Annotated in this window: 43 protein-coding genes and 1 pseudogene; 13 read left to right on the top strand and 31 right to left on the bottom strand. The window is 71.1% G+C overall.

What is annotated here, in order from left to right:
• Positions 1-122: 122 nt before the first annotated feature.
• The 3 genes from ACEPPI_RS22660 to ACEPPI_RS22650 are packed head-to-tail and all read left to right on the top strand — an operon-like array spanning position 123 to position 1,776.
• Positions 123-683, top strand: coding sequence for a hypothetical protein (locus tag ACEPPI_RS22660; protein WP_373917074.1), 561 nt, complete (start codon positions 123-125; stop codon positions 681-683).
• Positions 684-742: 59 nt separating this feature from the next.
• Complete coding sequence (locus ACEPPI_RS22655; protein WP_373917073.1) at positions 743-1,537, top strand: helix-turn-helix domain-containing protein; 795 nt, start codon at positions 743-745, stop codon at positions 1,535-1,537.
• Entirely contained in the window at positions 1,534-1,776 is a 243-nt protein-coding gene (locus ACEPPI_RS22650; RefSeq protein ID WP_373917072.1) for a DUF397 domain-containing protein, read from the top strand. The genes ACEPPI_RS22655 and ACEPPI_RS22650 overlap by 4 nt, the downstream gene beginning before the upstream one ends.
• Before the next feature lie 11 nt (positions 1,777-1,787).
• Here ACEPPI_RS22650 and ACEPPI_RS22645 read toward each other — a convergent pair whose 3' ends face one another.
• Positions 1,788-2,711 carry a LysR family transcriptional regulator gene (locus tag ACEPPI_RS22645; protein ID WP_373917071.1) on the bottom strand — a complete coding sequence of 308 codons (924 nt, stop codon included), beginning with the start codon at positions 2,709-2,711 and terminating at the stop codon, positions 1,788-1,790.
• Between the two features lie 70 nt (positions 2,712-2,781).
• Here ACEPPI_RS22645 and ACEPPI_RS22640 point away from each other — a divergent pair, with 70 nt between their 5' ends.
• Positions 2,782-3,906: a TDT family transporter gene (locus ACEPPI_RS22640; RefSeq protein ID WP_373917070.1), complete on the top strand. Its 1,125-nt coding sequence runs from the start codon at positions 2,782-2,784 to the stop codon at positions 3,904-3,906.
• Here the strand turns inward: ACEPPI_RS22640 and ACEPPI_RS22635 are convergent.
• From ACEPPI_RS22635 to ACEPPI_RS22620, 4 genes are all read right to left on the bottom strand, one after another.
• Entirely contained in the window at positions 3,875-4,606 is a 732-nt protein-coding gene (locus ACEPPI_RS22635) for a helical backbone metal receptor (RefSeq protein ID WP_373917069.1), read from the bottom strand. The genes ACEPPI_RS22640 and ACEPPI_RS22635 overlap by 32 nt on opposite strands.
• Before the next feature lie 4 nt (positions 4,607-4,610).
• Positions 4,611-5,216, bottom strand: a complete 606-nt coding sequence (locus tag ACEPPI_RS22630; RefSeq protein ID WP_373917077.1) for a helix-turn-helix domain-containing protein — start codon at positions 5,214-5,216, stop codon at positions 4,611-4,613.
• Positions 5,217-5,344: 128 nt separating this feature from the next.
• The gene (locus tag ACEPPI_RS22625) at positions 5,345-7,309 is read right to left on the bottom strand and encodes a peroxidase (protein WP_373917068.1); all 1,965 of its coding nucleotides are present in this window, start codon (positions 7,307-7,309) and stop codon (positions 5,345-5,347) included.
• Positions 7,310-7,919: 610 nt separating this feature from the next.
• On the bottom strand, positions 7,920-8,045 hold the full coding sequence (locus ACEPPI_RS22620) for a hypothetical protein (protein ID WP_373917067.1): 126 nt from the start codon (positions 8,043-8,045) through the stop codon (positions 7,920-7,922).
• Positions 8,046-8,270: 225 nt separating this feature from the next.
• Here ACEPPI_RS22620 and ACEPPI_RS22615 point away from each other — a divergent pair, with 225 nt between their 5' ends.
• The 4 genes from ACEPPI_RS22615 (at position 8,271) to ACEPPI_RS22600 (ending at position 12,926) form a co-directional block, all read left to right on the top strand.
• The gene (locus ACEPPI_RS22615) at positions 8,271-9,176 is read left to right on the top strand and encodes a 5'-3' exonuclease H3TH domain-containing protein (RefSeq protein ID WP_373917076.1); all 906 of its coding nucleotides are present in this window, start codon (positions 8,271-8,273) and stop codon (positions 9,174-9,176) included.
• Between the two features lie 48 nt (positions 9,177-9,224).
• Entirely contained in the window at positions 9,225-10,070 is an 846-nt protein-coding gene (locus ACEPPI_RS22610; RefSeq protein ID WP_373917066.1) for a siderophore-interacting protein, read from the top strand.
• Between the two features lie 267 nt (positions 10,071-10,337).
• Positions 10,338-11,930 carry a serine hydrolase gene (locus tag ACEPPI_RS22605; protein ID WP_373917065.1) on the top strand — a complete coding sequence of 531 codons (1,593 nt, stop codon included), beginning with the start codon at positions 10,338-10,340 and terminating at the stop codon, positions 11,928-11,930.
• 18 nt (positions 11,931-11,948) lie between these two features.
• Entirely contained in the window at positions 11,949-12,926 is a 978-nt protein-coding gene (locus ACEPPI_RS22600) for a pseudouridine synthase (RefSeq protein WP_373917064.1), read from the top strand.
• Here the strand turns inward: ACEPPI_RS22600 and ACEPPI_RS22595 are convergent.
• The 9 genes from ACEPPI_RS22595 to ACEPPI_RS22555 form a co-directional block, all read right to left on the bottom strand.
• Positions 12,862-13,566 (bottom strand): helix-turn-helix domain-containing protein, encoded by a 705-nt coding sequence (locus ACEPPI_RS22595; protein WP_373917063.1) that lies wholly within the window; start codon positions 13,564-13,566, stop codon positions 12,862-12,864. The two genes, ACEPPI_RS22600 and ACEPPI_RS22595, sit on opposite strands and share 65 nt — an antisense overlap.
• A 90-nt stretch (positions 13,567-13,656) precedes the next feature.
• Positions 13,657-16,509 carry a DEAD/DEAH box helicase gene (locus ACEPPI_RS22590; RefSeq protein WP_373917062.1) on the bottom strand — a complete coding sequence of 951 codons (2,853 nt, stop codon included), beginning with the start codon at positions 16,507-16,509 and terminating at the stop codon, positions 13,657-13,659.
• 46 nt (positions 16,510-16,555) lie between these two features.
• Positions 16,556-17,443, bottom strand: coding sequence for a diacylglycerol kinase (locus ACEPPI_RS22585; protein ID WP_373917061.1), 888 nt, complete (start codon positions 17,441-17,443; stop codon positions 16,556-16,558).
• Positions 17,444-17,525: 82 nt separating this feature from the next.
• Positions 17,526-18,488 (bottom strand): twin-arginine translocase subunit TatC, encoded by a 963-nt coding sequence (tatC, locus tag ACEPPI_RS22580; RefSeq protein ID WP_373917060.1) that lies wholly within the window; start codon positions 18,486-18,488, stop codon positions 17,526-17,528.
• A 54-nt stretch (positions 18,489-18,542) separates the two neighbouring features.
• Positions 18,543-18,839, bottom strand: coding sequence for a Sec-independent protein translocase subunit TatA (gene tatA / locus ACEPPI_RS22575; protein WP_280915020.1), 297 nt, complete (start codon positions 18,837-18,839; stop codon positions 18,543-18,545).
• A 202-nt stretch (positions 18,840-19,041) separates the two neighbouring features.
• On the bottom strand, positions 19,042-19,242 hold the full coding sequence (locus ACEPPI_RS22570; RefSeq protein ID WP_373917059.1) for a hypothetical protein: 201 nt from the start codon (positions 19,240-19,242) through the stop codon (positions 19,042-19,044).
• Positions 19,243-19,265: 23 nt separating this feature from the next.
• Positions 19,266-19,493 carry a hypothetical protein gene (locus tag ACEPPI_RS22565; RefSeq protein WP_373917058.1) on the bottom strand — a complete coding sequence of 76 codons (228 nt, stop codon included), beginning with the start codon at positions 19,491-19,493 and terminating at the stop codon, positions 19,266-19,268.
• A gap of 15 nt (positions 19,494-19,508) precedes the next feature.
• Complete coding sequence (locus ACEPPI_RS22560) at positions 19,509-20,477, bottom strand: helix-turn-helix transcriptional regulator (protein ID WP_373917057.1); 969 nt, start codon at positions 20,475-20,477, stop codon at positions 19,509-19,511.
• Between the two features lie 43 nt (positions 20,478-20,520).
• Positions 20,521-21,477 carry a helix-turn-helix transcriptional regulator gene (locus ACEPPI_RS22555; protein WP_373917056.1) on the bottom strand — a complete coding sequence of 319 codons (957 nt, stop codon included), beginning with the start codon at positions 21,475-21,477 and terminating at the stop codon, positions 20,521-20,523.
• 155 nt (positions 21,478-21,632) lie between these two features.
• On the opposite strand from ACEPPI_RS22555, the pseudogene ACEPPI_RS22550 reads away from it, so the two are divergent.
• Positions 21,633-22,310: pseudogene (locus ACEPPI_RS22550) on the top strand (transposase); the annotation flags it as partial.
• 198 nt (positions 22,311-22,508) lie between these two features.
• On the opposite strand, the gene ACEPPI_RS22545 reads toward ACEPPI_RS22550, so the two are convergent.
• From ACEPPI_RS22545 to ACEPPI_RS22530, 4 genes are all read right to left on the bottom strand, one after another.
• A complete protein-coding gene (locus ACEPPI_RS22545) occupies positions 22,509-22,901 on the bottom strand; it encodes an FKBP-type peptidyl-prolyl cis-trans isomerase (RefSeq protein WP_373917055.1) in 393 nt (130 codons plus the stop codon).
• Positions 22,902-22,929: 28 nt separating this feature from the next.
• Entirely contained in the window at positions 22,930-23,937 is a 1,008-nt protein-coding gene (locus ACEPPI_RS22540; protein ID WP_373917054.1) for an FKBP-type peptidyl-prolyl cis-trans isomerase, read from the bottom strand.
• Positions 23,938-24,241: 304 nt separating this feature from the next.
• Positions 24,242-25,603 carry a Pup--protein ligase gene (gene pafA, locus ACEPPI_RS22535; RefSeq protein WP_351825395.1) on the bottom strand — a complete coding sequence of 454 codons (1,362 nt, stop codon included), beginning with the start codon at positions 25,601-25,603 and terminating at the stop codon, positions 24,242-24,244.
• Positions 25,604-25,661: 58 nt separating this feature from the next.
• Complete coding sequence (locus tag ACEPPI_RS22530) at positions 25,662-26,924, bottom strand: MFS transporter (protein ID WP_373917053.1); 1,263 nt, start codon at positions 26,922-26,924, stop codon at positions 25,662-25,664.
• A 64-nt stretch (positions 26,925-26,988) separates the two neighbouring features.
• Here ACEPPI_RS22530 and ACEPPI_RS22525 point away from each other — a divergent pair, with 64 nt between their 5' ends.
• Positions 26,989-28,059 (top strand): LacI family DNA-binding transcriptional regulator, encoded by a 1,071-nt coding sequence (locus ACEPPI_RS22525; RefSeq protein WP_373917052.1) that lies wholly within the window; start codon positions 26,989-26,991, stop codon positions 28,057-28,059.
• A gap of 60 nt (positions 28,060-28,119) precedes the next feature.
• On the opposite strand, the gene prcA is transcribed toward ACEPPI_RS22525, so the two are convergent.
• From prcA to arc, 6 genes are all read right to left on the bottom strand, one after another.
• Positions 28,120-28,884 (bottom strand): proteasome subunit alpha, encoded by a 765-nt coding sequence (gene prcA, locus ACEPPI_RS22520; RefSeq protein ID WP_373917051.1) that lies wholly within the window; start codon positions 28,882-28,884, stop codon positions 28,120-28,122.
• Positions 28,885-28,930: 46 nt separating this feature from the next.
• Entirely contained in the window at positions 28,931-29,770 is an 840-nt protein-coding gene (prcB, locus tag ACEPPI_RS22515; protein WP_373917050.1) for a proteasome subunit beta, read from the bottom strand.
• The gene (locus tag ACEPPI_RS22510) at positions 29,722-30,234 is read right to left on the bottom strand and encodes an endonuclease VII domain-containing protein (RefSeq protein ID WP_373917049.1); all 513 of its coding nucleotides are present in this window, start codon (positions 30,232-30,234) and stop codon (positions 29,722-29,724) included. Before ACEPPI_RS22510 ends, prcB begins: the two co-directional genes overlap by 49 nt.
• 133 nt (positions 30,235-30,367) lie before the next feature.
• Positions 30,368-30,580, bottom strand: coding sequence for a ubiquitin-like protein Pup (locus ACEPPI_RS22505; RefSeq protein ID WP_030016348.1), 213 nt, complete (start codon positions 30,578-30,580; stop codon positions 30,368-30,370).
• Positions 30,581-30,764: 184 nt separating this feature from the next.
• On the bottom strand, positions 30,765-32,276 hold the full coding sequence (dop, locus tag ACEPPI_RS22500; protein WP_373917048.1) for a depupylase/deamidase Dop: 1,512 nt from the start codon (positions 32,274-32,276) through the stop codon (positions 30,765-30,767).
• 262 nt (positions 32,277-32,538) lie between these two features.
• On the bottom strand, positions 32,539-34,305 hold the full coding sequence (gene arc, locus ACEPPI_RS22495; protein WP_030233602.1) for a proteasome ATPase: 1,767 nt from the start codon (positions 34,303-34,305) through the stop codon (positions 32,539-32,541).
• A 264-nt stretch (positions 34,306-34,569) separates the two neighbouring features.
• On the opposite strand from arc, the gene ACEPPI_RS22490 reads away from it, so the two are divergent.
• Positions 34,570-34,890, top strand: coding sequence for a ferredoxin (locus ACEPPI_RS22490; RefSeq protein WP_373917047.1), 321 nt, complete (start codon positions 34,570-34,572; stop codon positions 34,888-34,890).
• A 4-nt stretch (positions 34,891-34,894) separates the two neighbouring features.
• Here ACEPPI_RS22490 and ACEPPI_RS22485 read toward each other — a convergent pair whose 3' ends face one another.
• The 3 genes from ACEPPI_RS22485 to ACEPPI_RS22475 form a co-directional block, all read right to left on the bottom strand.
• Positions 34,895-35,497 (bottom strand): hypothetical protein, encoded by a 603-nt coding sequence (locus ACEPPI_RS22485; RefSeq protein ID WP_373917046.1) that lies wholly within the window; start codon positions 35,495-35,497, stop codon positions 34,895-34,897.
• Positions 35,498-35,679: 182 nt separating this feature from the next.
• Positions 35,680-36,576 (bottom strand): tRNA (adenine-N1)-methyltransferase, encoded by an 897-nt coding sequence (locus ACEPPI_RS22480; RefSeq protein WP_007263187.1) that lies wholly within the window; start codon positions 36,574-36,576, stop codon positions 35,680-35,682.
• 18 nt (positions 36,577-36,594) lie between these two features.
• Positions 36,595-37,728, bottom strand: a complete 1,134-nt coding sequence (locus tag ACEPPI_RS22475; RefSeq protein WP_373917075.1) for a site-2 protease family protein — start codon at positions 37,726-37,728, stop codon at positions 36,595-36,597.
• A 224-nt stretch (positions 37,729-37,952) separates the two neighbouring features.
• Between ACEPPI_RS22475 and ACEPPI_RS22470 the strand changes: the two genes are divergently transcribed.
• Together ACEPPI_RS22470 and ACEPPI_RS22465 are read left to right on the top strand one after the other, a co-directional pair.
• The gene (locus tag ACEPPI_RS22470; RefSeq protein WP_373917045.1) at positions 37,953-38,828 is read left to right on the top strand and encodes a RecB family exonuclease; all 876 of its coding nucleotides are present in this window, start codon (positions 37,953-37,955) and stop codon (positions 38,826-38,828) included.
• 65 nt (positions 38,829-38,893) lie between these two features.
• The gene (locus ACEPPI_RS22465; RefSeq protein ID WP_030233586.1) at positions 38,894-39,565 is read left to right on the top strand and encodes a response regulator transcription factor; all 672 of its coding nucleotides are present in this window, start codon (positions 38,894-38,896) and stop codon (positions 39,563-39,565) included.
• Between the two features lie 69 nt (positions 39,566-39,634).
• Here ACEPPI_RS22465 and ACEPPI_RS22460 read toward each other — a convergent pair whose 3' ends face one another.
• The 4 genes from ACEPPI_RS22460 to ACEPPI_RS22445 all read right to left on the bottom strand — a co-directional run.
• The gene (locus ACEPPI_RS22460) at positions 39,635-41,218 is read right to left on the bottom strand and encodes an ABC transporter substrate-binding protein (protein WP_373917044.1); all 1,584 of its coding nucleotides are present in this window, start codon (positions 41,216-41,218) and stop codon (positions 39,635-39,637) included.
• A 71-nt stretch (positions 41,219-41,289) separates the two neighbouring features.
• The gene (locus tag ACEPPI_RS22455; protein WP_373917043.1) at positions 41,290-42,894 is read right to left on the bottom strand and encodes an ABC transporter substrate-binding protein; all 1,605 of its coding nucleotides are present in this window, start codon (positions 42,892-42,894) and stop codon (positions 41,290-41,292) included.
• Positions 42,895-43,374: 480 nt separating this feature from the next.
• Positions 43,375-44,076 carry an HAD family hydrolase gene (locus tag ACEPPI_RS22450; protein ID WP_373917042.1) on the bottom strand — a complete coding sequence of 234 codons (702 nt, stop codon included), beginning with the start codon at positions 44,074-44,076 and terminating at the stop codon, positions 43,375-43,377.
• Between the two features lie 110 nt (positions 44,077-44,186).
• Positions 44,187-45,297, bottom strand: a 1,111-nt coding sequence (locus tag ACEPPI_RS22445; RefSeq protein ID WP_373917041.1) for a vitamin B12 dependent-methionine synthase activation domain-containing protein, incomplete at its 5' end; no start/stop codon positions are given.

The following is a 45,297-nucleotide window of genomic DNA, read 5'->3' as shown; positions in this document are numbered from 1 at the left end:
ACGACGTCCTGGCGGAACTCTTCCGGATAGGGCTTTGGCACAGCGACATCCTTCCCACCTGCCCCACAGGGCAAGCCAGTTCAGATGTCACCCGATCGTGCGGCAGACCCTTCTTCGCGGCGATGGCGGTGGTCGGGGCCCTGGCGAGCGAGGGCACGCTGCGCTGGCTGGAGACGTACGCGGGCGAGGTCGCGAGCCTCACCCTGACCGTGATCGCCTTCGGCTCGATGGCCGTGGGGATGCCGTTCACCCTGCAGTACGCGCGGGAGCAGGTCGACCCGTCGCTCTGGCACGCGCCCGCCTTCCTGCGGACCAACTACATGATCACCGGGGCGTGGGGGCTGGCCTTCCTGGTGGCGGCCGTCGCAGGCGCCTACGGGGACCTGGTGCTGCACAACCCGAACAACATCTGGACGGGGTGGATCATCCAGATCCTGGTCATCGTCGCGGCGCTGCGGTTCACCGTCTGGTACCCGCAGGTGGTCCGCGCCCGCGCGGCCGGCGGACCCGCCCCCGGCAGGGCCTCGCTGATGCTGCCCCTGGCCGGCCTGCTGGTGCCGATCGGCATCGCGGTACTGGTCTTCGACGTCAACGTGTGGTGGCTGGGCGTGGCCCTGATCCTCGCGGGCGGGCTCCTGACGAAGGCCCTCCGGTCATCCGATGGGGTGAACGACGGTCCGTGACGGGAGCGGCGGGGTAAGGGCCGGGCGGACAGCGGTTCGGCGAGGGGCGGGGCGCGGCGATGACCGAGGCGTGGCGGTACGGGGGCAACCAGATCAAGCTGTGGCGGACAGAGGCGGGCAAGTCCCGCGAGGAACTGGGAGAGGAGGCCGGTTACGCGGCCGAGTACGTAAAGTCCATGGAGCAGGGTCGGCGCCGCCCCACGCTGCACCTCTTGCGGGTCGCGGACGCCATGTTCGGCGCTGGAGGCAAGCTGGTCGCCGCTGCGGACTACATGAAGCCCGAGCCGTATCCGAAGCGGTCCGAGGAGTACATGGAGGCAGAGGCAGAGGCCTTCGGCATCAACTGGTACGAGCCCCTGTTCATCCCCGGGTTGCTACAGACCGAGCCCTACATGCGCGTACTCATGCATGAGAGCTACCCGCCACCAGATGACGAGACGGTTGAGGAGCGAGTCCGCGGACGACTCGCACGGCAAGCCACGATGACTCAGCGCGCCAGCACCATCTACAACTTCATCATCTATGAGGCTGCCCTCCACACCAAGACTGGTGGGTCGGAGGTCATGCACGAACAGCTACACCACATCCTGCAGTTGTCAACGCTGCGCAATGTCGGCATCCAGGTGCTTCCGCTGGGCCGCATTTCAGGAGTCGCCCTCAGCGGTCCCATGATCCTGCTGCAAACCCCAGAGCACCATGCCTGGGCATGGTGCGACGGCCAAGAGACCAGTGCTGCGTACTCGGACCCCGACAAGATCGGCGCCCTCACGCAGGCGCATGGCATGATCCGGTTGAACGCCCTGGGCGCAGCGGAATCAGCCGAGTTCATCAAACAGGTCGCGGAGGAACTATGAGCAGCACCGGTCTGACGTGGTTCAAGTCCAGCTACAGCGATGGCCAAGGTGGCGCCTGCGTCGAAGTTGCCCTGGACTGGCGCAAGTCGACGTACAGCGACTTCGAGGATGCCGCCTGCGTCGAGGTCGCCGCCTGCCCCCACACCGTCCACGTCCGGGACTCCAAACTCGGCGAGGACGGCCCGGCCTTCGCCGTCCCCGCCTCCGCCTGGCAGGCGTTCCTCACGCGGCTCGGCTGAACGGCGGGACGCTACGGGCGCCGCCGGGTCAGCGACAGCAGGTCGCGGGCCGGGCCCGCCGGGCGGGCCCCCGTGGGCCACACCGCGCGCAGCGCGCGGGCGAGCGGGGCCCCCGCCACGGGAACCTCGACGAGGCGGCGGGCCGCCAACTCGTCCACCAGGGCCAGCTCCGACAGCACGCACGGCCCGGCGCCGCTGACCGCCGCCGCCTTCACGGCGGTGGTGGAGGCCAGCTCCAGCAGCGGGGCCGCCAGTCCCCCGGACCGGGCCAGGGCCGCGTCCAGGACCTGCCGGGTCCCCGAGCCCCGCTCGCGCAGGATCAGGGCGGTCCCGGCCAGTTCCTCCGCCGCGACCCCCTTGGACCGCCGGGCCCACGGGTGCGTCGGGGCGACCGCCACCAGGAGGCGGTCCTGCGCGATGACGGCGGAGTCCAGGCCCTCCGGTACCGACAGGCCCTCCACGAAGCCGAGGTCCGCCTCGTGGGCCAGGACCCGCTGGGCCACGTCGGCGGAGTTCCCGGCGTGCAGGGAGACCGCCGTGTCCGGACGGTCCCCGCGCAGGGCGATCAGCCAGCCCGGCAGCAGGTACTCCGCGATGGTCATGCTGGCCGCCACCCGCAGCCGGGAGTCGCGCCGGCCCCGTAGCGCCTGGGCCCCCGCGTCGAAGGCCTCGGCCGCCTCCACGACCCGCCGGGCCCAGTCCGTGACGAGCGCGCCCTCGGCCGTCAGCGTCGAGCCGCGCGGGGAGCGGTCCACCAGGGCCACCCCGAGCCGCGCCTCCATCGCCCTGATCCGGCTGCTCGCCGCGGGCTGCGTGATCCCCAGCCGGCGCGCGGCACCGCTCAGGCTGCCGACCCGCGCGACCGTGAGCAGCAGCTCCATCGCACCCAGGTCCGGCACGCGGTGCGCCAGCGGGACCGTCTCCTCATCACCCATAACATCAGTTTATGGCCTTATAGACAGGTGATCCCTGCCGTACGGTCCGGAGCGACGGGAGGCTGGACCCATGGCCACCACCCTCGTGCGACCCCGCACCGTCATCGACATCGCGCCCCGGACCCACAAGGTCCCCGCGCTGCGCCACCTCGGCCCCAACTGGTACGCCTCCGTCATGGGCACGGCCATGATCGCCAACGCGGGAGCCACCCTCCCGTACCAGCTCCCGGGCCAGCGCGTGGCCTGCCAGCTCGTCTGGGCGCTGTCGGCCGTGGCCCTCGCCGTCCTGCTGACCGCCCGTGCCGGGCACTGGCTCCACCACCGCGACCAGGCCCGAGCCCACCTCCTCGACCCCGCCGTGGCCCCCTTCTACGGGTGCCTGGCGATGGCCCTGCTGGCCGTCGGGGCCGGCACCCTGATCGTCGGGAAGGACATCATCGGGACCGGCGCCGCCGTCGCCGCGGACACCGTGCTCTTCACCGCCGGCACCGCGATAGGCCTGGTCATGGCCGTGCTGGTGCCCTACCTGATGGTGGTCCGGCACAAGGTCGAGGCCTCGCAGGCCAGCCCCGTCTGGCTGCTGCCCGTGGTCTCCCCCATGGTCTCCGCCGCCGTCGGGCCCCTGCTCGTGCCCCACCTGCCCGCCGGTCAGCCCCGGGAGGCGCTGCTGCTGGCCTGCTACGCCATGTTCGGCATCAGCCTGCTGGCCACGCTGATGCTGCTCCCCCTGGTCTTCGGCCGGCTGATCGTGAGCGGCCCCCTGCCCCTGGCCCTCACCCCGGCCCTGTTCCTGGTGCTCGGCCCCCTCGGCCAGTCCACCACCGCCGTGAACCAGCTCGCGGACGTGGCCCCCGGCGCGATCACCGCCCCCTACGCCGACGCACTGGCCGCCTTCGCCGTGGTCTACGGGGTGCCCGTGATGGGCTTCGCCCTGCTGTGGCTGGCCCTGGCAGCCTCGATGCTGGTCCGGGCCGCCCGGAACGGCATGGGCTTCGCGATGACCTGGTGGGCGCTGACCTTCCCCGTCGGCACCTGCGTCACCGGTTCCGCCGGACTGGCCCGGCACACCGGCCTGGACGCCTTCGCCTGGCTGGCCACCGCCCTGTTCCTCGGCCTGGTCGCCGCCTGGCTGGCGACCGCCGCCCACACCCTGCGCGGCCTGTTCACCGGCCGGCTGCTCCCCACGACCCGCTGAGCGCCCTGCCCAGCACCTCCGGGGCCTCAGCCAGCGAGGGCCCGTACCAGGTCAGGTGGCGTCCGCTGACGAGGGCGGCCGGGAGGCCCGGAAAGGCCTCCGGGCCGTCCCCGTCGCTGAAGGCGTAGGGCTCGTCCGGGAGCACCACCAGATCGCAACCGCTCGCCGCCAGCTCGGCGACCGGCACTTTCGGATACCGCTCGGGGTGGTCCCCGTAGGCGTTGCGGACCCCCAGCCGGGCGAGGAGGTCCCCCGCGAAGGTGTTCCGGCCCAGCACCATCCAGGGCCGGCGCCAGACGGGCACGAAGGCCCTCAGCTCCCCGGGCGGCTCCACAGCCGCCCAGGCCGCCTCCGCCCGGTCCAGCCACTCGGGCCGCTCCAGCCCCAGCGCCCCCACCAGTACCCGGTCCAGCTCGGCGAAGGCCTGCGGGAGGTCCCGGACCTCGGTCACCAGCACCTCCGCCCCGGCCGCACGCAGGGCGTCGAGGTCCGGGAGCCGGTTCTCCTCCTCGTTGGCGATCACCAGGTCCGGGCGCAGGCCGGCGATCCTCCGCACGTCGGGGTTCTTCGTCCCCCCGATCCGCACCGCGGCCCCGAAGTCCGCCGGGTGCGTGCACCAGTCCGTCACCCCCACGAGCAGCCCCGGGGCGGTCACCGCCACCGCCTCGGTCAGGGAGGGCACGAGCGAGACGACGCGCACCGGCTCAGTGCTCCGGCGAGGGGGGCTCGGAGGTGGCGTGGATGTGGTCGCCCACCGCCACGACCAGGAGCTTGGTGTCCTCGCTCGTGGCCCGCCAGCGGTGGCGCACCCCACCGGAGAGGAACAGCGCGTCCCCGCTCTCCAGCCGGTAGGCCCGCCCCTCCGCCTCCACCTGGCAGGCGCCCGAAACCACGTACATCAGCTCGTCGTTGCGGTGCTGGTACTCGCGTCCGGCGTCCTGGTCCCCGGTGAACTCCAGCGCGTGCAGCTGGTGGTGACCGCGCACGAGGGGCCGTACGCCCATCACCGGGCTCAGCCCGGACTCGTCACCGGACCGTACGAGGTCCACCGTGCGCGCCGTGTCGGAGGCGGCCAGCAGCTCGACCGCGGTGGTTTCCAGCGCGTCGGCCACCCGCTCCAGCGATCGCATGCTGGGGCGGGCCCGTTCGTTCTCTATCTGGCTCAGGAAGGGGACGGACAGGCCGCTGCGCGCCGACACCGCGGCGAGGGTCAAGTGGAGCGCGCGGCGCCGTTTGCGCACGGCCACGCCCACCCGCAGCGGCTCTTTGGAGTCCTTCTCCTTGTCGTTGCCGTCTTCCTTGTCGTTCATCTCGGGGCTGCCCTCCCCTGTCCTGGTGCACATCGGTGTGCTGTAAGCACCTTAGCCAGCAACCGCCCCCGGATTCGCCCGCACGGGCCCACCGGGCCCCACCCCGGTGGTGTCCCGTGGTCCCCCGGTCACCCTACGTGGCCCCCGGGCGCGCGCCACAGCACACGGTCGACGTCGAGGATCACTACGTCACCTGACGGCTTGACCAGCAGCCGGGCGCCGGGGTGGCCGGCGGTGCCGCTGGTCCAGACGGAGGCGCCCGCCTCGGTGCGCACGGTCAGCTCGCCGTCGCGGGAGAAGAGGGCGTCGTGGCCGGTGCCCGCCGTGCCGGCGCTCCACCGGTGGGCCCCGGAGCGGTCGAGGACGACGAGGTCCCCGTCGGCGTCGAGGGTCAGGCGGACCGCACCGGCGTCGAGGACGTCGCCGGCCCGCAGGACGGTGCCGGGGTGGACCTCGACGGAGTCGTCGAGGGTGCCCCGGGAGAGGGCCAGCAGGGTGGGCAGGGAGGGGGTGAAGGCGTACAGGGCGCCCTGGGTGCGCACGTAGCGGCCGAAGCGCAGGGTGCAGGCCCGGCTGCCGCTGTCCGACTCGGTCTCGAAGGTGACCGGTGAGTCCGGACCGATCACCGGGTCGGCGCCGACGCGCGGGTTGCGGCCGGCCGGGAAGTCCGACTCGTTGACCCATTTCTTGGCGACGAACTCGAACTGCTGGACCAGGTCGGCCTGGTAGCCGATGAACAGCAGTCCGCGCGGGGTGTCGGGGCCGCCCGCGCCCTCGGGGTGCTGGGGGTCGTAGGCGGGGCCGAAGGGGATGCCGCGCCGGATGATGCGGCGGTTGTCGAGGACGCCGGGGTCGAGGGCGGGCCGGCCGGGGCCGGGGACGAGGCCGTCGCGCGGGTTGCCCTTGCGGATGTGGGCGAACAGCGGGGTGTGCCAGCCCTGCGCGTCCTCGTGGTAAGTCAGGCGGGCGTCCGGGTCGGTGCCCACCGGGCCCGGCACCTCGGCGAGCGGGCAGCCCGCGATGGGGGTGCCGCCGGGCCAGCGGCCGACCAACCGGGCCGCGACCCACGTCGCGGTCGCGTCCGGCGGCGCGGCCCCGGCCTTCTTCAGTTCCACCAGCCGCCGGCGGGCCTGCTCCCACCAGCCGGGGACGTCCTGGGCGAGACGGCGCACCACCTGGAACGACCCTCCCGTGGCCCAGGCGGGCAGCCCGGCGGGCCGCTGCCCGGCCTTCTCCTGTCCCACGAGGAACTCCCCGGCCGGGACCAGCCGCGTCCCGGGCTTGCCCTGCACGGTGGTCCCCGTCTCCGGGTCGGGCGCATGGAAGCCGCGGACGCCGGGCTGGCTGATGCCGTCGGTGAACCCGAAGTGCTCGTGACCGCGCAGGGCTCCGGGAAGCGTGCCGGCGTCCTGCCGGAAGACGATCGTGGCGCCGGCGGTGGCGAGGGCCTCCCGGTGGCGCGTGACGCTCCTCGCGAGCCGGTCGGGGTCGTCCGCGGAGAGGCTGAGGACCGCGTGCACGGCGCGCCGCGGTTCCTCGGCGCCGAACAGCCAGGACGCGGGGGCGCTGGCGCCGGTGTCCCCGAGCGCCTCCGCGCGAAGGGCGGCGCCCTGCCTGAACGCCTCGGCGGTGCTGCCGGCCGGCACCGCGGGGAAGGGGTCCCGTCCCGCGAACAGCCGCAGCCCGGGGTAGGTCAGGGAGAGTCCGGTCCACAGGGCCGACAGGGAGGCCGGGTCGGTGCCCCCCGCCTTGACCCGGGCCGCGCTGAAGAGGGCGTTGAAGCGGGCCATCTCCTCGGTGGTGGAGAGCTCGGGGACCAGCCGGGCGAGCCAGCGGCGGGCCAGGACCACGTCCCGGAAGTGCAGGAGCAGCAGGCAGGCCTGGTCCTTGCGGGAGCCGGCCAGGACGTCGCCCTGGGTGGTGCGGTCCGCGCGCAGGGGCAGCTCGGCGGCCTCGGCCGGCCGGTCCGCGAGGGGCGCCGCGGCGGCCGTCGCGGCCGCGGCGGTGCGGGGACACACCGCGAGGGCGGCGGCCCCCGCGCCGGCCATGATCACGGTCCGGCGGGCGGGGGCGGAGGAGGGGACGGCATCCATGGGAACTCCTGGGTGGGGAACGAACGGAAGAACGCCCCCGGCCGCGTCGGGCGGCGACGGGGCGGGGCGCGGGGAGCACGGGGTACGGGCTTTGGGCCCGCGCGAGCGCGGACCGTGCCGTGCGGCGGGGTACGGGTCCAGGGCCAGGGTCCGGTTCAGGCCTGGTCCGGCCGGGGTGGGGCGGGGCCTGTCCGGGTGCAGGCGGGCCGGTCCGGGTGGAGCTGGGTCGAGTCGGTCGGGTCAGGCCCGGGGCAAGGCCCAGGGCCGGGTCAGGCCGGGTCGGGGCAGGCCGCGGTCGGGTCCGGTCCGGTCCGGTCAGGCCGGGTCGGGTCGGGCCGGGCCGGGTCGGGTCGGGCCGGGTCGGGCCCGCTTCGGGGCCGGTTCAGGGCCCGGTCAGCCCCGGGTCAGCCCCGGCTCCCGGCCGGGTCCCGGGAGGGTGGTGGGTGGGCCGCGGGCCGCAGGCCAACCGCACGGAAGCGGAAGGCGGCCACGGGAAGCCGCCGCGGTCTCCCGGCCCCTCGACGGGTCGATCGTGGAACGACGCCCGGGACTCGGCCGCGGGTGCGGGGCGGGGCCGCCCCGACCGGGCGCCACCCCGTGGACGGACCCGTCACCCGATCAGGACCGCGCCTATGAGCCCCCCGCCCACCGGGCCGGCGGCCGGAACGGCGCGGACAGCGGCGGCGACGGAAGCGGCGGCGGCGATTGCGGCGACGACGGCGATGACGGCGGCCATGGGCGTCCGAGACTCCTCGCATGGGGGGACCGGGCGGGCAGAACGTCCTGCCAGTGATCAACACCCTCCGCGAAAGCCCGCCCCCGCGCGCGCCGGAGGCACTGTTGGAGTGACGGCGGGAGTGGCGGATGGAGTGTCGGCGCCGCCACCGCCCGCGGCCCCGTCGGCCCCACCGGCCCCCACCGCCCGTGCGGCATCATCGTCTCCGTGACGACACGACGCCTGATGCTCCTGGACACCGCCTCCCTCTACTACCGCGCCTACTTCGGCGTGCCGGACTCCGTGAAGGCCCCCGACGGCACCCCGGTCAACGCGGTCCGCGGGCTGCTCGACTTCATCGGGCGCCTGGTCCAGGACCACCGCCCGGACGACCTGGTGGCCTGCATGGACGCCGACTGGCGGCCCCACTGGCGAGTGGAGCTGATCCCCTCCTACAAGGCGCACCGGGTCGCGCAGGAGACGGAGACCGGCCCCGACGTGGAGGAGACCCCGGACACCCTCGCCCCGCAGGTGCCGATCATCGAGGCGGCCCTGGACGCCTTCGGCATCGCCCGGGTCGGCGTCGCCGGGTACGAGGCGGACGACGTGATCGGCACGCTCACCGCACGGGCGACCGGCCCGGTGGACATCGTCACCGGCGACCGGGACCTCTACCAGCTGGTGGACGACGCCCGGCGCCGCCGCGTCCTGTACCCCCTCAAGGGCGTCGGCACCCTCCAGGTCACGGACGAGGCCTGGCTGCGCGAGAAGTACGGGGTGGACGGCCCCGGCTACGCGGACCTCGCACTGCTGCGCGGCGACCCGAGCGACGGCCTGCCGGGCGTTCCCGGCATCGGCGAGAAGACGGCGGCGAAGCTGCTGGACGCGTACGGGGACCTCGCGGGCATCCTGGCCGCGGTCGGCGACCCGAAGTCGAAGCTGACCCCCACCCAGCGCAAGCGGCTGGAGGAATCCCGGCCGTATCTGGCGGTGGCGCCCAAGGTCGTCAAGGTGGCCTCCGACGTGCCGATCCCGGCCTTCGACCCGGCCCTTCCGCACCTTCCGGCACAGCCGGAACTGGTGGACGCACTCGCCCATCGGTGGGGTTTGGGAGGAGCAGTGTCCCGCCTGAGCAGCGCGCTGCGCCCATGAGGTGCTAACTTAGGTAATCCTAAGCTTCGTAAGTTCAGGGGAGACGCCGTGGCAGAAGGACGCGCCCGCACTGTCGGCACCGCAGTCGTCGTACGCACCGAGCGGCTGACGCCGCACATGGTCCGGCTCGTGCTGGGCGGTGACGGGCTGGCTGATTTCGGCGCGGGCGTGTACACCGACCACTACGTGAAGCTGCTGTTCGCCCCCGAGGGCGTGCGCTACGCGGAGCCCTGGGACCTGGACCGGATCCGCGCGACGCACCACCGCGAGGCCTGGCCGCGCCAGCGCGCGTACACGGTCCGCGGGTGGGACCCGACGCGCCGGGAGCTGACCCTGGACTTCGTCGTCCACGGCGACGAGGGGCTGGCCGGCCCCTGGGCGGCCCGCGTCCAGCCGGGCGAAACGGTGCACTTCCTCGGCCCGGGCGGCGCCTACGCTCCCGACCCGATGGCCGGCTGGCACCTCCTGGTGGGCGACGAGAGCGCGCTTCCGGCGATCGCCGCCGCCATGGAGCGGATGCCGGTGGGCGCGCGGGTGCACGCCTTCATCGAGATCGACGGCCCGGCCGACGAGCAGGAGATCACCACGCCGGACGGGATCGTCCCGGTCTGGCTGCACCGCGGGGACCGTCCGGTGGGCGCGGCCCTCGTGGAGGCCGTCACCTCGCTGGAGTTCCCCTCCCCGGACGTCCACGCCTTCGTCCACGGCGAGGCGGGCTTCGTGAAGGAGCTCCGCCGCCACCTCCGCCTGGACCGCGGGATCACGCGCGACCGCCTGTCGATCTCGGGCTACTGGCGCCAGGGCGAGACGGACGAGGGCTGGCGCGCGATCAAGCGCGACTGGAACGCCACGGTGGAGGCCGAACAGGACCTCACCACAGCCGCGGCGGCCTGACCCACCCCGCCGACCTTCGCGGCGCCCGGACCCCGCCGATCTCCGCGGCGATCCGACCCAGCCGGCGTCCGCCGCATCCGGCCCCGCCGGCTCCGCGGCGATCCAGCCCCCGCCGGCGTTTGAGGCGCGGGGGTCGGGGGGCGGCGCCCCCGGCAACGGCGCCGCGCCGGATGCAGCCCCCGGCCCCGCCCACCGGGCCGCCCGCCCCCTCCCCGCGGCCGGCGGAGCCGACGGGCAGGGGCGGCCGCCCGGCGTGACAATGACCCCATGCGTACGCTCCGCGCCGCGGGACTGGCCGGAGCCGTGTTCCTCCTCGCCTCGGCGGCGGCCACCGCCGCCCCCGCGGGAGCCTCGGCGGCCCTGTCACCGGCCCCGTCACCGTCACCGGCCCCGAAACCGCCCCCGCCGCCGAAACCCCTGCTGAGCGACTCCGCCGTCGCCGTCGCCGTGGCCCGTCTCGACGCCACCGTCACCGACGGCATGCGCCGCACGGGCGTGCCCGGCCTCTCCGTCGCGGTGGTCCACGACGACCGGGTCGTCTACCTCAAGGGCTTCGGCCTCCGCCGCACCGGGGACCCGGCGAAGGTCGGCCCCGACACGGTCTTCCAGCTGGCCTCCCTCTCGAAGCCGATCTCCTCCACCGTCGTGGCCGCCACCCTCACCGACCCCGCCGCCTGGGACGAACCGCTGGGCGCCGCCCCGCCCGGCTTCGCGCTCAAGGACCCCTGGGTCACCGCGCACGTCACCGCCGCCGACCTCTTCTCGCACCGCAGCGGCCTTCCCGACCATGCCGGGGACCTCCTCGAAGACCTCGGCTACGACCGCCCGTACATCCTCGGCCACCTCCGCCTCGAACCCCTCTCCCCCTTCCGCGCGAGCTACGCCTACACCAACTTCGGCCTCACCGCCGCCGCCGAGGCCGTCGCCCGCGCGCACGGCGTCAGCTGGCAGAAGCTGAGCGAGGACACCCTCTTCAAGCCCGCCGGGATGACCCGTACCAGCACCGAGTTCTCCGCCTACGCACACGCCGCCGACCGCGCCTACGGTCACGTCGAGAACCCCGACGGCACCTGGAGCCCCCGCTACGTGCGCGACGCCGACGCCCAGGCCCCGGCTGGCGGGGTCAGCTCCACCGCCCGCGACATGTCCCGCTGGCTGCGCCTCCAGCTCGCCGACGGCACCCTCGACGGAAAGCGGATCGTCCCCGCCGACACCCTGAACCGCACCCGCGTCCCCGAGATCGTCGCCCAGGCACGGACGCCCGGCGGCACCCCGCAGTTCTACGGCCTCGGCTGGAACGTCGGCTACGACGACGCCGGCCGGCTGCGCCTGAGCCACTCCGGCGCCTTCGAGCTCGGCGCCAACTCCAACGTGACCATGCTCCCCCTGGAACGGCTCGGCATCGTCGTCCTGACCAACGGCGCCCCCGCCGGTCTCGCCGACGCCGTGGCCCTGGACTTCTTCGACACCGCCGAGCACGGCCGGCCCACCACCGACTGGCTGCCCCTGACCGCCTCCCTCTACGCGGGGCTCGCCGACGCGGACCGCTCCCCCACCGACTACGCGCACCCGCCCGCCGGCGCGAAGCCCGCCCGCGACCCGTCCGCGTACACCGGCACCTACCGCAACCCGTACTACGGCCCCCTCACCGTCACCACGGCCCCCGACGGCCAGGGCCTGGTCCTCTCCCTGGGCCCCGGGCCGCTGCGCTTCCCCCTCACCCACTACGACGGCGACACCTTCAGCTTCGTGACCACCGGCGAGAACGCCGTCGGCCGCACCGGCGTCACCTTCTCGAACGGCACGGTCCGCGTCGAGTACCTGGACGAGAACCACCTCGGCACCTTCACCCTGCAGTAGCCCCCTACCCTGGTCCCGATGAGCCGCAGATCCCACATCCCGCCCGCACCGCTCCCCCAGATCGCCGGCATCGACCCGGTCCGCATGCGCCTGCCCCCCGACCCGGACGGGCGGTGGCGGCTCCTCGGCGACTATCTGACCGAGCGCTACGCCGGCACGCGCGGCGCCGAATCGATGGCGCGGCTGCTGTCCGGCGGGCGGGTGCTCGGCACGGGCGGCCGGGTGCTGCGCCCGCAGGACCCGTACGAGCCGGGCGGCTGGCTCTGGTTCCACCGGGACATGCCCCCCGAGCCGCGCGTACCGTTCCCGATCGGTGTCGTGTACCGCGACCGGCACCTGCTGGTGGTGGACAAGCCGCACTTCCTGGCGACCATCCCGCGCGGCAGCCACGTCACGCAGACCGCCCTGGCCCGGCTGCGCGAGGAACTGGACCTGCCGGCGCTGAGCCCGGCGCACCGGCTGGACCGGATGACGGCGGGTCTGGTGATGTTCAGCATCCGCCCCGAGGACCGCGGCGCCTACCAGCTGCTGTTCCAGGAGCGCCGGGTCCGCAAGGAGTACGAGGCGATCGCCCGCCACGACCCGGCGGTGGAGCTGCCCCGTGTGGTCCGCAGCCACATCGAGAAGGTGCGCGGGGTGATGGCGGCGGTCGAGGTCCCGGACGCCGAACCCAACGCCGAGAGCCTGGTCGAGCTCACCGGCACCCGGGGCCCCCTGGGCCGCTACCGGCTGACCCCCCACACCGGCCGCACCCACCAGCTGCGGGTGCACATGAACGCGCTGGGCCTGCCCCTGCTCGGCGATCCGGTCTACCCGGTGGTGGCCGCGGCGGCCGACCCGGCGGACTACCGCCGTCCGCTCCAGCTGCTGGCCCGGACCCTGTCCTTCACCGATCCGGTCACCGGCCTGGAGCACCGCCTGGAGACGGACCTCACCCTGCGGGCCTGGGAGGACCCGGAAGGCTGGGAACGGGATCCGGGGCCGGCGACGGCGTGAGGCCCGCGATCCGCAGGGCGGCGTCGGCGGCCGCCTCGGCGAAGGCCGCCACCGGGCGGCCCGGAGCGGACCGGTGGATCAGCATGACGCCCTCGATCATGCCGAACACCAGGTCGTTGCGGAGCGTCAGACCCTCGGCGTCCCCGGCGAGTTCGGCGCCCACGGACGTGGCGTGCAGCAACGTCCGGTAGGCGTCGCGCAGTTCGTCGCGCATCCGCCGGAACGGCGCGAAGCGCGGACCCCGCAGCTCCGGCAGCAGGTAGAGGGCGCCGAGGTCGTACGGTCCCCCGCACAGCAGCAGCACGTCCGAGCGGCACAGCTCCCACAGCCGGTGCGCGGCGGGCCGGCCGCCGTCGGCCAGCAGCCGCCGCGACAGGACCAGGGAGGGCGTGACCGTGGACTCCAGGAGTTCGGCGAGGAGTTCCTCCTTGCCGGCGAAGTAGTGGTACATCGTGGCCTGGCGCAGTCCGGCCCGTTCGGCCACCGCCCGTGTGGTGGTGGCCGCGTACCCGCGTACCGTGAAGAGCTCGGCCGCCGCGCAGAGGAGCTCCTCGCGCGGCGGCCGGCCGCTGTACGGTCTGAGCTGGTCGGCGCGTGGCCGGCCGACCCGTCTCGGTCCTTCGTCCGTTCCACCGGTCATGCGCCGATCGTCGCACAGGACACGCTCAAACGATCATGGCAAGAGATGAGATCCGGCCATCCCGGCCTTTAGAGGAAGACCCAAAAGGGCCTATCCGACCGAGCTGTAGGCCACTACACCCCGAAGCAGGGCGTCCACGGCCTTACGGGCATTGCGCGCCACCGTGCTCCCGCCCGCCGAGGACGCCGGGGCCGAGGAGCCCGGAGCCGCCGCGGCGATCTGCCCCAGGACGTCGATGACCTGCTTGCACCAGCGCACGAAGTCACCGGCCGGCATCTCCGCCTCGCGCAGCACCTCGTCCAGGCTCTTGTCGGAGGCCCACTGGTACGCCGCCCACGCGAAGCCGAGGTCCGGCTCGCGCTGGCCCACGCCCTCCGCCTGGTTGATGCGGTGCTCCTCCTCCAGCGCGTCGAGCCGGCCCCAGATCCGGACCATCTCGCCGAGCGCCGCCTTGGCCGGACCGTTCGGCACCTTCGGCGGCACGGCGTCGTCCGACTGCCGGGCCTCGAAGACCAACGCCGAGACGCAGGCCGCCAGTTCCGCCGGGCTGAGCCCCTCCCAGACCCCCTCGCGCAGACACTCCGACGCCAGCAGGTCGAGCTCGCCGTAGAGCCGGGCGAGCCGCTTGCCGTGCACGGTGACCTCGTCCTCGCGCAGGTAGTCCAGCTCGGTCAGCAGCGCGTGGATCCGGTCGAAGGTGCGGGCGATGGTGTTCGTCCGGCCCTCGATGCGCCGCTCCAGCTGCTGCGTGTCCCGCTTGAGCCGGTGGAAGCGCTCCGCCCAACGCGCGTGGTCCTCACGCTCGTCACAGCCGTGGCAGGGGTGCGCGCGCAGCTCGGCCCGCAGCCGGGCGATCTCGCGGTCGTCGGCCGCCGCCGCCCGGCCCGGACGGTGCCGCTCGGGCGCGATGTGACCGGCCTTGTTGCGCAGCGCCGTCGCCAGGTCCCTGCGGGACTGCGGCGAACGGGCGTTGAACGTCTTGGGGATCCGCATCCGGTCGATGGCCTCGACCGGCACCGGGAAGTCGATCGCGGCGAGCCGCTTGACCTGCCGCTCCGCGGTCAGCACCAGCGGGCGCGGACCCTCGGCGTACTCGTACCCGCGCTGGCCGTGAACCCGCCCCGCCGGCACGCCCGGGTCCAGCACCAGCGCGAGCCCGGCGAACTTGCCCGTCGGCACGTGGATGACGTCGCCCGGCTTGAGCCGCTCCAGCGAACTGGCCGCCTGTGCCCGGCGCTGCGCCGCGCCCTGCTTGGCCAGGTCCGTCTCACGGTCCTTCAGGTCGCGGCGCAGCCGCGCGTACTCCTCGAAGTCCCCCAGGTGACAGGTCATGCCCTCGCGGTAGCCCGTCAGGCCCTCCTCGTTGCGCTGGACCTGCCGGGAGATGCCCACGACGGAGCGGTCGGCCTGGAACTGCGCGAAGGAGGTCTCCAGGAGCTCGCGCGAGCGGTGCCGCCCGAACTGCTGGACCAGGTTCACGGCCATGTTGTACGAGGGCTTGAAGCTGGAACGCAGCGGATAGGTACGGGTACCCGCGAGCCCCGCCAGCCCCACCGGGTCCATGCCGCGCTGCCAGAGCACCACCGCGTGGCCCTCGACGTCGATGCCGCGCCGCCCGGCCCGACCGGTCAGCTGCGTGTACTCGCCGGGGGTGATGTCGGCGTGCTGCTCGCCGTTCCACTTGACCAGCTTCTCCAGGATGACCGTGCGCGCGGGCATGTTGATGCCCAGCGCGAGGGTCTCGGTGGCGAAGACGGCCTTGACCAGACCGCGGACGAAGAGCTCCTCCACTACCTCCTTGAAGGTGGGCAGCATGCCCGCGTGGTGCGCGGCGATGCCCCGCTCCAGGCCTTCGAGCCACTCGTAGTAGCCCAGGACGTGCAGGTCCTCGGCCGGGATGGAGGCGGTCCGCTCCTCGACGATCTCGCGGACCTTCAGCCGCGCGGTGTCGTCGTTGAGCCGCAGGCCCGCGTACAGGCACTGCTGGACGGCGGCCTCGCAGCCGGCCCGGCTGAAGATGAAGTTGATGGCGGGCAGCAGGTTGTCGCCGTCCAGGCGTGCGATGACCTCGGGCCTGCTGGGGGTCCAGATCCGGCCGCGGGAGCGGCGCTCGCGCTCGCGGTCGGCCTCGCGGACCATCTTGCCGCGCCGCCGGTCCTTGGGACTGTAGGTACGGGTGTTCTCCTCGCGGGCCATGCGCAGCAGGTCGGGGTTGACCTCGCGGCGCGCGGAGCCGCGGCCGCCGTGGTCGGACTCCTCCTCGAAGAGGTCGTAGACCCGCCGGCCGGCCATCACGTGCTGCCACAGCGGTACGGGCCGCTCCTCGGAGACGATCACCTCGGTGTCGCCGCGCACGGTGTCGAGCCAGTCGCCGAACTCCTCGGCGTTGGAGACGGTGGCGGACAGCGACACCAGGGTCACCGACTCGGGGAGGTGGATGATCACTTCCTCCCAGACGGCTCCGCGGAACCGGTCGGAGAGGTAGTGCACCTCGTCCATCACGACGTAGCCCAGGCCCAGGAGCGACCGGGAGCCCGCGTAGAGCATGTTGCGGAGCACCTCGGTGGTCATCACGACCACCGGCGCCTCGGAGTTGACGCTGTTGTCGCCGGTCAGCAGGCCCACCTTGGAGGCGCCGTAGCGCTTGACGAGGTCGGCGTACTTCTGGTTCGACAGGGCCTTGATCGGCGTCGTGTAGAAGCATTTGCGCCCCTGTTGGAGCGCGAGGTGCACGGCGAACTCGCCGACGATGGTCTTTCCCGAACCGGTCGGGGCGGCGACCAGGACGCCCTTGCCGGCCTCCAGTGCCTTGCAGGCCTCGACCTGGTACGGGTCCAGGTCGAATTCGTACATCTCGCGGAAGGGGGCCAGGGCGGTGGCCTCTTCGGCGGCGCGGATCCGGGCAGCGGCGTACCGCTCGGCGGGGGAGAGTTCTTCGGTCATCTTGCTGTCGAGCCTACCCGCCCCCTCCGACAACAGTCGCGATCATTTAAGTGAGCAGCCGCAGGGCTGCGGGGACGCACCGCGCGGTCACCGGGAGCGGGCCCAGCCGCTCCCCGTCGGCGTAGGCGGTGAGCGCGGCCGACTCCAGGGTGACCTCGGCGGCCCGGTGCACGGTGACCTTGGGGTGGGAGAGGTGCGTCCCCTTGTAGACCTGCGGAAACACCTTCAGCAGGGTGCCGCGGCCGCAGTCGCCGACCACCGTGACGTCGAAGAGCCCGTCGTCCGGTTCGGCGTCCGCGCAGATGCGCATCCCGCCGCCGTACGAGGACCCGTTGCCGACGGCCACGAGCGTGGCCTCCGTCTCGATCACCCGGCCCCCGTCGAGGGTGATCCGGTACGGGAAGGGCCGGAAGGCGGCCAGCTCCGCGAGGATGGCCAGGTCGTACTTGAAGCGGCCGAGCGGCAGCCGCATCCGGTTGCCGCGGTCGTTGACCCGCGAGTCGAAGCCGGAGCACAGCACGGTCCCGTACCAGGTGTCATCGGCGCGGCCGAGGTCGATCTCCCGTATCCGGCCCTCCTTGAGGGCCTCGGCGGCGAGCCGCCCCGCCCGCTCGGGCTCCCGTACGGGCAGTCCCATCGAGCGGGCGAAGTCGTTCCCGGTGCCGGCCGCGACCACGCCGAGGGGGACCGCCGTCCCGGCCAGGGCCTGGAGGGCGAGGGAGACCACCCCGTCACCGCCGACGGCGATCACCGCGCCGGTGCCGTCGCGGACGTCCGCGCGCAGCCGGGCCAGGGCGTCGGCCGCGTCGGTGCCGACCACGGTCCGGACGGAGAATCCGGCCTCCCGGAGCGCGGAAGCGGCCGGCTGCGCGGCGTGCGCGCCCCGGCCGCGTCCCGCGGTGGGATTCACGAAGAGGGTGATCTCTGAGGACACCCCGGGAATGTACCCGAGGGTGATCTCCGCGCTCACCCGTTTCCCGGGGGGCGCCTCCCGGCGGTGGCCGGGGGCGCACCCGTCAGGTGGCGTCGTCGTAACCGTTGATCTGCCGACGGCCGCCGTCGGCCTGCTCGGGGAGCGCGGAGGCGGCCGGGGCCCGCTCCGTCGCGCCGACCGGGGCCGGGGTCAGGTCGACCTCGGAGGCCTCGTCGTCGTCGAGGTCGGCGTCGGGGTTGGCGCGCCGGCGGCGCCGGTCGTTCAGCAGGCAGATCCCCAGGGCGATGAAGTACAGGGCCACGATCGGGGAGGCCAGCGTCAGCATGGTGAGCGGGTCACCGGTGGGCGTCGCGAAGGCCGCGAAGATCGTGATGCCGAGGACCATGCCGCGCCACCAGCTGCCCAGCCGCTTGGCGCTGAGCACACCGGTGAAGTTCAGCAGCACCAGCATCAGCGGCAGCTCGAAGGCGAGGCCGAAGACCACGACCATGCGCGTGACGAGGTCGAGGTAGTCGTCGACCGGCAGCAGGTTCTTGACGTGGTCCGGCGTGAAGCCGAGGAGGATCTCCGCCGTCTGCGGCAGGATCTTGTACGCGAGCACCGCGCCGGCGAGGAACAGCGGGGCGCCGACCGCCACGAAGCTCAGCGCGTACTTCTTCTCGTTCCGGTGCAGGCCCGGGGCGGCGAACGCCCACAGCTGGTAGAGCCAGACGGGCGCGGACATCACGATGCCCGCGGACAGGCCGACCTTCAGCGCGATGGAGAAGGGCGCGGTCAGGCCGTTCGTCGTCATCTCGGCACAGGGGGCACCGTTGCGCTGGTGCGTGGCCCCGTTGGTGCAGCCGACGGACGAGAGCATCGGCTCCAGCAGGAAGTCGATGATCGGCCGGTAGAAGTAGGCCGTGACGATGGTCACCACGACGATCGCCAGCACCGACTTCAGCAGGCGGTTTCTCAGCTCACGCAGGTGCTCGACCAGCGGCATGCGCCCTTCGGCGTCCTTGGCCCGGTCCTTGTTCCCCTGCTTGCGGGCAGACTTGAGCAACCCACGTCCCTTGTCTCGTTACAGATGACTCGTACGGCGGGCGACCGCCGGATGTCAGGCCTGGGTGGTGCGGTTCGGCTCGCTGACCGGGCGGGCGCTGGTGACGTCACCCGGAGCGGCCTGGATGGTGCGCGGGGCGACGGGCTGGGCCGGGGCCTGGTCGGCGACCGGAGCGGTGGCCGCGGCGTCCTCGGGCTCGCCGTCCTTCTTCATGGCCTTCGCCTCGCTCTTGAGGATCCGGGCCGACTTGCCCAGGGAGCGGGCCATCTCGGGAAGCTTCTTGGCACCGAACAGCAGCACGATGACAGCGATGATCAGAAGGATCTCAAGGGGCTTCAGATTGCCGATCATGTGTGTCTTCCTTCTCACCGAAACGGCTGGTTGTGGTGGCCCGGCGCCTCCGGACGGAGCTCCGGCACCCTCTCTCACAAGGATCGTAACCCCCGAGGGTTAACGCCCGGCAATCCCCCGGGGTATCCCCGCTTGCTTACCGCACCGACGGTACGGGTCCTCCTCCACGGATTCCATATGCGCGGGCCGATGGTCCGCGCGCCTACGGCCGCAGCCCCTGCCCGGCCCGCGCCAGGTCGGCCGCCGCCCGTTCCAGGTCCCCCGAGGCCTCGGTGATCCGGCGGCTGGCCAGGGCCACCTGCCCCGACAGCCGCCGCACCTCCAGGAAGACCCGCACGGCCAGCACGGCGAGGACGGCGACCCCGAGGAAGCCCAGGACAATTGCGAGCATCGGCCACAGCATGGGACGAGCCTAGCGCGCCCGCCTCACACGCTGCGCAGCGTGCTCACCCCACCGCCGGTCAGCAGCTCCACAATGCGCTCACCTGCGGGTTTACGGACCGCGGCCGAGCATTGGGGGCAGGTGAAGGAGTAGAAGGTGGCCCGCCGGCCGATCGCCAGCCGCAGCGCGTCCGCGGCCAGCTCGAAACGGGCCCGGCACTCGGGGCAGGCCGCCTTGAAGGTGACCGCCGCCGGCCCGGATGATGGCGACATCGCTGCCCGCTCCCCCTAGATCCGTTCCCCGTACCCCGCGAGTGCCTCTGCGGCGGCCTTCCGCGCGCTCTGTGCCAGTTCCGGAGGCGACACGATCCGGCCGTCCCGGCCCAGGCGCAGCGCCAGCCGGCGCAGGGAGGCAGGGTCGGGGCTGCGCAGGGTGATCCGCAGACCGCCGTCGGGCCGCTCCTCGGCACTGTCGTGCGGGTAGTACTCGGCGACCCAGCGCCCGCCGGGCCCCACCTCGACCACCACCTCCGGGTCCTCGGCGGCCGGCTGCACCAGCCCCTCGGACAGGTCCCGGGGCTCGATCGCGGGCGGCTCGGCCCGCTCGTCCAGCAGCCTGATCTCGGCCACCCGGTCGAGCCGGAAGGTGCGCCGGGCCTCCGAGAGGTGGCACCACCCCTCCATGTAGGTGTGCCCCACGGCGAACAACCGGATCGGGTCGACGGTGCGCTCGGTCAGCTCGTCACGGGCGGGCGAGTAGTAGCGCAGCCACAGCCGCCGCCGCTCCGCGATGGCCCGGTCGACGTCCGCGAAGACCCCGCCTTCGGACTCGAAGGTCACCGACAGCCGGGAGCTGGCCCCGGCCGCCTCCCCGGCGGCCGCCTCCAGCTTCGCGGTGGCGCGCAGCAGCGCGTCCCGGTCGCCCTCGCGCAGCCCCGGCAGGGTCGCCACCGCGCGGGCGGCGACCAGCAGGGCCGTCGCCTCGTCGGCGGCCAGCCGCAGCGGCTCGGCCGTGGACTCCCCGGAGGCGTCGGGATTGCGCCACCAGATGCGCTCCCCGTCGGTGTCGATGTCGAGCAGGTCCCCGCCGCGGAAGCTGGTCCCGCACATGGGCAGCACGTCGAGGTCCGAGATCAGCTCGTCCTCGGTGATCCCGAAGGCGCGGGCGACGTCGGCGACGTGCGCGCCCGGCCGCTCGCGCAGGTAGGTCACCAGGGACAGCATCCGGCGGGTCTGGTCGATGGCGTTGGCAGCCATGCTGGTACGTCTCCCCCTCAGGGCGTTGCTACGGATGGTGCGGTCAGCCCCGGGCGACGGCGCGCAGCCGGTCCACCACGTCGGCCCGCAGATCGGCCGGCTCGACCACGATGACGTCCGGACCGAACTCCACGAGCCAGGCGTCGAGCCCGTGCCCGTACGGGACCTCCAGCTCGTCCCAGCCGTCGGCGCCCTCGCGCACGGCGGTGGCCTTGGCCCGCAGCGGGTACCCGGCCCCGGCCCGCAGGCGGATCAGCGCGGAACGCTCGCCGCCCTCCCCGGCCCAGCTCGCCACGGTCTCCCGTACGGTCACCACGTCGGGCACCTCGGCGGTGTACTTCCCTGCCCGCGAACGGACCTTCCCGGTGATCCGGGAGAGCCGGAACACGCGCTCCGCCCCGCGGTCGCGGTCGTACCCGGCCAGGTACCAGTGACCGCGCCAGCACTCCAGGGCCCACGGCTCGACCTGACGGGGCTCGGGCCGGGCGGCGTTGGACTTGCGGTACTCGAAGACCACCGGCCGCCGGTCACGGCAGGCCAGCATCAGCGGCTCGAAGGCCGCCTCGTGGACCGGGATGCGCGGCTCGATGGCACTGTGCTGGCCCTCGTACGGGTCACCGGCCTCCGGCATCCCACCGGCCCGCAGCTTCTGCAGGGCGCCGCTGGCCGCCCCGGCGAGCCGGGCCTGCTGCCACACCTTGGCCGCCAGCCCCAGGGCGGCGGCCTCCTCGGCGTCCAGCGAGACGGGAGGCAGCCGGTTGCTGTCCCGGCGGGCCAGGTACCCGGTCTCCCCCTCCAGGTTCTCCACGGTCTCGATCACCAGACCGAGTTCGCGCAGATCGTCCTTGTCCCGCTCGAACATCCGGTTGAAGGATTCGTCGTTCCCGGCTTCCAGGTAAGCCTCGATGGAGCCGCGCAGCTCGCGCTTGCTGAGGGGACGACGGGTCCCCAGCAGACACAGCGCCAGATTCATCAGCCGCTCGGCCTTGGCAATCGCCATCGACGCCGTTCCCCCGCTCCTCGACACACACTCGTGACCGTTGACCGTACCGCCCCGGCCGTCCCGGACAAAAGCGAGGGCCCCCGCCTCACGGACGCTGTTGGTAAATCGGTGAGGGCCTGCGTGACGTCGGCCTGTACGACCCCGTTGGGGTTGTGCAGGCCGTTGTCGTGTTCAGGGGTGGGGTTCGGTGTCGTTGCGTGGGGTGGAGCTGGCACCTGAGCGAGACCTGCGAGCCCGACGCTCCGCACCTGATCACCCACGTCCACACCACCCCGGCACCGGTCAACGACGTCGTCGTCCTGGAGGAGATCCACACTGCCCTGGCCGAGCGGGGGCTTGTGCCGGACGAGCATCTGGTGGATGCCGGATACGTCGGCGCCGAGCAGGTCCACCACGCCCGCCGCGATCACGGTATCGACCTCGTCGGACCGATCGGGAAGATCACCAACCGGGAACAGGCCACCGGCGACTTCTTCGACAGCACCCGCTTCACCGTCGACTGGGGCCAGCGCCGGGCTGTCTGTCCCGGCGGCCGGACCAGCGTTCAGTGGCGAGAAGCCCGAAGCCACCGGGGCACGCCGGTGACCCGTGTCCGGTTCGCCGCCCGGGACTGCGGCCCCTGCGAGCTGAGGACTTCGTGCACCGATGCCAAGACCGGCCGCAACCTCACCCTGCGGCCCCGCGTCGAGCACGACATCCTCCAGCAGACCCGGCCCGAGCAGGACACCGACCAGTGGCGCCGCCGCTACGGCCACCGAGCCGGCGTCGAGGGCACGATCTCCCAAGCCGTCCAGGCTTTCGGCCTGCGCCGATCCCGCTACCGCGGCCTTGCCAAAACCGTTACAGCATCAGCTGACCGGCGCCGCCATCAACCTCGCCCGCCTCGACGCCTGGCTCACCGGCAGACCACTCGCCAAAACCCGCATCTCACCCTTCGCAGCACTCCGCCCCGCTGGATGAGATCCAGCGGGGCGGAATTGACCAACAGGGTCCTCACGGCGGGGGCCCTCACGGTGACTGCCGGTGAATCAGGCGGCCATCAGGTCACAGACGAAGATCAGCGTCTCGCCCGGGGCGATCGCGTCGCCCGCGCCGCGGTCACCGTAGGCCATGTGCGCCGGGATCGTCAGCTTGCGACGGCCGCCGACCTTCATGCCCGCGATGCCCAGGTCCCAGCCCGCGATGACGCGGCCGGCACCGAGCGGGAACTGCAGCGCGGAGCCGCGGTTCCACGAAGCGTCGAACTCCTCACCGGTGGAGAAGGCCACGCCCACGTAGTGGACGGAGACCATGGCACCGGCCTTGGCCTCGGCGCCGTCGCCCTCCCAGATGTCCTCGATGACGAGGTCCTTCGGGGCTTCGCCCTCGGGGAAGTCGATCTCGGGCTTCTCGAGCTTCTGGCTCACGGAACTGCTCCTCATACGTACGAAACGGTCAACCGGAACAGTCTTACACTGCCCCGACGATGTCCACGACGAAGACCAGCGTCGAGTTGGCCGGCAGGTCCTCACCCTTGGCCTGATCCTTGTACGCCTGCTCCGGCGGGATCACCAGCAGCACGCGGCTGCCGACCTTCTTGCCCACCAGACCCTTGTCCCAGCCCTCGATGACCTGGCCCTGACCGATCACCGTCGAGAACGGCGCCCCGGTCTTCCAGGACGTGTCGAACAGCTTCGCCGCGTCCTTGCCCTGGTTCGGCGCCCACGCCGCACCGCTGTACTGCATGTACACGGTCTGGCCGGACTTGACCTCCGGACCCTTGCCCTCGATCAGGACCTTGTCGACCAGCTCCTTCGGAGGGTCGTTCTTCGGGACCGTGATCGTCGCGGCCTCGTCCTTGTCCGCCTTCACCTGCGGCAGGTCGGACGGGATCGGCGCCTGCGTGCCCTCGGCCTTCTTCGGCATCACCGAATCCAGGTCCAGCACGAACACCAGGTTGTCCTTCGGGCCGACCCCCAGCTGGGGCTGGCCCTGCGCACCGAACGCCGCCGCCGGCGGGGCGACGACCAGCACACGGCTGCCGACCTTCTTGCCCACCACCGAGTCGCTGAACAGCGGCAGGATCGACTGCGAACCGGCCGGCACGACCAGCGGCTGCCCGTCCTTGTCATAGGAACCCTGCAGGTCCTTGCCGCTCTTCCAGACCTTGCCGGTGTACTTCGTCAGGACGAGGTCGTCCTTCTTGATCACCGGGCCACTGCCCTCCGTGACGGTGTGCACCACGAACTTGCCGCTCGGCTCGCCCTTGGGGACGGTGATCTCCGCCTTCTTACCCGCCTCACCCGCCACCGACGGCATCGGGTCCGCGGAGTCCACCGGCTTCGGAACGTCAGCGGGCTTCGAAGCGTCGGCCGACGGAGACGCGGAGTCCTTCTTCCCGGAGTCGTCGCCCCCTCCGCAGGCCGCGGTGAGCATCAGAGCCGGCACGATGAGCGCGGCAGCAAGTCGGCGTCGCACAATGGTCCTCAGGGTCGCTGGAATGGTCCGTCCTGGGGCCTGTCGTCAAAGTCCTGTCGTCGCCCGGAGGGCGGCCCCACGGCGTCCGGTGCGTGCTCTCGGCGTGCCGGGCGGAAGCCCTCGTACTGGACGTACTCGGGATTCCGCCCGGTGCGGCGAGAGCGCGTGCCGGGCGTCGCGGGGCAGACGGGAGTTTGACGACAGGCCCCAGCGGCCCACTCTACGGGCTGCCCCCTCCGCGACAAGGCGGTGGCGTGCGAAGACCCCGCACGCCACCGCGCACGGGGTCCCCGGCCCACCGGCCTCACATGCCGGCGATGAGCTTCTCCACCCGGTCGTCCACCGACCGGAACGGGTCCTTGCACAGCACGGTCCGCTGCGCCTGGTCGTTCAGCTTCAGGTGCACCCAGTCGACGGTGAAGTCCCGCCGCTGCTCCTGCGCCCGGCGGATGAAGTCGCCGCGCAGCCTCGCCCTCGTCGTCTGCGGGGGCACCGACTTGCCCTCGAAGATCTTCAGGTCGTTGCAGATCCGCGCCGCCTGCCCCTTGCGCTCCAGCAGGTAGTACAGCCCCCGCCGACGGTGGATGTCGTGGTACGCGAGGTCTATCTGCGCGACCCGCGGATTGGACATCGTCATGTTGTGCTTGGCCCGGTAGCGCTCGATCAGCTGGTACTTCATGACCCAGTCGATCTCCGTACCGATCCGGTCCAGGTCCTCCGCCTCCACGGCGTCCAGGGTCCGGCCCCACAGCTCCAGGACCTGCTCCACCACCCCGGTGCGGATGCCCCGCCGCTCGGCGAAGTCCAGCGCCTTCTCGTAGTACTCCCGCTGGATCTCCAGGGCCGACGCCTCGCGACCGCTGGCCAGGCGCACCTTGCGCTGACCGGTGATGTCGTGGCTGACCTCCCGGATCGCCCGGATCGGGTTCTCCAGGGTCAGGTCCCGCATCACCGTGCCCGCCTCGATCATGCGCAGCACCAGGTCGGTGGCCCCGACCTTGAGCAGCATGGTCGTCTCGGACATGTTCGAGTCCCCGACGATCACGTGCAGGCGCCGGTATCGCTCGGCGTCCGCATGGGGCTCGTCCCGGGTGTTGATGATCGGCCGGGACCGGGTCGTCGCGGAGCTGACGCCCTCCCAGATGTGCTCCGCCCGCTGGCTGACGCAGTAGACCGCGCCCCGCGGGGTCTGGAGCACCTTGCCCGCGCCACAGATCAGCTGGCGCGTGACGAGGAAGGGAATCAGGATGTCCGCCAGGCGGGAGAATTCTCCGTGCCGGGCCACGAGGTAGTTCTCGTGACAGCCGTACGAATTGCCCGCCGAGTCGGTGTTGTTCTTGAAGAGGTAGACGTCGCCCGCGATTCCCTCCTCGTGCAGGCGGCGTTCTGCGTCGACGAGCAGGCCTTCGAGAATGCGCTCGCCGGCCTTGTCGTGGGTGACCAGCTCGATCAGGTTGTCGCATTCGGGAGTTGCATATTCCGGATGCGATCCCACGTCGAGGTACAGACGGGCGCCGTTCCGCAGGAAGACATTGCTGCTGCGGCCCCATGACACAACACGGCGGAAGAGGTAGCGCGCCACTTCGTCAGGAGACAGTCGGCGCTGTCCCCTGAACGTGCACGTGACGCCGTACTCGTTCTCCAGCCCGAAAATGCGGCGGTCCATGACTGAACATTACGCCTTCTGCCCTCTTCTGAAACCGGGTTCGAGAGCGGCGTTCCGATCAGTTTTTGACCAGCGGCTCCACGACGCCCTCCACGACACCCTCCACCGGCCCCGCCGAGGACCCCGCCACGGCACGGCTGCGACCTCCACCGGACAGGGCCCGCTGAGTGACCGTCAGCACCAGCAGCGCCGCGACACCCGCCCCGCACGCCACCGCATAGCCCGCCACCGTGCCACCCGACTCCACCGCCGGACCCGCCACCGCCGTACCGATGGCCGCACCCACCCCGAAGAACGTCACCAGCCAGGAGAAGGCCTCCGTCAGGGTCCCCGCCGGAGCGTGCCGGTCCACCACCACGAACGCACACGCCAGCGACGGAGCCAGGAACACCCCCGCCAGCGCCGACAGCCCCACCATCGCCACCGCGCCCACCGGCACCATCAGCGGCAGGTAACACACCGCCAACAACGCCACCAGCAGCCTCAGCCGCCGCTCCGGCGCACCCGCCCACTGCCGCGCCCCGTAGAACACACCACCGAACAGCGCGCCCAGCCCCAGCGCCGCCAGCAGCCAGCCGTACACCGCCTGACCGCCGTGACCGTCCGCGTACGACACCGCGGCCACCGTGATGGCCCCCAGCGCCATCCCCACGAAGAAGAACGCCCCCAGCAGCGCCAGCAGCCCGCGCGAACGCAGCGCCCCCAGCCAGTGCGCCTCACGCGGCTCCGAACGCCACGTGCGCGAAGGCTCCGACACCACCACCGACAGCGCGCCCAGCACCCCCAGCGCGTTCAGCGCCAGCAACGCCACCGCCGGCGACCACAGCGCCACGAACAGCGTCACCAGCAGCGGCCCGACCGTGTACATGACCTCCTGCGCCACCGCGTCCATGGCGTACGCGGCGTGCACCCGCTCCTCCTTGCCGCCCAGCACCTTGGGCCACAGCGCCCGCAGCCCACCCTCCAGCGGCGGCGTGAACAGACCGGCGATCACCACCGCCGCATAGGCCACGGCAGCCGACCCCGTACCCGCCAGGGCCAGCCACACCATGCCCAGCGCCGAGACCACGGCCGCCGGCAACTGCACGCGCGGCTGCCCGTACAGGTCCACCGCCCGGCCCAGCAACGGCTGACCCACCGCGTTGGCCAGCCCGTACGCCGCCGCGAGCGCACCCGCCAGGCTGTAGCTGCCCCCCTCGGCCCGGGTGAAGAGCACGATCGCGATCGGCCCCGTGCCGTTCGGCAGCCGACCCAACAGCGTGCCCGCCAGCAGCCTCGCCGCGTGCCGGGTCCTGAGCAGCTCCGCGTATCCCGCGGCCATGTCCGCCCCCTTCTGCCCGGACCCTGCCGGAGTAATACGTATAACTTGACCCGTCATACGTACCATGGCCGCAGTCCACAGGTCCAACCGCCGAACCACCCCCACCCCCTCCCACCTCGCACTTCAGGAGCACCGTGTGACGAGACCCACCAGCCGCGACGTGGCCACCGCCGCCGGGGTCTCCCAGGCCACCGTCTCCCTCGTCCTCGGCGACAAATGGCGCGGCCGCGTCTCCGAACGCACCGCCACCCTCGTCCGCGAAGCCGCCACCGCACTCGGCTACCGCCCCAACCTCGCCGCCCGCAACCTCCGCCTCGGCAGCACCCGCACCGCCCTCCTCGTCGTCCCCGCCCTCACCAACGAATTCTTCGCCCGCGTCTACACCGGCGCCGCCCGCGTCGCCGCCGACCACGGCTTCGGCGTCGTCCTCTACCCCTCCCCCGACGGCACCGGCCCCGCCCGCGACCCCTTCGCCTCCGCCCGCGCCGCCCTCGACGGAGTCATCGCCTCCTCCATGGCAGCCGACGCCCTCGCCGCCATCGGCGGCGACGACCTCCCCCTCGTCATGCTCGACAGCGACCCCACCTCCACCGGCGCCGCCGCCCACGTCAACCTCGCCATGGCCGACGGAGTCCGCCAGATCTGCGCCCACCTCCTCGGCCACGGCCACCGCGACATCCTCCACCTCGCCTCCGCCATCGACTCCTGGACCTTCGAGGTCCGCGCCGAAACCCTCGCCGCCCTCCTGGGCCCCACCACCCGGCTGCGCACCGTACGGGCCGAGCTCACCGTCGAAGCCGCCCGCACCGCCATGGAGACGGCCCTCGCCGCCCCCCACGACCGCCCCACCGCCATCGTCTGCGACGACGACATCCTGGCCGCCGGCGCCTGCAAGGCCGCACGCCGCCTCGGCCTGCGCATCCCCGAGGACCTCTCCGTCACCGGCTTCGACGACCTCGCCCTCGCCACCGCGGTCGAACCCGAACTCACCACCGTCCACCTCCCCGCGGAACAGGTCGGCGAACAGGGCATGACCGCCCTCCTCGCCGTCCTCGAAGGCACCCCCTGGACCGCCCCCGACATCCCCGTCGACCTGATCGTCCGCGACTCCTCGGGCCCCGCCCCCACCCCCTGAACGCACGGGGGCCCCGGCCCGCCGAAAACGGCGGACCGGGGCCCCGCACACGCACACGCCCTACTGGGCGTCGTCCTCCGGCGCCTCGTCGTTCGACACGGCATCCGCCTGGGCAGCCGCCGGAACGTCCGCCTCCAGGAGCCGCGACAGCTGCCGTCCGCGGATCCGCTTGAACTTGCGCTGCTGCGACCGCGTACGGTCCAGCACCGCCACCTCCAGCCGCTCCGCCGGAATCGCCTTGTCCGCGCCGCTGGCCTGACTGGACAGCGCCTGCACCGCCAGCTTCAGCGCCTCGGACAGGGTCATCCCGTCCTGGTGCCGCTGGTCGAGGAAGGTACTGATCTGCTCGGCGTTCCCGCCGACCGCGACCGAGCCGTGCTCGTCCACGATCGACCCGTCGTGCGGCAGCCGGTAGATCTGGTCCCCGGCCGCCGTCGCACCCACCTCGGCGACGACCAGCTCCACCTCGTACGGCTTCTCACCGGCCGACGAGAAGATCGTGCCGAGCGTCTGCGCGTACACGTTCGCCAGCCCACGGGCCGTCACGTCGTCACGGTCGTAGGTGTATCCGCGCAGATCCGCGTACCGCACACCGCCGATCCGCAGGTTCTCGTACTCGTTGTACTTGCCGGCGGCCGCGAAGCCGATCCGGTCGTAGATCTCGCTGAACTTGTGCAGCGCGCGGGACGGGTTCTCGCCGACGAACACGATGCCGTCGGCGTACTGCAGCACGACAAGGCTGCGACCGCGGGCGATGCCCTTCCGGGCGTATTCCGCCCGGTCGGCCATGGCCTGCTGGGGTGACACATAGAACGGAGTCGACACCGGCTGTCCGTCCCTTTCTTCTGGGCTCCTACGGGGCGACGGATGGTCAGAGCAGGGCGGCGCGCGGGCCGTCGGGCTGCTCGAGACGACGGTTGGTGACCGCACGGGCGAGTTCCTGCGACTCGTCGTCGGTCAGCCTGCGGAAGCCCTCGTCGGTGATGACGGTGACGATGGGATAGATGTGCCGGTACAGATCCGGACCGCCGGTCGCCGAGTCGTCGTCGGCGGCGTCGTACAGCGCCTGCACGACCAGCGTGGTGGCCTGCTCCTCCGTCAGATCGGGACGGAACAGCTTCTTCATCGAGCCCCGGGCGAAGATCGAACCCGAACCGGTGGCGGCGTAGCCGTGCTCCTCGGAGCGGCCGCCGGTCACGTCGTAGGAGAAGATCCGGCCCTTCTCCTTGGCCTCGTCGTACCCCGCGAACAGCGGCACGACGGCCAGCCCCTGCATCGCCATGCCGAGGTTGCTCCGGATCATGGTCGAGAGCCGGTTGGCCTTGCCCTCCAGGGAGAGGGTCGTCCCCTCCACCTTCTCGAAGTGCTCCAGCTCCAGCTGGAACAGCTTGACCATCTCCACGGCCAGACCGGCCGTGCCGGCGATGCCCACCGCGGAGTACTCGTCGGCCGGGAACACCTTCTCGATGTCCCGTTGCGCGATCATGTTCCCCATGGTCGCCCGCCGGTCACCGGCGAGCACGACCCCGCCGGGGAAGGTGGCGGCCACGATGGTCGTCCCGTGCGGCGCCTCGACGACGCCCTCGGGCAGCTTGCGGTTGCCCGGCAGCATCTCGGGCGAGTGCGCGCCCAGGAAGTCCATGAAGGACGACGACCCCGGCGTCAGGAAGGCTGCCGGTAGACGCCCTGTGCTACGAGTGTTGGGTTCCACAGGTTTCCTTCCACGTAAGCGGCTGCACGCCGTATGACGTCCGGCCGATCCTTGAACTGCCCCAAGGCTGCGTTGCAGCTGAAGCACAGTACGCCTCGGACCTTACCCGTCTGATGATCGTGATCAACATGCTCCGCGGGAGCCTCCTGGCAGAGCAGGCACTTCCCGCCTTGAGCCGCGATCATGCGATCACGCTCGGCTTCGGTGATGCCGTAGTGGCGCTTGAAGTACGACGCCCGGTTCCGTTGTGCTCGACACTCTCGGCAGTAGCTGGCCCAGCCGTCCGAACTGGTCTTGTTCCGCTCCCACTCCGAATGGGGCTTTATCTCGCCGCACTGGGGACACCGCTTGTGCCCGGACGGCACGGGAACCTTCGCCCGCACCGTCCGCCCCTTGGCCTCTTGTCTCAGTTTGTAGTGCTCGGCCTGGCATTCACGGCAGTACGCCTGTAGACCGTCCCGCATAGCCCGATTGCTCGCGAAGGCGTCGCACGGTTGAACGCGCTTGCAGCGTGAACAACACTTCGTTCCCTCGGGCGCCACCCCGGCCATCCCGCCCCCAACCTTCAATTCGAAGGTAAAATGGCCCCGACCAGCCTTACTGGCCACCCTTTTGCACGAATGACCTCACGAAATCCTCGGCGTTCTCTTCCAAGACGTCGTCAATCTCGTCAAGTACGGAGTCGACGTCGTCGGAGAGCTTCTCCTGGCGCTCCTTGAGGTCGGTCGATTCCTCGACCGCCGCCTCCTCGACCTCCTCGGTCGAGCGCGTCGCCTTCTGCTGTCCGCCGCCGGTGTCCTTGGTCGCCATGTCTACCTCACCCCGCTCGGTTCGCACGCCCACATGGAAAGACCCCGGGATTCGGGACCTCTCAAGATCAGACCCTACGTCGGACCCTACAAGGAGGGTCCGACATTCGTCCCCGCACTTTCATAACGTCCGGGCATTCTCATGATTCCCGGACCGGAGCCATTTCAGGCCACCTTCGGGCGCCTCACTGTCCCGAGAGCACCCGCACCAGGTCCTCCGCCGTCCGACAGCGGTCCAGCAGCTCCTTGACGTGGTTGCGGGTCCCCCGCAGCGGCTCCAGGGTCGGGACCCGCTGGAGCGAGTCACGGCCTGGGAGGTCGAAGATCACCGAGTCCCAGGAGGCCGCCGCCACGTCGTCCGCGTACTGCTCCAGGCAGCGCCCGCGGAAGTACGCCCGGGTGTCCTCCGGCGGCTTGCTCTCGGCCCGCTCCACGGCCGGCTCCTCCAGGAGCCGCTGCATCTTCCCGCGGGCGACCAGCCGGTTGTAGAGGCCCTTCTCGGGGCGGACGTCCGAGTACTGGAGGTCCACCAGGTGCAGCCGGGCCGCGTCCCAGCCCAGTCCGTCGCGCCTGCGGTAGCCCTCCAGGATCTCCCGCTTGGCGATCCAGTCGAGCTCTCCCGACAGGCTCATCGGGTCCGTCTCCAGCCGGCCGAGTACGTCCTCCCACCGAGTGAGGACATCCTTGGTCTGCTCGTCCGCGTCCGACCCGAAACGCTCATCCACGTACTTCCTGGCCAGCTCGAAGTACTCCATCTGGAGCTGTACGGCGGTCAGGGTGCGCCCGCTGCGCAGGGTGATGAGGTGCCGGAGGTCCGGGTCGTGGGAGACCTGGTGCAGGGTGCGCACCGGCTGGTCCACGGCCAGGTCGACGTTGATGAATCCGTCCTCGATCATCGACAGGACCAGCGCGGTCGTGCCGAGCTTGAGGTAGGTGGAGATCTCCGAGAGGTTCGCGTCGCCGATGATCACGTGGAGCCGACGGTACTTCTCGGCGTCGGAGTGCGGTTCGTCCCGGGTGTTGATGATGGGCCGCTTGAGGGTGGTCTCCAGCCCCACCTCGACCTCGAAGTAGTCCGCGCGCTGGCTGATCTGGAAGCCGTGCTCGCGGCCGTCCTGGCCGATGCCGATGCGGCCCGCGCCGGTGACGACCTGGCGGGAGACGAAGAAGGGCGTCAGGTGGCGCACGATCTCCGAGAAGGGGGTCTCCCGCTTCATCAGGTAGTTCTCGTGCGTGCCGTAGGAGGCGCCCTTGTTGTCGGTGTTGTTCTTGTAGAGGTGGATGGGCTGGGCGCCGGGCAGCTGGGCGGCCCGTTCGGCGGCCTCGGCCATGATCCGTTCGCCGGCCTTGTCCCAGAGCACGGCGTCGAGCGGATTGGTGACCTCCGGCGAGCTGTACTCGGGGTGCGCGTGGTCGACGTAGAGCCGTGCGCCGTTGGTGAGGATGACGTTGGCGAGGCCGATGTCCTCGTCGGTCAGCTGGCTGTTGTCGGCGGCCTCGCGGGCGAGGTCGAAGCCGCGGGCGTCCCGCAGCGGATTCTCCTCCTCGAAGTCCCAGCGGGCGCGTCGCGCCCGGTGCATCGCCGCCGCGTAGGCGTTGACGATCTGGGACGAGGTGAGCATGGCATTGGCGTTCGGGTGCCCCGGAACGGAGATCCCGTACTCCGTTTCGATCCCCATTACTCGCCGTACGGTCATGCGGCCCTCCTTGCCCGGCGGCGCTCCCGTTCGGGAGCGGCGCTCAAGTACCGCTTGTTCTCCGGTGGGTCATGTGCGGTGTCCGTCCCCGCACTGCGGAGGAGGCGGTACGGAAGAGCCTAGAACCACTCCGCGCTGGTGGGGAGATCATTTCAGTCATTGACTTTGCCCTGTCACCGGCCGAAAAGGGCGGGCGGCAATGCCGGGGTAAAGCAGTCGGCTGCGGGTGCCCGGTGAGGGCATCCGCAGCCGCCCCGCTCGGTCAGAGGTACTGGCCGGTATTCGCCACCGTGTCGATGGAGCGTCCGGTGTCCGCGCCCTGCTTTCCGGTGACGAGGGTGCGGATGAATACGATCCGCTCGCCCTTCTTTCCGGAGATCCGGGCCCAGTCGTCCGGGTTGGTGGTGTTCGGGAGGTCCTCGTTCTCCTTGAACTCGTCCACGCAGGCCTGGAGGAGGTGGGAGACGCGCAGGCCCTTCTGGTTGTGCTCCAGGAAGGCCTTGATCGCCATTTTCTTCGCGCGGTCCACGATGTTCTGGATCATCGCGCCCGAGTTGAAGTCCTTGAAGTAAAGGACTTCCTTGTCGCCGTTGGCGTACGTGACCTCGAGGAAGCGGTTTTCCTCGGTTTCGGCGTACATCTGCTCGACGACGGTCTGGATCATGCTGTGGACGGTGCCGGCCGTGGAGCCCTGGTGCTCGGACAGGTCGTCCGTGTGCAGGGGCAGCGAGGCCTTGAGGTACTTGGCGAAGATGTCCTTGGCGGCCTCCGCGTCCGGGCGCTCGATCTTGATCTTCACGTCGAGGCGGCCGGGGCGCAGGATGGCCGGGTCGATCATGTCCTCGCGGTTGGAGGCGCCGATGACGATGACGTTCTCCAGGCCCTCCACACCGTCGATCTCTGCGAGCAGCTGGGGGACGATGGTGTTCTCCACGTCCGAGCTGACGCCGGATCCGCGGGTGCGGAAGAGGGACTCCATCTCGTCGAAGAAGACGATGACGGGGGTGCCCTCGCTGGCCTTCTCACGGGCCCGCTGGAAGACGAGGCGGATGTGCCGCTCGGTCTCGCCGACGTACTTGTTGAGGAGTTCGGGGCCCTTGATGTTCAGGAAATAGGACTTCCCGGCGGGCTGGCCGGTCACCTCGGCGACCTTCTTGGCAAGGGAGTTGGCGACGGCCTTGGCGATGAGCGTCTTGCCGCAGCCGGGAGGGCCGTACAGCAGGATGCCCTTCGGGGGCCGCAGTTCGTGCTCCTTGAAGAGGTCGGGGTAGAGGTAGGGGAGCTCGACGGCGTCGCGGATCAGCTCGATCTGGTCGCCCAGGCCGCCGATCTTGTCGTAGTCGATGTCCGGGACCTCTTCGAGGACGAGTTCTTCGACCTCGCTCTTGGGGACCACTTCGTAGACGTAGCCGGAGCGGGGCTCCAGGAGCAGGGCGTCTCCGGGGCGGATGGTGATGTCCAGGAGCGGCTCGGCGAGCCTCACCACCCTTTCCTCGTCGGTGTGCCCGACCACCAGGGCGCGCTCGCCGTCCTCCAGGATCTCCTTGAGGGTGACGATGTCGCCGGCGCGCTCGAACTCCATGGCCTCGACCACGTTGAGCGCTTCGTTGAGCATGACCTCCTGGCCGCGCCGGAGGTCTTCCGGGTCGACGCTGGGGCTCACGTTCACGCGGAGCTTGCGGCCCCCGGTGAAGATGTCGACGGTGCCGTCCTCGTTCGCCTGCAGGAAGACACCGAAGCCGGCCGGCGGCTGTGCGAGCCGGTCGACCTCTTCCTTGAGGGCCACGATCTGGTCGCGGGCCTCACGGAGGGTGTTCGCCAGTCGTTCGTTCTGCGCGGAGACGCCTGCCAGATTCGTCTGGAGCTCGACGATCCGCTCTTCGAGAATCCTCGTGTGACGCGGAGAGTCGGCGAGCTTGCGTCGCAGGACGGCGATTTCCTGCTCTAGATAGGCAACCTGGCCAGCGGGGTCCTCAGACCCTCGCCCGGGCCGGATGCCGCGGTTGATGTCGTCGTCGTGGGCTGCCACGGTCCTCACCTCCTCCAAGGGGAGCTGGACGCTTCCTGACCCTACCTGGGCTGGTGGTGATTGAAACCCCTAGATCACAAAGACGGTAGAGGTGTGTCCGATCTTCACCCTTGCGTACTCCCTCACGCCAGGGAAATACCCACCCTTCAACATCGGAAAGCAGCCGGTTGTAAGGTCGAACTGTTCAACACCCGTCAGGGCTCGCGCGACTTGTCGCGAGTTGTGTCCGGGACGGATCACTCAGGGCAGGAAACGGCAGGAGATATGAGCGTGCAGCAGGAGGCCCCGACGGGCGGTACCGGCGAGGCCGGGGAGCCGCTGGAGGTCTGGATCGACCAGGACCTCTGCACCGGGGACGGCATCTGCGTGCAGTACGCGCCGGAGGTGTTCGAGCTGGACATCGATGGTCTGGCGTACGTGAAGAGCCCGGAGGACGAGCTCCTGCAGGACGTGGGGGCGACCACTCCGGTTCCTCTGACGCTGCTCCAGGACGTGGTCGACTCGGCCAAGGAATGTCCGGGCGACTGCATTCACGTAAGGCGCGTTTCGGACAGGGTCGAGGTATACGGCCCGGACGCGGAGTGACGCTTCAAACACGTGTGGCGGCCGAGTCCGTCAGCTCCTGGCGGAATTTCCCGCCGGTCCAGCGCCACTTGGCGAGCTGCTTCACGTCCGGGCTGTAGCGCGGGACCGAGGGCGAGGAGTAGCCGAGGAGGCGCGCAGTGACGGTGCGGTCGCTCACGGTGAGCTCGGTGGCGGTCTGCCGGCGGGCGGCGTCGAGGAGGGTGGCGACGACGCGTGGGGCGGCGCCCTGTTGCCCGCCCCGGGCGAGTACGTAGATCGCGTGGGGCGGGGTGCCGGAGCCGGCGTCGCAGCGTACGGCGGCGACCGTCTCGGGGTTGCCGTCGCCGTCGAGGTCGCCTTCGGCGGTGTCCGTGACGGCTTGTGGGGCCCCCTTGCAGTCGAGGGGGTACGTGACGGCGTGCGCGTCGGGGGCGGGCGCGGGGGCGGGCGGGCCGCTCGCCGCGGTGGGTCCGGGGGTGGCTCCGGTGGCCCGGTCCGGCTGGAGCAGTCCCGCGCCGGCTATCACGGCGGCCATGGCGCAGGCGGTGGCGACCCAGTGGACGGGTCGGGTGTGGTGGTGCGCCAGGACGTCCAGTGCCGGGGTCGGCGGGGTGGGGCTGTGCAGCACGCGGGGTGTCTCCTGTGCGAAGGGTGACGGGGAGCCAGCATCGTGCCATACCTCACACGGGGGTGGAACGGCCGGGTCCGGGTGGGTTTCCCCGGTGCAACGAAAAGGCGCTGTGGCGCAGTTCCCGGGTTGGCCGGGGGAACTGCGCCACAGCGCTTTCGTGTTGGGCGTGAGGACGGGTCCTAGGCGGAGCGGTCGCTGCCGGGGCCCTCGTAGTCCTCGCCGTAGGCGCCCTTGGAGGGGCGGCGGCGGCGCATGGGGGGCTCGACGCCGTCCGCGAGGCGGCGGGCGGTGACGAGGAAGCCGGTGTGGCCGATCATCCGGTGGTCCGGGCGGACGGCGAGGCCTTCGACGTGCCAGTTGCGGATCATCGATTCCCAGGGCTGCGGTTCGGCGTAGCAGCCGAATTCGCGGATGGATTCGACGGTGCGCGAGAGCTGGGTGGTGGTGGCCACGTAGCAGCAGAGGATGCCGCCGGGGACGAGGGCCTTGGAGACGGCCTCCAGGCACTCCCAGGGGGCGAGCATGTCGAGGATCACGCGGTCGACGTCGGTGTCGGACAGATTGTCCTGGAGGTCGCCCACGGTCAGCTGCCACGCGGGGTGGGGGCCGCCGAAGTAGCGTTCGACGTTGGCCGTGGCGATCTCGGCGAAGTCCGCGCGGCGCTCGTAGCTGTGGAGCATGCCCTGGTCGCCGATGGCGCGCAGCAGGAAGCTGCTCAGGGAGCCGGAGCCCACTCCTGCTTCCACGACGCGGGCGCCGGGGAAGATGTCGGCGAAGGCCAGGATCTGGCCCGCGTCCTTGGGGTAGACCACGGCGGCGCCGCGGGGCATGGACAGGACATAGTCGGGGAGCAGGGGGCGCAGCGCGAGGTACGCGACGTTGCCCGTGGTGCGGACAACACTGCCCTCGGGAGCACCGATCAGCTCGTCGTGCGGGAAGGAACCCTTGTGGGTGTGGAAATTCTTCCCGGCTTCGAGCGTGAACGTGTAGTGGCGGCCCTTGGGGTCGGTGAGCTGAACCTGGTCCCCGACCTCGAAGGGCCCGCGTCGGCGGGCGGCACCGGTCGGTTCGGACATGTGACCAGTGTATTGGCTTCAGGAGTGGGGCCGCGCCATGGCCTTCACGAAGGCCTTCTCGACGTCGAGGGTGGACAGGACGCCGTAGATCTCGCCGCTGGTTTCGAGGACGAGGTATTCGCTGGCGGGGGTGGCGCGGAGGTGGTCGAGGAGTTCTTCGCCGGTGAGCTCGGCCGAAACCTTCATGCCGTCGGTGAGGTCCTGGGCGAGGGTGCTGACGGCGACCCAGGGGCGGCGGTGTTCGGGGACGGAGGCGATGGCGGTTTCGCGGACGATGGCGGTGGGGTCGCCGTGGCCGTCGACGACGACGAGGGCGCGGGCTCCGGCTTCGTTGGCGCGGCGGAGGGCTTCGGAGAGGGGGGTGGCGTTCTCGACGGGGATGGCGCGGCGGGTGAGGGCGCGGGCCTGGAGTTCGGGGAGGTGTTCGCGCAGACGGGCGAGGCGGAGGCTGTTGCCGGCGCCGGTCCAGATGATCGCGGCGAGGATGGCGGCGAGGAGGGCGTCCATGACGGTGTCCATGCCGCCGATCTCCTGGGTGCGGTTGCCGAGGAGTCCGGTGTGGGTGAGGAGGGGGAGGCCGAGGAGGACGGTGACGGCGAGGCCGCGGCCGACCCAGGCGGCGGCGACGGTGCCGGTCATGGGTTTGCCGGTGATGCCCCAGATGACGGCGCGGAGCATGCGGCCGCCGTCGAGGGGGAGGCCGGGCAGGAGGTTGAAGGCGGCGACGAGGAGGTTGGAGATCATGAGGCCGGCGAGGAGGACGCCGGGGACGGTGGCGGGGTCGACGGCCTTCATGCCGAGGTAGAAGAGTCCGGCGAGGACGAGGGAGAGGAGGGGGCCGACGAAGGCGAGGACGAATTCGCGGCCGGGTGTCTCGGATTCCTTCTCGATCTCGGAGACCCCTCCGAAGAACTGGAGCTGGATGCGGCGCACGGGGAGTTTGAAGCGGAGCGCGGCGATGGTGTGCGCGAGTTCGTGGACGAGGACGGAGGCGTAGAAGGCGACGGCGAAGAAGAGGGAGACGAGGTAGCGGGCGGGGCCGAGGTCCGGCAGGACCTGGTCGAGCCGGTCGCCGAAGACCCAGGTGATGAGGGCGGCGACGAGGAACCAGCTGGGCGAGACGTAGACGGGTACGCCGAAGGGGCGGCCCATGAGGATCCCGCCGCCCGGGTCGGAGCGCTTGGCCGTGCGCTCGCCGGTTTCGTCGGTGTCTGCCACGGTTGTCCTTCGTTCGGTGCCGGTGGTTCCAGTGTGGTCCATGTCGTGGGTTCGCCGCTGGTGCGGTAGCGCGGTGTGATGCTCCGATCATGCAGTGCGAGGGCGCCGGAGTCGATGGTATGCGCGTGCTGTCGGCGGTGGGCCGTAGGGTTTCACGCATGACGACGATCCCCGGTGCCGATCCTTCCCCGGCTGCTGCCCGGCCCACCTCGCTGTCGCCTTCGCGGGCGGGTGATTTCATGCAGTGCCCGCTGCTGTACCGGTTCCGGGTGATCGACAAGCTGCCGGAGAAGCCGAGTGCGGCGGCGACGCGGGGCACTTTGGTGCACGCGGTGCTGGAGCGGCTCTTCGATCATCCGGCGGCGGAGCGGACGGCGCCGGTGGCGAAGGCGTTGGTCCCGGGGCAGTGGGACCGGTTGCTGGCGGCGAAGCCGGAGCTGGCGGAGCTGTTCCCTTCGGGGGACGAGGGGGCTGGGCTGGCGCGCTGGCTGACGGAGGCCGAGGCGCTGGTGGAGCGGTGGTTCACGTTGGAGGACCCGACGCGGCTGGAGCCGGTGGAGCGGGAGTTCTTCGTGGAGACGGAGCTGGAGTCGGGGCTGCGTCTGCGGGGGATCATCGACCGGGTGGACGTGGCGCCGTCGGGTGAGGTGCGGATCGTCGACTACAAGACGGGGAAGGCGCCGCGGCCGGAGTACGCCGAGGGTGCGCTGTTCCAGATGAAGTTCTACGCGCTGGTGGTGTGGCGGTTGAAGCGGGTGGTGCCGCGGCGGCTGCAGCTGGTGTACCTGGGCAGTGGGGACGTGCTGACGTACGACCCGGTGGTGGCGGATCTGGAGCGGGTGGAGCGCAAGCTGCACGCGTTGTGGGAGGCCATCAGTGAGGCGACGGAGACGGGTGAGTGGCGGCCGCGGCCGACGAAGCTGTGCGGCTGGTGTGATCATCAGGCGGTGTGTCCGGAGTTCGGGGGGACTCCCCCGGCGTATCCGTTGGTGATCACTCCGAGGCCGGGGGCGGACCGGCCGGCCGATTCCTGATCGTCCGGTCAGGGCACAATGGGCGGGGTCCGCCGATGCCGTCCGACGAATTCGAGGTACACCCCGTGGCGATCCGCGTCCTGCTGGTCGACGACCAGCCACTGCTGCGCACCGGTTTCCGGATGATCCTGGAGGCCGAGCAGGACCTGGTGGTGGTGGGTGAGGCCGGGGACGGTCTGCAGGCACTGGACCAGGTGCGGGCGCTGCAGCCCGATGTGGTGCTGATGGACATCCGGATGCCGCGGATGGACGGGGTGGAGGCGACGCGGCAGATCACGGGTCCGGAGCGGAACGGGCCGGCGAAGGTGCTGGTGCTGACGACGTTCGATCTGGACGAGTACGTGGTGGAGGCGCTGCGGGCGGGGGCGAGCGGCTTCCTGCTGAAGGACGCTCCGGCGAACGAGCTGGTGCAGGCGATCCGGGTGGTCGCGGGGGGCGAGGCGATGCTGGCGCCGAGCATCACGCGGCGGCTGCTGGACAAGTACGCGGGGCACTTGCCGTCGGGTGAGGAGAGCCTGCCGGACACGCTGGGGACGCTGACGGAGCGCGAGGTGGAGGTGCTCAAGCTGGTGGCCCGTGGGTTGTCGAACGCGGAGATCGCGGCGGACCTGTTCGTGAGCGAGACGACGGTGAAGACGCACGTGGGTCACGTGCTGACGAAGCTGGGGCTGCGGGACCGGGTGCAGGCGGCGGTGTACGCGTACGAGAGCGGGCTGGTGCGTCCGGGCGCCCAGTAGCGGGGCGGGATCGCGAAAGGGCCGGCGGCCGCGTGAGCGGCTGCCGGCCCTTCGTCGTGCCGGGGCGGGTCAGCCCTTGCTGATCTCCCAGAAGCGGAAGACCGTGGAGGCGTCGAGGGACCACTGGAGTCCGGTGACGTTCTGGCGGGTGACGGCGTACTGCTTGCCCTGCCAGAGCGGGATGAGCGGGAGTTCGTCGGCGACGATGTCCTGGAGACGGGTGTAGTCCGTGTTGGCCGCGGTGCGGTCGGACTTGGTGTTGGTCGCCGGGATGAGCGTCCCGGTGATCTCCTTGTTGTCGTAGTTGTTGTGGAGGACGTTGTCCGGGCCGAAGAACGGCTGCGTGAAGTTGTCGGCGTCCGGGTAGTCGGGGACCCAGCCCTTGACGTAGACGCCGTACTTGCCGTCCTGGATGTCCTTCTCGTACTGCTCGTACTCGACGGACTTCATGTCGGCTTCGAAGAGGCCGCTGTCGTTGAGCTGCTTGGCGATGACCTGGAACTGCTGGTCGGTGGAGGGGCCGTAGCGGGACGGCGTGGAGTACAGGGTGAGCTTGATCTTGCCGGTGATGTTGGCGGCCTTCAGGACGGCCTTGGCCTTCTCGACCTGGGGGCTGCCGCCGTAGCGGTCGAAGAAGGGGGTGGTGTGTCCGGCGATGCCCGCGGGGACGATGGAGTAGAGCGGGGCGGCGGTGCCCGCGTACACGTCCTTGACGAGCGCTTCGCGGTCGATGAGGTAGGCGATGGCCTTGCGCACGGGGAGCTTGCCGACGACGGGGTCGTTGACGTTGAAGACCATGTGCTCGACTTCGGCGCCGGTGCCCTGGACGACGTCGACCTTGTTGTCGCCGGTCTTGACGGCGGCGAGGGCGGCGATGTCCTTGGCGGCGAGGCCGCGGAAGGCGAAGTCGACGTCGCCGCTCTCCAGGACCGTCTTGAGGCCGGCCTGGTCGCCGTTGAAGAACTTCAGCGTGACACCGGTGTTCTTGGCCTTGGCCTTGCCGCTGTAGGACTCGTTGACGGAGAAGCTGGCGCTCTTCTCGTTGATGGAGTCCAGCTTGTAGACGCCGGAGCCGATGGCCTTGCCGTCGGTGCGGAGCTTGTTCGCCGGGTACTCGGCGTGGTCGACGATGGAGCCCGCGCCCGATGCGATCTTGCTGGGGAAGGTCGCGTCGGACGTCTTGAGGCGGAAGACGACGGTCTTCTCGTCAGGGGTGTCGATGCCGGCGATCGAGGACAGCATGATGGCCGGGCCGGCCTCGTCGTTGATCTTCAGCGTGCGCTCGAAGGAGAACTTGACGTCCTTCGAGGTGAGGCTGTGGCCGTTGCTGAACTTCAGGTCGCTGCGCAGGACGCACTTGAACTGCTTGCTGTCGGCGCCCTCGAAGGCACAGGACTGCGCCGCGTCGGGCTCGGGGGTCGTGCCGCCCTTGGGGAAGCTGAGCAGCGACTGGAAGACGTTGTTGAAGAGCAGCCAGGAACCCGGGTCGTAGCCCGCCGCCGGGTCGGTCGACTTCACCCTGTCGGATATCCCCATGACCACGCCCTTGCCGCTGCCGGCGTTGGCGCCATCGGTCGAACCGCAACCGCTGAGCAGCGCGGCGGCGGTGGCCGCGCCGAGCGGGGCCGCCAACCACTGGTTACGTCTCTTCACGCGAATGTCCTTCACAGTCTTGTCTGGTCGTTGCGCCGGCCTGCGACGTCCGCCGCCGGTTGCTGCCGGTCTCAGCCGCTGACACCCCGGCCGAGTTCCCACAGCTGGAGGTCGGAGATGGCGTTGACCGACCACTCCACCCCGGTGATCCCGTCGCGTGCGGCGACGTACTGCTTGCCCTGCCACAGGGGCAGGACGGGTACGTCCTCGGCGACGATGTCCTGCATGTCCGCGATCGCGGGTGCGGCGGTGTTGCGGTCGGCCGCGCGCCGGGAGTCGGGGATGAGCCTGGTGCGCACCGTGCTGTTGGCGTACGGCGTGCCCAGGAAGTTGTCGGCCTCCAGGAAGGGGGCGAGGAAGTTGTCGGCGTCCGGGTAGTCGGGGAACCAGCCGAGCCCGTAGGCGGCGTAGTCGCCCTTCTTCTGCGCGGGCCGGAAGTCGGACCAGTCGTTGCCCTGGACGGTGATGTCGAACAGCTGGGTGGAGTTCAGCTGGGTCTTGAGGGCCTCGAACTCGGCGGCGGTGCCGTCGCCGTAGTGGTCCTTGGTGTAGTTCAGGGTGAGCTTGACGGGGGTCTTGATCCCGGCGTCCTTGAGCAGGCCGGCGGCCTTGGCGGTGTTGGCCTCGCCGTACTTGTTGAAGAACGAGTTGACGTGGCCGGTGACGGTGGTGGGGACCAGCGAGTACAGGGGCTGCGCGGCCTTGCCGTAGACCTTGGAGATGACGTTGTTGCGGTCGACGGCGGCGGCGAGGGCCTGGCGTACGGCCTTGTCCTTGACGACCGGGGCGTCGGTGTTGAAGCCGAGGTAGCGGATCTCCAGGCCGGGCATGGGGACGAGCTTGACGCCCTTGGGCGGCTTCGCGGAGAAGTCGGCGATCTGGGCGGGCGCCAGGGTGCGGGAGACCATGTGGACGGAGCCGTCGGTGAGGGCCTTGCCCATGGAGGCGGAGTCGGCGAAGGTACGCAGTTCGACCTTGTCGTTCTGCAGCTTGATGTCGCCCTTGTAGTTCGGGTTCTTGGTGAAGACGGCCCGGACGAGGTGGTCGTCCTTGACCTCGGCCTTCATCGTGTAAGGGCCGGAGCCGTCGACGGCGAAGCCGGGGCGGAGCTTCTTGGCCTCGTAGTTCTTCTCGCTGACGATGCCGGCGGCGGGGGTGGAGAGCTTGTACGGGAAGGTCGCGTCGGCGGTCTTCAGGTGGAAGACGACGGTGTCGGCGCCCTTGACCTCGACGGTGTCGAGGGTGGAGAGGAGGGAGGAGGGGCCGTTCTCGTCCTTGATCGCGAGGACGCGGTCGATGGAGAACTTGACGTCCTTGGCGGTGAGCGGGTCGCCGCTCGCGAACTTCAGGCCGGGCCGCAGGACGCAGCGGTAGCTCTCGTTGCCGGTGTCGGTGAAGCGGCAGTCGGACGCGGCTTCGGGGACGGGCTGGCCGCCGCCGCGCGGGGTGTGCATCAGCGTCTGGACGGTCTGGCGCAGGACGTTCCAGGCGCCGGCGTCATAGGCGTGGGCGGGGTCGAAGGGGGCGGGGGCGTAGTCGGCGGCTTCGAACCGGTCGGTGGTTCCGACGACGATCGCTCCGGACGCTGCTCCTCCGCCACTCGCGCTGCCGCATGCGGACAGCGCGGGGGTGAGCAGGCCGATCGCGGCCGTCAGCACCATGGTCTTGCGGTTCATGCTGGAAGTACTCCCTCACCCGGCACTTGGTCAAAGCGGCGTAGAGGGCACTTCGCGGCGGTCGCCCGTTCAGGGCGGAACGATCGGGCCGGTGTTTGACGATCGGTCCACGCGGTACCGGCGCAGGGGTGTGCGGCCGGTGCGGCAGAGGTGCGTGCGGAGTGCCCGGATCGACATTAGTGGCCCGGGACGGGGTGGCTTGAACCGGCAGGAGTTGGGGCGTAATCGCACCGTGATGGGAGCGGACTGACCGCTTATGCCGGAGTCTTCGCAGATGTGGTCAGGAGATGATCAACCCGGACACATGGGAAGGGCTCGGGGCACTCCGACGGGCCCGTCCGGGGCTCCCCGGGTGACCAAGGTCACCCGCTGCAACGTTCCCCGACAGGATGGAATTTCGGCCTCCGGGGGTCGGGGCGGAAGATCCTCTCGTGGGACCTTCACCCCACCCCCGATCCGTTCGGTACGGAGCGTGCGCGGTCAGTTCAGCGGAGTGATGAGGGACCGCAGGAACGACAGGTCCACCTCTTCGAGCGAGGCCACGACGGTGCGGCCCGGGGCCGGCGCGATCAGGCCGACGGAGGGCACGGCCACGACCCGGCAGCCGGCGGCCTCGGCGGCCGCGACACCGGTGGCGGTGTCCTCGATGACGGCGCACCGCGAGGGGTGCGCGCCCAGGGTGCTCGCGGCCAGCAGGTACGGGTCGGGGTGCGGCTTGGTACGCGGCACCTCGTCCCCGGCGACGGTCATGGTGAACCGGTCGCGGCCGAGGGTGAGCAGCACCTGGTCGATGACCCGGCGGTGGGAGGCGGAGACCAGGGCGGTGGGCACGTTGTGCCGGGCCAGCTCGCTCAGCAGCCGCTCGGCGCCGGGCATCAGCGGGACCTGGTCGGCGATGCGGGCCTCGAAGCGCTCGTTGAGCAACACGCTCAGCTCGGCGAGACCGATGGCGGCGCCGGTGGCCTCGATGAGGAAGGCCGCGCTGCGGCTCATGGGGCCGCCGACGACGATGTGGCGCCAGGCGTCGTCGAGCCGGTGGCCGAGTTCCCGGAAGATCTCCGCCTCGATCTCCCACCAGAACCCCTCGGTGTCCACGAGGGTGCCGTCCATGTCGAGGAGCACCGCCTGCAGGGCGTGCCCGTCCGCCGTGCGGGCGACGGGAGCGGGAACGGTGCTGGTCATGCGTACGCCTCTCGTAGGGGACGACAAGGCCGGTCACCTCGCCGTGGGGGCAACCCCTCGGTATCAGGTGACCGGCCTGTATGGGACCGACCAGTGTACGCCGGTCCGCGTCAGCGTGCGTTGAAATACTTCGCTTCGGGGTGGTGAATCACGATGGCGTCGGTGGACTGCTCGGGGTGGAGCTGGAACTCCTCCGAGAGGTGGACGCCGATCCGCTCCGGCTGGAGGAGGTCGGCGATCTTCGCCCGGTCCTCCAGGTCGGGGCAGGCGCCGTAGCCGAGGGAGAAGCGGGCCCCGCGGTACTTGAGGTCGAACATGTCCTCCACGGCGGCCGGGTCCTCGCCGCCGAAGCCGAGCTCGGCGCGGACGCGGGCGTGCCAGTACTCGGCCATGGCCTCGGCGAGCTGGACGGAGAGGCCGTGCAGTTCCAGGTACTCGCGGTAGGAGTCGGACTCGAACAGCTTGGCCGTGGCCTCGCCGATCTTCGAGCCGACGGTGACCACCTGGAGGCCGACCACGTCCGTCTCGCCGGACTCCTCGGGGCGGAAGAAGTCCGCGAGGCACAGGCGGCGGCCGCGGCGCTGGCGCGGGAAGGTGAAGCGGGTCCGCTCGTTGCCCTGCTCGTCCAGGATGATCAGGTCGTCGCCCTTGGAGACGCAGGGGAAGTAGCCGTAGACCACGGCCGCTTCGAGGAGGTTCTCGGTGTGCAGCTTCTCCAGGAGGCCGCGCAGGCGCGGACGGCCCTCGCTCTCGACGAGCTCCTCGTACGTGGCTCCGCCCGCGCGGGCCTGCTTGAGACCCCACTGGCCCTTGAACAGGGCGCCCTCGTCCAGCCAGGAGGCGTAGTCCTTGAGCGGGATGCCCTTGACCACGCGGGTGCCCCAGAAGGGAGGGGTGGGGACCGGGTTGTCGACGGACACGTCGGAACGGCCGCCCGGCTCCTGCGGCTCCTCCACCTGGAGCGCCGGGGTGTCCCGCTTGGCGACGCGCCGCTGCTTCAGCTCGGGCAGCGAGGCGCCGGGGACGCCGCGTTTGACCGCGATGAGGGCGTCCATGAGGCGCAGTCCTTCGAAGGCGTCGCGGGCGTAGCGGACTTCGCCTTCGTAGATTTCGTGGAGGTCCTGTTCGACGTAGGCGCGGGTGAGGGCGGCGCCGCCGAGGATGACGGGGTAGTCGGCGGCGAGCTTGCGCTGGTTGAGCTCCTCCAGGTTCTCCTTCATG

The sequence above is a fragment of the Streptomyces sp. AB3(2024) genome, assembly GCF_041862025.1.
Classification (GTDB): Bacteria; Actinomycetota; Actinomycetes; order Streptomycetales; family Streptomycetaceae; genus Streptomyces.
This window is presented reverse-complemented; position numbering and strand designations above follow the sequence as displayed.

What these genes read in the sequence shown, in the direction of transcription:
- ACEPPI_RS22660 (WP_373917074.1), top strand. Translation starts at nt 123, where the DNA reads ATGGCGGTGGTCGGGGCCCTGGCGAGCGAGGGCACGCTGCGCTGGCTG.
- ACEPPI_RS22655 (WP_373917073.1), top strand. Translation starts at nt 743, where the DNA reads ATGACCGAGGCGTGGCGGTACGGGGGCAACCAGATCAAGCTGTGGCGG.
- ACEPPI_RS22650 (WP_373917072.1), top strand. Translation starts at nt 1,534, where the DNA reads ATGAGCAGCACCGGTCTGACGTGGTTCAAGTCCAGCTACAGCGATGGC.
- ACEPPI_RS22645 (WP_373917071.1), bottom strand. Translation starts at nt 2,711, where the DNA reads ATGGGTGATGAGGAGACGGTCCCGCTGGCGCACCGCGTGCCGGACCTG.
- ACEPPI_RS22640 (WP_373917070.1), top strand. Translation starts at nt 2,782, where the DNA reads ATGGCCACCACCCTCGTGCGACCCCGCACCGTCATCGACATCGCGCCC.
- ACEPPI_RS22630 (WP_373917077.1), bottom strand. Translation starts at nt 5,216, where the DNA reads ATGAACGACAAGGAAGACGGCAACGACAAGGAGAAGGACTCCAAAGAG.
- ACEPPI_RS22625 (WP_373917068.1), bottom strand. Translation starts at nt 7,309, where the DNA reads ATGGATGCCGTCCCCTCCTCCGCCCCCGCCCGCCGGACCGTGATCATG.
- ACEPPI_RS22620 (WP_373917067.1), bottom strand. Translation starts at nt 8,045, where the DNA reads ATGGCCGCCGTCATCGCCGTCGTCGCCGCAATCGCCGCCGCCGCTTCC.
- ACEPPI_RS22615 (WP_373917076.1), top strand. Translation starts at nt 8,271, where the DNA reads ATGCTCCTGGACACCGCCTCCCTCTACTACCGCGCCTACTTCGGCGTG.
- ACEPPI_RS22605 (WP_373917065.1), top strand. Translation starts at nt 10,338, where the DNA reads ATGCGTACGCTCCGCGCCGCGGGACTGGCCGGAGCCGTGTTCCTCCTC.
- ACEPPI_RS22600 (WP_373917064.1), top strand. Translation starts at nt 11,949, where the DNA reads ATGAGCCGCAGATCCCACATCCCGCCCGCACCGCTCCCCCAGATCGCC.
- ACEPPI_RS22595 (WP_373917063.1), bottom strand. Translation starts at nt 13,566, where the DNA reads ATGACCGGTGGAACGGACGAAGGACCGAGACGGGTCGGCCGGCCACGC.
- ACEPPI_RS22590 (WP_373917062.1), bottom strand. Translation starts at nt 16,509, where the DNA reads ATGACCGAAGAACTCTCCCCCGCCGAGCGGTACGCCGCTGCCCGGATC.
- tatA (WP_280915020.1), bottom strand. Translation starts at nt 18,839, where the DNA reads ATGATCGGCAATCTGAAGCCCCTTGAGATCCTTCTGATCATCGCTGTC.
- ACEPPI_RS22570 (WP_373917059.1), bottom strand. Translation starts at nt 19,242, where the DNA reads ATGCTGTGGCCGATGCTCGCAATTGTCCTGGGCTTCCTCGGGGTCGCC.
- ACEPPI_RS22565 (WP_373917058.1), bottom strand. Translation starts at nt 19,493, where the DNA reads ATGTCGCCATCATCCGGGCCGGCGGCGGTCACCTTCAAGGCGGCCTGC.
- ACEPPI_RS22560 (WP_373917057.1), bottom strand. Translation starts at nt 20,477, where the DNA reads ATGGCTGCCAACGCCATCGACCAGACCCGCCGGATGCTGTCCCTGGTG.
- ACEPPI_RS22555 (WP_373917056.1), bottom strand. Translation starts at nt 21,477, where the DNA reads ATGGCGATTGCCAAGGCCGAGCGGCTGATGAATCTGGCGCTGTGTCTG.
- ACEPPI_RS22545 (WP_373917055.1), bottom strand. Translation starts at nt 22,901, where the DNA reads ATGAGGAGCAGTTCCGTGAGCCAGAAGCTCGAGAAGCCCGAGATCGAC.
- pafA (WP_351825395.1), bottom strand. Translation starts at nt 25,603, where the DNA reads ATGGACCGCCGCATTTTCGGGCTGGAGAACGAGTACGGCGTCACGTGC.
- ACEPPI_RS22530 (WP_373917053.1), bottom strand. Translation starts at nt 26,924, where the DNA reads ATGGCCGCGGGATACGCGGAGCTGCTCAGGACCCGGCACGCGGCGAGG.
- ACEPPI_RS22525 (WP_373917052.1), top strand. Translation starts at nt 26,989, where the DNA reads ATGGCCGCAGTCCACAGGTCCAACCGCCGAACCACCCCCACCCCCTCC.
- ACEPPI_RS22510 (WP_373917049.1), bottom strand. Translation starts at nt 30,234, where the DNA reads ATGCGGGACGGTCTACAGGCGTACTGCCGTGAATGCCAGGCCGAGCAC.
- ACEPPI_RS22505 (WP_030016348.1), bottom strand. Translation starts at nt 30,580, where the DNA reads ATGGCGACCAAGGACACCGGCGGCGGACAGCAGAAGGCGACGCGCTCG.
- dop (WP_373917048.1), bottom strand. Translation starts at nt 32,276, where the DNA reads ATGACCGTACGGCGAGTAATGGGGATCGAAACGGAGTACGGGATCTCC.
- ACEPPI_RS22490 (WP_373917047.1), top strand. Translation starts at nt 34,570, where the DNA reads ATGAGCGTGCAGCAGGAGGCCCCGACGGGCGGTACCGGCGAGGCCGGG.
- ACEPPI_RS22480 (WP_007263187.1), bottom strand. Translation starts at nt 36,576, where the DNA reads ATGTCCGAACCGACCGGTGCCGCCCGCCGACGCGGGCCCTTCGAGGTC.
- ACEPPI_RS22475 (WP_373917075.1), bottom strand. Translation starts at nt 37,728, where the DNA reads ATGGGCCGCCCCTTCGGCGTACCCGTCTACGTCTCGCCCAGCTGGTTC.
- ACEPPI_RS22470 (WP_373917045.1), top strand. Translation starts at nt 37,953, where the DNA reads ATGACGACGATCCCCGGTGCCGATCCTTCCCCGGCTGCTGCCCGGCCC.
- ACEPPI_RS22455 (WP_373917043.1), bottom strand. Translation starts at nt 42,894, where the DNA reads ATGAACCGCAAGACCATGGTGCTGACGGCCGCGATCGGCCTGCTCACC.
- ACEPPI_RS22450 (WP_373917042.1), bottom strand. Translation starts at nt 44,076, where the DNA reads ATGACCAGCACCGTTCCCGCTCCCGTCGCCCGCACGGCGGACGGGCAC.